Source organism: Bradyrhizobium sp. BR2003 (genome assembly GCF_009720285.1).
In the GTDB taxonomy this organism is placed as follows: domain Bacteria; phylum Pseudomonadota; class Alphaproteobacteria; order Rhizobiales; family Xanthobacteraceae; genus Bradyrhizobium; species Bradyrhizobium elkanii.
Window position 1 is genome coordinate 57,672 of the sequence record NZ_SMYJ01000034.1, and the last position, 49,697, is coordinate 107,368.

The 49,697-nt window shown below is 65.7% G+C and carries 50 protein-coding genes and 1 riboswitch (1 of these 51 only partly in view); of the genes, 20 read left to right on the forward strand and 30 right to left on the reverse strand.

What is annotated here, in order from left to right:
• Together hutH and hutI are read right to left on the reverse strand one after the other, a co-directional pair.
• On the reverse strand, positions 1 to 1,170 hold the 5' portion of the coding sequence (gene hutH, locus E2I15_RS28760) for a histidine ammonia-lyase (RefSeq protein WP_137476273.1). The gene continues 390 nt to the left of window position 1, outside the view; 1,170 of the gene's 1,560 nt are visible here — the first part of the coding sequence; the start codon lies at positions 1,168 to 1,170; its stop codon lies beyond the left edge, outside the window.
• The gene (gene hutI / locus E2I15_RS28765; RefSeq protein WP_137476274.1) at positions 1,167 to 2,381 is read right to left on the reverse strand and encodes an imidazolonepropionase; all 1,215 of its coding nucleotides are present in this window, start codon (positions 2,379 to 2,381) and stop codon (positions 1,167 to 1,169) included. Before hutI ends, hutH begins: the two co-directional genes overlap by 4 nt.
• Before the next feature lie 85 nt (positions 2,382 to 2,466).
• Here hutI and E2I15_RS28770 point away from each other — a divergent pair, with 85 nt between their 5' ends.
• The 5 genes from E2I15_RS28770 to E2I15_RS28790 all read left to right on the forward strand — a co-directional run bounded on the left by E2I15_RS28770 (position 2,467) and on the right by E2I15_RS28790 (position 7,278).
• Positions 2,467 to 3,825, forward strand: coding sequence for a formimidoylglutamate deiminase (locus E2I15_RS28770; protein WP_137476275.1), 1,359 nt, complete (start codon positions 2,467 to 2,469; stop codon positions 3,823 to 3,825).
• The gene (gene hutC / locus E2I15_RS28775) at positions 3,822 to 4,565 is read left to right on the forward strand and encodes a histidine utilization transcriptional repressor HutC (RefSeq protein WP_137476276.1); all 744 of its coding nucleotides are present in this window, start codon (positions 3,822 to 3,824) and stop codon (positions 4,563 to 4,565) included. Before E2I15_RS28770 ends, hutC begins: the two co-directional genes overlap by 4 nt.
• A gap of 134 nt (positions 4,566 to 4,699) precedes the next feature.
• Positions 4,700 to 5,644: an ABC transporter substrate-binding protein gene (locus E2I15_RS28780; RefSeq protein WP_026192569.1), complete on the forward strand. Its 945-nt coding sequence runs from the start codon at positions 4,700 to 4,702 to the stop codon at positions 5,642 to 5,644.
• 78 nt (positions 5,645 to 5,722) lie between these two features.
• Positions 5,723 to 6,496 carry an ABC transporter permease gene (locus E2I15_RS28785; protein WP_018270830.1) on the forward strand — a complete coding sequence of 258 codons (774 nt, stop codon included), beginning with the start codon at positions 5,723 to 5,725 and terminating at the stop codon, positions 6,494 to 6,496.
• Positions 6,493 to 7,278 (forward strand): ABC transporter ATP-binding protein, encoded by a 786-nt coding sequence (locus E2I15_RS28790; protein WP_155262452.1) that lies wholly within the window; start codon positions 6,493 to 6,495, stop codon positions 7,276 to 7,278. Before E2I15_RS28785 ends, E2I15_RS28790 begins: the two co-directional genes overlap by 4 nt.
• A gap of 118 nt (positions 7,279 to 7,396) precedes the next feature.
• Here E2I15_RS28790 and E2I15_RS28795 read toward each other — a convergent pair whose 3' ends face one another.
• The 7 genes from E2I15_RS28795 to urtA form a co-directional block, all read right to left on the reverse strand.
• Complete coding sequence (locus E2I15_RS28795; protein WP_137476278.1) at positions 7,397 to 7,744, reverse strand: FmdB family zinc ribbon protein; 348 nt, start codon at positions 7,742 to 7,744, stop codon at positions 7,397 to 7,399.
• Between the two features lie 98 nt (positions 7,745 to 7,842).
• Positions 7,843 to 9,072 carry a formamidase gene (gene fmdA / locus E2I15_RS28800; RefSeq protein ID WP_137476279.1) on the reverse strand — a complete coding sequence of 410 codons (1,230 nt, stop codon included), beginning with the start codon at positions 9,070 to 9,072 and terminating at the stop codon, positions 7,843 to 7,845.
• A gap of 87 nt (positions 9,073 to 9,159) precedes the next feature.
• Complete coding sequence (gene urtE, locus E2I15_RS28805; protein WP_137476280.1) at positions 9,160 to 9,849, reverse strand: urea ABC transporter ATP-binding subunit UrtE; 690 nt, start codon at positions 9,847 to 9,849, stop codon at positions 9,160 to 9,162.
• Positions 9,850 to 9,943: 94 nt separating this feature from the next.
• Positions 9,944 to 10,699: an urea ABC transporter ATP-binding protein UrtD gene (urtD, locus tag E2I15_RS28810; RefSeq protein WP_137476281.1), complete on the reverse strand. Its 756-nt coding sequence runs from the start codon at positions 10,697 to 10,699 to the stop codon at positions 9,944 to 9,946.
• Positions 10,700 to 10,711: 12 nt separating this feature from the next.
• Positions 10,712 to 11,848: an urea ABC transporter permease subunit UrtC gene (gene urtC, locus E2I15_RS28815; protein WP_016845694.1), complete on the reverse strand. Its 1,137-nt coding sequence runs from the start codon at positions 11,846 to 11,848 to the stop codon at positions 10,712 to 10,714.
• Between the two features lie 17 nt (positions 11,849 to 11,865).
• Positions 11,866 to 12,792 (reverse strand): urea ABC transporter permease subunit UrtB, encoded by a 927-nt coding sequence (gene urtB, locus E2I15_RS28820; protein WP_026192568.1) that lies wholly within the window; start codon positions 12,790 to 12,792, stop codon positions 11,866 to 11,868.
• 167 nt (positions 12,793 to 12,959) lie between these two features.
• Complete coding sequence (gene urtA, locus E2I15_RS28825) at positions 12,960 to 14,222, reverse strand: urea ABC transporter substrate-binding protein (RefSeq protein WP_069278810.1); 1,263 nt, start codon at positions 14,220 to 14,222, stop codon at positions 12,960 to 12,962.
• 168 nt (positions 14,223 to 14,390) lie between these two features.
• Here urtA and E2I15_RS28830 point away from each other — a divergent pair, with 168 nt between their 5' ends.
• Positions 14,391 to 17,759: a hybrid sensor histidine kinase/response regulator gene (locus E2I15_RS28830; RefSeq protein ID WP_137476282.1), complete on the forward strand. Its 3,369-nt coding sequence runs from the start codon at positions 14,391 to 14,393 to the stop codon at positions 17,757 to 17,759.
• Entirely contained in the window at positions 17,749 to 18,675 is a 927-nt protein-coding gene (locus tag E2I15_RS28835; protein WP_137476283.1) for a response regulator transcription factor, read from the forward strand. Before E2I15_RS28830 ends, E2I15_RS28835 begins: the two co-directional genes overlap by 11 nt.
• Before the next feature lie 52 nt (positions 18,676 to 18,727).
• On the opposite strand, the gene E2I15_RS28840 is transcribed toward E2I15_RS28835, so the two are convergent.
• On the reverse strand, positions 18,728 to 19,723 hold the full coding sequence (locus E2I15_RS28840) for an AraC family transcriptional regulator (protein WP_137476284.1): 996 nt from the start codon (positions 19,721 to 19,723) through the stop codon (positions 18,728 to 18,730).
• Between the two features lie 130 nt (positions 19,724 to 19,853).
• On the opposite strand from E2I15_RS28840, the gene E2I15_RS28845 reads away from it, so the two are divergent.
• From E2I15_RS28845 to E2I15_RS28855, 3 genes are all read left to right on the forward strand, one after another.
• Complete coding sequence (locus E2I15_RS28845) at positions 19,854 to 20,390, forward strand: carboxymuconolactone decarboxylase family protein (RefSeq protein ID WP_137476285.1); 537 nt, start codon at positions 19,854 to 19,856, stop codon at positions 20,388 to 20,390.
• A gap of 36 nt (positions 20,391 to 20,426) precedes the next feature.
• Positions 20,427 to 20,951 (forward strand): YkgB family protein, encoded by a 525-nt coding sequence (locus E2I15_RS28850; protein ID WP_137476286.1) that lies wholly within the window; start codon positions 20,427 to 20,429, stop codon positions 20,949 to 20,951.
• 355 nt (positions 20,952 to 21,306) lie between these two features.
• Positions 21,307 to 21,498, forward strand: coding sequence for a hypothetical protein (locus tag E2I15_RS28855; RefSeq protein ID WP_038382082.1), 192 nt, complete (start codon positions 21,307 to 21,309; stop codon positions 21,496 to 21,498).
• A 36-nt stretch (positions 21,499 to 21,534) separates the two neighbouring features.
• Here the strand turns inward: E2I15_RS28855 and cobF are convergent, their stop codons facing one another.
• The 6 genes from cobF to cbiE are packed head-to-tail and all read right to left on the reverse strand — an operon-like array spanning position 21,535 to position 26,664.
• Complete coding sequence (gene cobF, locus E2I15_RS28860; protein ID WP_137476287.1) at positions 21,535 to 22,284, reverse strand: precorrin-6A synthase (deacetylating); 750 nt, start codon at positions 22,282 to 22,284, stop codon at positions 21,535 to 21,537.
• 7 nt (positions 22,285 to 22,291) lie between these two features.
• On the reverse strand, positions 22,292 to 23,020 hold the full coding sequence (cobA, locus tag E2I15_RS28865) for a uroporphyrinogen-III C-methyltransferase (protein ID WP_137476288.1): 729 nt from the start codon (positions 23,018 to 23,020) through the stop codon (positions 22,292 to 22,294).
• Positions 23,017 to 24,327, reverse strand: a complete 1,311-nt coding sequence (locus tag E2I15_RS28870) for a cobyrinic acid a,c-diamide synthase CobB (protein WP_137476289.1) — start codon at positions 24,325 to 24,327, stop codon at positions 23,017 to 23,019. Before E2I15_RS28870 ends, cobA begins: the two co-directional genes overlap by 4 nt.
• Entirely contained in the window at positions 24,324 to 25,121 is a 798-nt protein-coding gene (gene cobM / locus E2I15_RS28875; RefSeq protein WP_137476290.1) for a precorrin-4 C(11)-methyltransferase, read from the reverse strand. Before cobM ends, E2I15_RS28870 begins: the two co-directional genes overlap by 4 nt.
• On the reverse strand, positions 25,118 to 25,486 hold the full coding sequence (locus E2I15_RS28880; protein ID WP_155262418.1) for a cobalamin biosynthesis protein: 369 nt from the start codon (positions 25,484 to 25,486) through the stop codon (positions 25,118 to 25,120). The genes cobM and E2I15_RS28880 overlap by 4 nt, the downstream gene beginning before the upstream one ends.
• Positions 25,483 to 26,664, reverse strand: coding sequence for a precorrin-6y C5,15-methyltransferase (decarboxylating) subunit CbiE (cbiE, locus tag E2I15_RS28885; protein ID WP_137476292.1), 1,182 nt, complete (start codon positions 26,662 to 26,664; stop codon positions 25,483 to 25,485). The genes E2I15_RS28880 and cbiE overlap by 4 nt, the downstream gene beginning before the upstream one ends.
• On the opposite strand from cbiE, the gene E2I15_RS28890 reads away from it, so the two are divergent.
• Positions 26,663 to 27,412: a cobalt-precorrin-6A reductase gene (locus E2I15_RS28890; RefSeq protein WP_137476293.1), complete on the forward strand. Its 750-nt coding sequence runs from the start codon at positions 26,663 to 26,665 to the stop codon at positions 27,410 to 27,412. The two genes, cbiE and E2I15_RS28890, sit on opposite strands and share 2 nt — an antisense overlap.
• Here the strand turns inward: E2I15_RS28890 and cobJ are convergent.
• From cobJ to E2I15_RS28925, 7 genes are read right to left on the reverse strand one after another with little or no spacing between them, the layout of a single operon-like run.
• The gene (cobJ, locus tag E2I15_RS28895; protein WP_137476294.1) at positions 27,388 to 28,122 is read right to left on the reverse strand and encodes a precorrin-3B C(17)-methyltransferase; all 735 of its coding nucleotides are present in this window, start codon (positions 28,120 to 28,122) and stop codon (positions 27,388 to 27,390) included. The two genes, E2I15_RS28890 and cobJ, sit on opposite strands and share 25 nt — an antisense overlap.
• Positions 28,119 to 28,850, reverse strand: coding sequence for a precorrin-2 C(20)-methyltransferase (locus E2I15_RS28900; protein ID WP_137476295.1), 732 nt, complete (start codon positions 28,848 to 28,850; stop codon positions 28,119 to 28,121). The genes cobJ and E2I15_RS28900 overlap by 4 nt, the downstream gene beginning before the upstream one ends.
• A gap of 2 nt (positions 28,851 to 28,852) precedes the next feature.
• Entirely contained in the window at positions 28,853 to 29,482 is a 630-nt protein-coding gene (locus E2I15_RS28905) for a precorrin-8X methylmutase (RefSeq protein WP_137476296.1), read from the reverse strand.
• Positions 29,482 to 30,645, reverse strand: a complete 1,164-nt coding sequence (gene cobG, locus E2I15_RS28910) for a precorrin-3B synthase (RefSeq protein ID WP_137476297.1) — start codon at positions 30,643 to 30,645, stop codon at positions 29,482 to 29,484. Before cobG ends, E2I15_RS28905 begins: the two co-directional genes overlap by 1 nt.
• Positions 30,642 to 33,890: a cobaltochelatase subunit CobN gene (gene cobN, locus E2I15_RS28915; protein ID WP_137476298.1), complete on the reverse strand. Its 3,249-nt coding sequence runs from the start codon at positions 33,888 to 33,890 to the stop codon at positions 30,642 to 30,644. The genes cobG and cobN overlap by 4 nt, the downstream gene beginning before the upstream one ends.
• Positions 33,890 to 34,924, reverse strand: a complete 1,035-nt coding sequence (cobW, locus tag E2I15_RS28920; protein ID WP_016845673.1) for a cobalamin biosynthesis protein CobW — start codon at positions 34,922 to 34,924, stop codon at positions 33,890 to 33,892. Before cobW ends, cobN begins: the two co-directional genes overlap by 1 nt.
• On the reverse strand, positions 34,921 to 35,295 hold the full coding sequence (locus E2I15_RS28925; protein ID WP_137476299.1) for a DUF1636 family protein: 375 nt from the start codon (positions 35,293 to 35,295) through the stop codon (positions 34,921 to 34,923). Before E2I15_RS28925 ends, cobW begins: the two co-directional genes overlap by 4 nt.
• A 93-nt stretch (positions 35,296 to 35,388) precedes the next feature.
• Positions 35,389 to 35,603, reverse strand: a riboswitch (cobalamin riboswitch).
• A gap of 36 nt (positions 35,604 to 35,639) precedes the next feature.
• Between E2I15_RS28925 and cobO the strand changes: the two genes are divergently transcribed.
• Together cobO and E2I15_RS28935 are read left to right on the forward strand one after the other, a co-directional pair.
• On the forward strand, positions 35,640 to 36,293 hold the full coding sequence (gene cobO, locus E2I15_RS28930; RefSeq protein WP_038382101.1) for a cob(I)yrinic acid a,c-diamide adenosyltransferase: 654 nt from the start codon (positions 35,640 to 35,642) through the stop codon (positions 36,291 to 36,293).
• An 11-nt stretch (positions 36,294 to 36,304) separates the two neighbouring features.
• Complete coding sequence (locus E2I15_RS28935; RefSeq protein WP_137476300.1) at positions 36,305 to 37,753, forward strand: cobyric acid synthase; 1,449 nt, start codon at positions 36,305 to 36,307, stop codon at positions 37,751 to 37,753.
• On the opposite strand, the gene cobD is transcribed toward E2I15_RS28935, so the two are convergent.
• Both cobD and cbiB read right to left on the reverse strand, forming a co-directional pair.
• Positions 37,750 to 38,715: a threonine-phosphate decarboxylase CobD gene (cobD, locus tag E2I15_RS28940; RefSeq protein WP_155262419.1), complete on the reverse strand. Its 966-nt coding sequence runs from the start codon at positions 38,713 to 38,715 to the stop codon at positions 37,750 to 37,752. The two genes, E2I15_RS28935 and cobD, sit on opposite strands and share 4 nt — an antisense overlap.
• 11 nt (positions 38,716 to 38,726) lie before the next feature.
• Positions 38,727 to 39,662: an adenosylcobinamide-phosphate synthase CbiB gene (gene cbiB, locus E2I15_RS28945; protein ID WP_170991373.1), complete on the reverse strand. Its 936-nt coding sequence runs from the start codon at positions 39,660 to 39,662 to the stop codon at positions 38,727 to 38,729.
• A gap of 148 nt (positions 39,663 to 39,810) precedes the next feature.
• Here cbiB and cobU point away from each other — a divergent pair, with 148 nt between their 5' ends.
• From cobU to E2I15_RS28970, 5 genes are read left to right on the forward strand one after another with little or no spacing between them, the layout of a single operon-like run.
• On the forward strand, positions 39,811 to 40,314 hold the full coding sequence (gene cobU / locus E2I15_RS28950) for a bifunctional adenosylcobinamide kinase/adenosylcobinamide-phosphate guanylyltransferase (protein WP_137476302.1): 504 nt from the start codon (positions 39,811 to 39,813) through the stop codon (positions 40,312 to 40,314).
• Positions 40,315 to 40,346: 32 nt separating this feature from the next.
• A complete protein-coding gene (gene bluB / locus E2I15_RS28955) occupies positions 40,347 to 40,979 on the forward strand; it encodes a 5,6-dimethylbenzimidazole synthase (protein WP_137476578.1) in 633 nt (210 codons plus the stop codon).
• On the forward strand, positions 40,957 to 41,295 hold the full coding sequence (locus E2I15_RS28960) for a hypothetical protein (protein ID WP_137476303.1): 339 nt from the start codon (positions 40,957 to 40,959) through the stop codon (positions 41,293 to 41,295). Before bluB ends, E2I15_RS28960 begins: the two co-directional genes overlap by 23 nt.
• Positions 41,292 to 41,504 (forward strand): CbtB domain-containing protein, encoded by a 213-nt coding sequence (locus tag E2I15_RS28965; RefSeq protein WP_246667873.1) that lies wholly within the window; start codon positions 41,292 to 41,294, stop codon positions 41,502 to 41,504. The genes E2I15_RS28960 and E2I15_RS28965 overlap by 4 nt, the downstream gene beginning before the upstream one ends.
• Positions 41,505 to 41,514: 10 nt before the next feature.
• Positions 41,515 to 42,261, forward strand: a complete 747-nt coding sequence (locus E2I15_RS28970; RefSeq protein ID WP_137476304.1) for a CbtA family protein — start codon at positions 41,515 to 41,517, stop codon at positions 42,259 to 42,261.
• Here the strand turns inward: E2I15_RS28970 and E2I15_RS28975 are convergent.
• Positions 42,244 to 43,071: a dienelactone hydrolase family protein gene (locus E2I15_RS28975; protein WP_137476305.1), complete on the reverse strand. Its 828-nt coding sequence runs from the start codon at positions 43,069 to 43,071 to the stop codon at positions 42,244 to 42,246. The genes E2I15_RS28970 and E2I15_RS28975 overlap by 18 nt on opposite strands.
• 104 nt (positions 43,072 to 43,175) lie before the next feature.
• Here E2I15_RS28975 and E2I15_RS28980 point away from each other — a divergent pair, with 104 nt between their 5' ends.
• Entirely contained in the window at positions 43,176 to 44,102 is a 927-nt protein-coding gene (locus tag E2I15_RS28980) for a GlxA family transcriptional regulator (protein ID WP_137476306.1), read from the forward strand.
• Between the two features lie 29 nt (positions 44,103 to 44,131).
• On the opposite strand, the gene E2I15_RS39895 is transcribed toward E2I15_RS28980, so the two are convergent.
• Entirely contained in the window at positions 44,132 to 44,299 is a 168-nt protein-coding gene (locus E2I15_RS39895; protein ID WP_422109804.1) for a hypothetical protein, read from the reverse strand.
• Between the two features lie 360 nt (positions 44,300 to 44,659).
• On the opposite strand from E2I15_RS39895, the gene E2I15_RS28990 reads away from it, so the two are divergent.
• Complete coding sequence (locus tag E2I15_RS28990) at positions 44,660 to 46,027, forward strand: glycosyltransferase family 87 protein (protein WP_170991374.1); 1,368 nt, start codon at positions 44,660 to 44,662, stop codon at positions 46,025 to 46,027.
• Positions 46,028 to 46,109: 82 nt separating this feature from the next.
• On the opposite strand, the gene mmsB is transcribed toward E2I15_RS28990, so the two are convergent.
• The 3 genes from mmsB to E2I15_RS29010 form a co-directional block, all read right to left on the reverse strand.
• Complete coding sequence (gene mmsB, locus E2I15_RS28995; RefSeq protein WP_137476308.1) at positions 46,110 to 47,300, reverse strand: multiple monosaccharide ABC transporter permease; 1,191 nt, start codon at positions 47,298 to 47,300, stop codon at positions 46,110 to 46,112.
• Positions 47,297 to 48,877, reverse strand: coding sequence for a multiple monosaccharide ABC transporter ATP-binding protein (gene mmsA, locus E2I15_RS29000; protein WP_137476309.1), 1,581 nt, complete (start codon positions 48,875 to 48,877; stop codon positions 47,297 to 47,299). Before mmsA ends, mmsB begins: the two co-directional genes overlap by 4 nt.
• A gap of 168 nt (positions 48,878 to 49,045) precedes the next feature.
• The coding region (locus E2I15_RS29010; protein WP_155262618.1) for a substrate-binding domain-containing protein at positions 49,046 to 49,697 on the reverse strand (652 nt) is incomplete at its 5' end.

Consider the following 49,697-nt stretch of genomic DNA (forward strand, 5'->3'; position numbering starts at 1 on the left):
CTCGGCGATCATGAATCCGGAGTTGATGCCAGGCTCGGGCGTCAGGAACGGCGGCAGGCCGAAGTTCAAGGCGGGATCGACGAGGGTCGCGATCCGGCGCTCGCTGGTCGCGCCGATCTCCGCGAGCGCCAGCGCGATCTGGTCGGCGGCGAACGCCACCGGTTCAGCGTGGAAATTACCGCCCGACACGATCTCGCCAGCCTCGACCAGGACGAGCGGATTGTCGGTGACGGCATTGGCCTCAACCGTCAGCCCGCGGGCGGCTTGCGCGAGCAGGTCGAGCACGGCGCCCGCGACCTGCGGCTGACAGCGCAGGCAATAGGGATCCTGCACGCGCTCGTCGCCTTCGAGATGCGATTGCCTGATGTCGCTGCCGTCGAGCAGCGCGGTCAGGGCCGCGGCCGCGGCAATCTGGCCGTCATGGCCACGCAGCGCTTGTATCTCGGGGCGAAACGGCACCGTCGACGCCATCGCCGCATCGACCGACAACGCGCCTGTCACCAGCGCGGCACACGCCAGGCGATGCGCACGCAGCAGGCCGGAGATGGCATAGGCGGTGGAAAACTGCGTGCCGTTGATCAGCGCGAGCCCCTCCTTGGGTCCGAGCGTCAACGGCGCGAGGCCGGCAGTCGCAAGGGCTTCGCGGCCCGGCACGACCTTGCCATCAAGGAATGCCTGCCCCTCCCCGATCATGACCGCGGTCATATGGGCGAGCGGCGCGAGATCGCCGGAGGCACCGACCGAGCCCTGCTGCGGCACCAGCGGAGTGACGCCGCGCGCCAGCATGCCCTGCAGCTGCTCGATCACGTCGCGGCGCACGCCGGATGCGCCGCGACCGAGCGAAATCACCTTCAACGCCATCATCAGTCGCACGATCGGCTCGGGCGTGCTCGGACCGACTCCGCAGCAATGCGACAGGATGAGGTTGCGCTGAAGCAGCGCGGTCTGGTCGGGCGCGATGCGTGTCGATGCCAGCTTCCCGAAGCCGGTATTGATGCCGTAGACGGGAACGTCAATACGCGCCGCCTTCGCCACGATCTCCGCGGCCGCCTCGACACGCGGCCAGCACGATGGATCGAGCACGATGGGCGCGCCGGCGAGCACGCGCGCCAGAACGTCGAGGCCGACGGTTCCAGGCGTCACGACGACAGGCGCATCCCGATCGTTCATCGTCCCCTCCACACCCGGTTGTGCAGCGGGTTGAAGCCGATGCGGTAGACCAGTTCAGCCGGACGCTCGATGTCCCAGATCGCCAGATCGCACCACTTGCCGGCCTCGAGCGTGCCGGTCTCGGCAAGGATGCCGAGCGCACGCGCGCCTTCTCGCGTCACCCCTGTGAGACATTCGGCGACCGTCATCCGGAACAGCGTTGCACCCATGTTCATCGCCAGCAGGAGCGAGGTGAGCGGTGAGCTGCCCGGATTGCAATCGGTCGCCAGCGCCATGTTTACACCGTGGCTACGAAACAGCTCGACCGGCGGCTTGTGCGTCTCACGAATGAAATAGAACGCGCCGGGCAGCAGGACCGCGACGGTGCCGGCCTTCCCCATCGCCGCGGCGCCGGCTTCGTCGGTGTGCTCCAGATGATCGGCTGACAGTGCCGAAAACGTTGCGGCCAGCGCCGCGCCGCCGAGATTGGACAGCTGATCGGCATGCAGCTTGACGGGCAGTCCCAACGACCGCGCCGCCTCGAATACCCGCGCCGTCTGCTCTCCGGAAAACGCGATCCCCTCCATGAAGCCGTCGACGGCATCGGCAAGGCCGGCCTTGGCCACGGCCGGCAGCATCTCGTTGCAGACCAGATCGATGTAGCGGTTCTTGTCGCCATTGGCTTCAGGCGGCAACGCATGCGCTCCGAGGAACGACGTGCGGATCGCGACCTGCCGCAGGCGGGCGAGGCTGCGTGCCGCCGCAAGCTGCCGCATCTCGGTCTCGGCATTGAGGCCATAGCCGGACTTGATCTCGACGGTGGTTGCGCCCTCGCCGATCAGCGCATCGAGCCGCGGCAGCGCGCCGGCGACAAGCTCGGCCTCGGTCGCGCTGCGCGTCGCCGCGACGGTCGAGACGATGCCGCCGCCCGCGCGCGCGATCTCCTCGTAGCTCGCGCCTTTCAGGCGCAGCTCGAACTCGTGCGCGCGATTGCCGCCGAAGACGAGATGGGTGTGGCAATCGACCAGCCCGGGCGTGATCCAGCGGCCGGCGCAATCGATCCGCTCAACGGCGTCCGCATCCACAGGAAAATCCGACTGCACGCCGGCATAGACGATGCGGCCGTCGCGCAACGCGATCAGACCCCGCTCGACCTCGCCGAGATCGGTGCGGTCGCTGCGCATCGTGGCGAGCCGGGCGTTGTGCCAGATACGGTCGAAGCGCTCTGCCATGCGATCGTCCCCTCGATGTGGGATGCTTGACTTATATGTCTAGACATATAATCGTGTCTGGGTTCTGTCCAGCCGGCGTGGAAAAATGACACGACTGCATTTCGCATTCGCGCTGCTGCCTTCGGGCTGGGCCAATGACGTGCAGGTCGTCGTTTCCGATGGCGCGATCGCGTCGGTGACGGTGGGCGTCGCGCCTGCCGCCGGCGACGAACGTCACCAACTGGCGGTTCCGGGATTGGCGAGCCTGCACAGCCACGCCTTTCAGCGCGGCATGGCCGGCCTTGCCGAACTGCGCGGCGACACGACCGATACGTTCTGGACCTGGCGCGAGACGATGTATCGCTTCGCGCTGACCATGACGCCGGACGACGTCGTCGCCGTCGCAATCCTGCTCTACGTCGAGATGCTCGAGCGGGGCTTTACCCGCGTCGGCGAGTTCCACTATCTGCATCATGATCGGGACGGCGCGCCCTACGCCAATGCCGCCGAGATGGCCGTGCGCATCGCAGAGGCCGCCAACGCCTCCGGCATCGGACTCACGCTGCTGCCAAGTTTCTACGCCCACAGCACGTTCGGCGCCGCTGCACCGCATGCCGGGCAGCGCCGCTTCATTTGCTCGGTCGATCAGTTTGCCACGCTGATGACTGCCTCGCGTGAGGCAATCCGAGACCTACCTGGCGCCAATATCGGCATCGCTCCGCATAGCCTGCGCGCCGTGGCGCCGGATGAGCTGGCGGCGATCATCCTACTTGCCGGGGCGGACCCGATCCACATCCACGCCGCCGAACAGGTGCGCGAGGTCGAGGATTGCCTCGCCTGGTCGGGACAGCGGCCGGTGCAATGGCTGCTCGAACATGCGCCCGTCGATCAACGCTGGTGCCTGATTCACGCGACCCACATGACGGAGCAGGAAGTCACAGCGCTCGCCCGCAGCGGCGCGGTTGCCGGCCTTTGCCCCGTCACCGAAGCAAGTCTCGGCGACGGCATCTTTTCCGCGCGCGAATTCCTCGCGGCGGGCGGCCGGTTCGGCATCGGAACCGATTCCAATGTGCTGGTCGGGGTCGCCGACGAGCTGCGTCAGCTCGAATACGGCCAGCGGCTGAAGCACCGCGAGCGCAACGTGTTTTCGGGGCGTCCCGGCGCATCCACCGGCCGCGCCCTGTTCGATCACGCGCTCGCGGGCGGTGCGCAAGCTCTGGCACAGACCAAGGCCGGGCTCGCGCCCGGTGCGCGCGCCGACATCGTGTCTCTCGACACCGCGCACCCGTCCCTCGCGGGACGGTCGGGCGATGCGGTTCTCGACGGCTGGCTGTTTGCAACCGGCAGCGACGCGATCGATTGCGTCTGGGCCGGCGGCGACAGGGTCGTCGCGGGCGGACGGCACCGGTTGCGCGACAAGGCGCGCGAGCAGTTCAATGCCAGCGTGCGGAGGCTCGTCGCATGAGCCTCGCCTCCGACCAGGCCAAGCCGAATGCAGCCGGCAAGCCGACGCTCTACAAGCGCATCCGGCTCGACATAGAGACCCGGATCCTGACCGGCGAATGGCCGCCCGGGCATCGCATCCCGTTCGAGCACCAATTGATGGCGCGCTACCGCTGCTCGCGCATGACGGTGAACAAGGCGTTGTCGGAGCTGGCGCAGGCCGATTTGATCGAGCGGCGGCGCCGTGCCGGCACCTTCGTGCGCCGTCCACAGCATCTGTCGGCGGTGCTCAAGATCGCCGACATCCGCGCCGAGATCACCGCGCTCGGCCGCAGCTATGGCTATCAGCTGATTGATTGCCGGCGCCGTACCGCAACATCGGCCGATCGGGCCCGGCTCGGCATGGACAAGGCCGGCAAGGTGGTCGCGATCGCCTGCCGGCACAGCGCCGACAATGTGCCGTTCGCCGTCGAGGACAGGCTGATCGATCTCTCCACGGTTCCGGAGGCTGCCAACGCGGACTTCGCGCGCGAGCCGCCCGGCTCGTGGTTGCTGCATCATGTGCCGTGGACCGAAGCCGAGCATACGATCAGTGCCGTCGTCGCCGACGATCGCACGGCCGAGGCGCTCGACATCGCGGTCGGCGCGCCCTGCCTCGTGATCGACCGCTACACTTGGCGCAGCGCGCGCACGGTGACGGCGGTGCGGTTGCATTACCCAGGCGAGACGCATCGCCTGGTCGCCCGCTTCAAGGGAGGCTGAGGACGCCTTGCGCGGCATATTTCATGCAATGCATCATGGGCCATCATCCGCCGACATGCTTCGTGCGGCAATCCGCCGCGACTGACGTGAAGACATCAACCGGGTTCAATCCATCGTTCAAGAGGTCGACAATCATGCGTTCTTTCAAGCTATTTTCCGCAATCGCAGTGCTGCTCGCGTCCACCGCCGCGTCAGCGGATGACGTCAAGGTCGGCGTCGGCATCTCCGGATGGACCGGATTCGCGCCGCTGACGCTCGCCAAGGAAGCCGGAATCTTCAAGAAGAACGGCCTCGACGTAACCTTGAAGAAGATCCCGCAGAAGGACCGGCATCTCGCGATCGCCTCGGGCGACATCCAGTGCGCGGCGACGACGGTCGAGACGTGGATCTCCTGGAATGCCAACGGCGTCGCGACCAAGCAGATCTTCCAGCTCGACAAGAGCTATGGCGCCGACGGCATGGCCGTGCGCAACGACGTCGCCGCGATCAAGGACTTGAAGGGCAAGACCGTCGCGGCATCGGCGCCGGGCACCTCGCCCTACTTCGCGCTGGCCTGGATGCTGAAGAAGAACGGCCTCTCGGTGAAGGACGTCACGGTGGTGAATCTGGAGCCCGCCGCCGCGGCGCAGGCTTTCGTCTCCGGCCAGAACGATGCCGCGATGACCTACGAGCCCTATCTGTCGACCGTGCGCGCCGCTCCCGACAAGGGCAAGATCATCGCGACCACGCTCGACTACCCGATCGTGATGGATACCTTCGGCTGCACGCCGAAATTCCTGACCGACAATCCGAAGGCGGCGCAGGCGCTGGCCGACAGCTATTTCGAGGCGCTCGACATGATCGCCAAGGATCAGGCCAAGTCCTACGAGATCATGGGCGCCGACGTGAAGCAGAGCGGCGAGCAGTTCGGCAACTCGGCAAAGTACCTGCGCTGGCAGGACAAGGCCGCCAACCAGAAATTCTTCGCCGGCGACTTCCTCACCTTCAACAAGGACGCTGCCGAGCTCCTGCTCGAGGTCGGCATCATCAAGGCCGCGCCGAAGGTCGAAGACATCTACGACGCCAGCTTCATCAAGTAACGCAGCAACCATTTCTGCCGGTGCCGCCTCGCGACGCAGCGGACGGGACCGGAGCATGAGATACGCCTGGATCAATTGATGCGTCCTCTCGAGCCCACGACATCGAAGCAGCGCGTGGCCTATGGCCTCGCCTTCTTCGTGCTGTTCGTCGCCCTCTGGTCCTGGGCCACGTTCGGCGGCCACGTGTCGAAGACTTTCCTCGCCAACCCGCTCACCATGGTGCAGGAAGGCTATGAGCTGCTCGCCAAGCAAGGCTTTCTGTTCGACATCGGGATGACGATCTGGCGCGTGATCGGCGGGTTTGTGCTTGCTGCCGTCATCGCGGTGCCGCTCGGCGTGCTGATGGGGGCCTACAAGCCAATCGAGGCCTTTCTCGAGCCGTTTGTGTCCTTTGCGCGCTATCTGCCGGCGTCGGCCTTCATCCCGCTGTTGATCCTGTGGGCCGGCATCGGCGAGTTGCAGAAGCTGCTGGTGATCTTCATCGGCGCGGTGTTTCAGATCATCCTGATGGTCGCGGTCACCGTCGGTGCCACACGGCGCGATCTGGTGGAGGCCGCCTACACGCTCGGCGCCCGCGACCGCGGCATCATCCGCCGGGTGCTGCTGCCCTCCGCCGCGCCCGAGATTGCTGAAATCCTCAGGCTGGTGCTGGGCTGGGCCTGGACCTACGTCATCGTGGCCGAACTGATCGGCTCGTCATCGGGCATCGGGCACATGATCACCGACAGCCAGGCGCTGCTCAACACCGGCCAGATCATCTTCGGCATCATCGTGATCGGGCTGATCGGCCTGATCTCCGACTTCCTGTTCAAGGCCTTCAACGCTTGGCTGTTCCCGTGGAAGCTCGCATGACCGCGCTCAGGATCGATCAGGTCTCGCGAACCTTCCCCGCCCGTGCCGGCAACGCGCCGACGAGAGCGCTCGAGCCGACCACGCTCGATGTCGGCGACAACGACTTCGTCACCATTCTCGGCCCCTCCGGCTGCGGAAAATCCACCCTGCTCCGGATCATCGCCGGGCTCGACCGGCCGACCAGCGGGCGCGTTACGCTCGACGGGCGCGAGGTCACGGGCCCCGGCGCCGACCGCGGCATGGTGTTTCAGTCCTACACCCTGTTCCCATGGCTGACGGTCCGCGAGAACATCGCCTTCGGCCTGCGCGAGCGCGGCGTGTCGCAAGCGGAGCGCCACGACATCGCCAATGCCTTCATCCGCCGGGTCGGGCTATCCGGTTTCGAGAACCACTGGCCCAAGCAGCTGTCGGGAGGCATGCAGCAGCGCACGGCGATCGCCCGCGCGCTGGCCAACGATCCGAAAATCCTGCTGCTCGACGAGCCGTTCGGTGCGCTCGACAACCAGACGCGGGCATTGATGCAGGAGATGCTGCTCGGGATCTGGGAGCGCGACCAGAAGACGGTGCTGTTCGTCACGCACGACATCGAGGAAGCGATCTTCCTCGGCAGCCGCGTCATCGTCATGAGCGCCCGGCCCGGCCGCATCAAGGCCGAGATCACGGTCGATCTGCCGCATCCCCGCTCCTACAAGATCAAGACCACGCCCGAATTCGTCGTGCTGAAGGAACGGCTCGTGGAAGAGATCCGCACCGAGGCCCTGAAAGTCGCCGAACAGGCCTGATGATCAGCCACGCTTCTAGAGCCTTTCCCGTTCCGATTGAATCGGAACGGGGCCCCAGACTCTTGTCTTGACGCGTTTTCTTAACGCGAACCGGTATCCACTTCGCTCGAAAACGCTTCTAGTGGCTGATCATCCAGGGCCGCGCGGTCGGAAAGCCCTTGGCGCCGCTCTTGGTCTTGGTCATCAGCCGTGCCGGCTTCTTCTTTCCGGTGGAGCAGCAGCCGCAGCCCGGGCCGTGCGCCGCCTTGTATTGATCGAGCGTCTTCGGCGCATGCCGGCTCTGCTCGTTGGTGGCGTGCGCCTTGCGCTTGTCCGAGGGCATGCAGAAGAACGCCGGCGCAGTGAGGATCACGCGCGGCGACGTCGCCTCGCATTGCGGGCAATCCTGCGGCAGGTCGCATTCCGACATCGGCCGCATGTCGGTGAACGGGCCGCAGTCGTTGCAGAGATATTCGTAGATCGGCATTTTCGTATCCTTGCGCAGTCGTGTGAAGCCCGGCGATGGATGCGGGGCGGCCAATACGCAGCCGTCCCGCACCCTTCGCGCAGGGATCACTCAGAGGATCATTTGTCGGGCGAGATCGGCATCTGCACGTCACCCTTGATGTGCTTGATCGGTCCCGCCGACGACGGCATGACGTCGAAGTCGAAGATCTCCGTCGGTAGCCACAACGTGGCGCAGGCATTCGGCACGTCGACCACGCCGGAGATGTGGCCCTGGCACGGCGCGGTGCCGAGGATCGAATAGGCTTGGGCGCCGGAGTAGCCGAACTTCTTCAGATATTCGATCGCGTTCAGGCAGGCCTGGCGATAGGCGATGTGGACGTCGAGATAATGCTGCTTGCCGGCCTCGTCGACCGAGATGCCCTCGAAGATCAGATAGTCCTTGTAGTTCGGCGTGATCGGGGACGGCTTGAACACGGGATTCTTGATGCCGTATTTCGAGACGCCGTCCTTGATGAGATCGACCTTGATGTGCAGCCAGCCGGCCATTTCGATGGCGCCGCAGAAGGTGATCTCGCCGTCGCCCTGGCTGAAATGCAGATCGCCCATCGACAGCCCGCCGCCCGGCACATAGACCGGGAAGTAGATCTTCGAGCCGCGCGACAGATCCTTGATGTCGCAATTGCCGCCATGCTCGCGCGGCGGCACCGTGCGGGCGCCCTCGAGGCCGATCTTGGCCTTGACGTCCCCCTTTGCCTGGCCGGCATGCGCGGTCGGCGCGAACGGCGGATTGGCGAGGCCCGGCACGCGGGTCGGGTTGGTCGCGATCAGCTCGGCTTCGCGCGCATTCCACGCTGCCAGCATCTTGGCATCGGGCAGACAGCCGATCAGGCCGGGATGGATCAGGCCCGCGAAGTTCACGCCGGGGACGTGGCGCGATGAGGTGTAGAGGCCCTTGATGTCCCAGATCGACTTCTGCGCCAGCGGGAAGTGGTCGGTGAGGAAGCCGCCGCCGTTCTGCTTGGAGAAGAAGCCGTTGAAGCCCCACAGGCTTTCCTTCAACGGACCGACGTCGAGCAGGTCGACGACGAGGAGATCGCCGGGCTCGGCGCCCTTGACGCCGATCGGACCGGACAGGAAATGCACGATCGACAGATCGATGTCGCGCACATCGTCGGCGGAATCGTTGTTCTTGATGAAGCCGCCGGTCCAGTCGACGGTCTCGATGATGAAGTCGTCGCCGGGGCTGACCCACTCGACGATCGGAACCTCCGGATGCCAGCGGTTGTGGATCTTGTCGTTTTCATAGGCCGACTTGCTGAGATCGACCTTGATCAGTGTATCTGGCATCGAGATGCTCCCCTTGGGTTACACAGTTGAAAGTTTGAGCGTGATCTTGTCGGAAAACCGCTTCATGCTCTTCCGGATCACGCTCTGTTAGACGGACAAATATTTCGAGATCTGTGCGGCATCGACGCTGGCGCGCGGATCGTCGCGGACGATCTCGCCGTTCTCGATGACGAGGACGCGGTCGGCGATGTCGAGCGCGAAGCTGAGAACCTGTTCGGAGACGACGATCGACAATCCCCGCTCATCGCGGATCCGCTTCAATGTGCGCGCCATGTCCTTGATGATCGACGGCTGGATTCCTTCGGTCGGCTCGTCAAGCAGCAGCACCTTGGGCTTGGTCGCCAGCGCGCGGGCGATCGCGAGCTGCTGCTGTTGTCCGCCCGAGAGATTGCCGCCGCGGCGGCCCTTCATCTCGAGCAGCACCGGGAACAATTCGTAGATGTCGCCGGGCACCTCGGAACCGCCTGACACCACGAGCCCGGTCTCGATGTTCTCCTTCACCGTCATGGTGGAGAAGATCATGCGGCCTTGAGGGACGTAGGCGAGCCCCTTCGCCACCCGCTCATAGCTCTTCATCGTACCGAGCTCGGTGCCGTCCATGGTCACCTTGCCGCTCTTGGCCGGCAGGATACCCATCAGCGATTTCATCAGCGTCGTCTTGCCCATGCCGTTGCGGCCCATGATCGCGACGATCTCGTTGGGCGCGACCGAGACGTTGAGGCCATGCAGCACCTCGCTCTGGCCATAGGCAACGTGAAGATCATTGATTGCCAGCATCGACGGTCTCCTACAGAGGGAAGCTTCTCTTCACCTCTCCCCGGCGGGGAGAGGTGAACCGAGAGTTCGCGGTTCGATCTGTCGTAAGCATGCGTCAATGCCCCAAATAGACTTCAATGACCTTCGGATCGTTCTTGACGTGCTCCATCGTTCCCTCGGACAGGATCTGTCCCTGGTGCAGCACCGTGACCTTGTGCGCGATGTCCTCGACAAACTTCATGTCGTGCTCGATCACCAGGACCGAACGATCCTTGATGATGCGGTTGAGCAGCTCGGCCGTCTTGGCGCGCTCGGAGACGCTCATGCCGGCGACCGGTTCGTCGAGCATCAAGAGGTCCGGATCCTGGATCAGCAGCATGCCGATCTCGAGCCACTGCTTCTGGCCGTGGCTCAGCTGGTCGGCATAGGTGTTGAGCTTGTCCTTCAGGAAGATCATCTTGGCGACCTCCTCGACCCGCTGCCTGACCGTGTCGTCGCGCTGAAAGGTGAGCGAGCCGAACACGGTGCGGCCGCGCGGGAAGGAGATCTCGAGGTTCTCGAACACGGTGAGATCCTCGAACACCGACGGCGTCTGGAACTTGCGTCCCACCCCGGCCTGCACGATCTCGTTCTCGCGCAACCTGGTCAGCTCCTGGCCGCGGAACTGGATCGAGCCTGACGTCGCCCTTGTCTTGCCGCAGATCAGGTCGAGCACCGTGGTCTTGCCGGCGCCGTTTGGGCCGATGATGACGCGGATCTCGTTCTCCTCGACATAGAAGGAGAGATCGTTGACGGCCTTGAAGCCGTCAAAGGACACGGTGAGACCGGAGACCGCGAGCAGGAAGTCCTTGGGCTGATGGCCGACGAGCATGATGATCCCTCCTCACTCGGCCGGTGCGCCGTCGGCGATCAGGCCAGCCGCCGATTTCGATTTGCGCGATGCCAACAGGCGATCGATGCGCGGCTGGACGTGGTCCGCCCAGATGCCGGAGAGGCCGTTCGGGAACGCGAGCACGACCGCGATGAACAGCGCGCCGAGGCCGAACAGCCAGAGCTGCGGGAAGGACTCCGAGAGACTGGTCTTGGCGAAGTTGACCAGCAGCGCGCCCCAGACTGCGCCGAAGATCGACATCCGGCCGCCGACTGCGGTGTAGATCACCATCTCGATCGACGGCACGATGCCGACGAAGGACGGCGACATGAAGCCGACCTCGAGTGTGAACATGGCGCCGCCGATCGCAGCGAACACGGCCGCGGCGCAGAACGCGAAGATCTTGAAGTTGGCGACGCTGTAACCGGAGAAACGCACGCGATCCTCCTGCTCTCTCATCGCCACCAGGATGCGCCCGAGTTTTGTCAGGCGGATGAACTGCGCGGCGCAGATGCAGCCGAACAACAATACCACCTCCACGAAATAGAGGATGTACTTGGCGTGATCGGTTCGGATATCCCAGCCATGCAGCGTTCGCAGGTCGGTGATCCCGTTGATGCCGCCGGTGTAGCCCTGCTGGCCCACGATCAGGATGGTCATGATCGCCGCGATCGCCTGGGTGATGATCGCAAAGTAGACGCCGCCGACCCGGCGCTTGAACATCGCAGCGCCGATGATGAAGGAGAAGATCGCCGGCACCAGGATGATCGCGATCAGCGCTACCGGGAAGCTGTGGAACGGCTTCCAGAAGAAGGGCAGCGAGGTGAGCTGGTTCCAATCCATGAAATCGGGGATGCCCGGCGTCGACTGGATCTTGGTGTTCGCGACCGAAGACGCCTCGAGCTTGAGGTACATCGCCATGCAGTAGCCGCCGAGGCCGAAGAACACGCCCTGCCCCAGGCTCAGGATGCCGCCATAGCCCCAGCACAGCACGAGGCCGATCCCGACGAAGGCATAGGTCAAATATTTGGCGACCAGGTTGAGGCGGAAGATATCGAGCGACAGCGGCAGGACGAGAAACAGCAGCACCGCGAGCGCAAGGAAGCCGAGCAGTTCGGAGCGATTGAAAAAGCGCGAGTTGATGATCATGACCAGCCTGCTTGTTCTTATTTGCGGACCTTGAGCGCGAAGAGCCCCTGAGGACGCACCATCAGGATCGCGACGATCGTCAGCAGCGTGATCACCTTGGCCATCGATCCCGACAGGAAGAATTCCAGCGTCGATTGGGTCTGCGAGATCGAGAAGGCGGAGGCGATGGTGCCGAACAGCGAAGCGGCGCCGCCAAACACGACGACCAGGAAGGTGTCGACGATGTAGAGCTGGCCGGCGGTCGGTCCGGTCGAGCCGATCATGGTGAAGGCCGAGCCCGCGATGCCGGCGATGCCGCAGCCGAGGCCAAAGGTGTAACGATCGACCTTCTCGGTATTGATGCCGACGGCGCCCGCCATCACGCGGTTCTGCACCACGGCGCGCACCTGCTTGCCCCAGCTTGACCAGAACAGCACATAGGCGACCGCGATCGTGATCAGGATGGTCAATCCCATCACGAACATGCCGTTGATCGGGATCTGAATGGAGTCGGTCGCCTGCCAGGAGCCCATCATCCATTCCGGCAGTTCGACGCCGACCTCGCGCGCGCCGAAGATCGAGCGATAGGCCTGTTGCAGGATCAGGCTGAGACCCCAGGTCGCCAGCAGCGTGTCGAGCGGACGCTTGTAGAGATGGCGTATCAGCGCCCACTCGACCAGCATGCCGAGCGCGCCGGAGGCGATGAACGCCAGGATCATTGCGATGAAGAAGTAGCCGGGGAACAGCCAGGGCGCGACGTGCTGCACGGCGTTCGACGTCATCCAGGTGACGTAGGCCCCCAGGATCATGAACTCGCCATGGGCCATGTTGATGACGCCCATCTGGCCGAAGATGATGGCAAGCCCGAGCGCCATCAGCACGTAGACGGAGAACAGGATGAGCCCGGCAAATCCCTGCATCGCAAGGATGGCGCCGAGATCGCTGATCGAATAGTCGCCGAACATGATGTCCTCCAGTCCAAGGGGCACGCGCCGCCGGTCAAGCGACGCTGGTTCCGTGGCGTGGACGGTGACGTCCACGCCACGATACATTGGAAGCTCCGTAGCCCGGGTGAGCGGCAGCGATACCCGGTGCGATCCCGCATATCGCTCCGCTCATGCGGGCTACTGGCTCACTGGTAGCCCTTGGGGAACGGATCCGGCTCGACGAGATCGGCGGTCTCGTAGATCAGCTCGTATTGGCCGTCGGCCTTGGCGCGCCCGACGCGGGTCTTCGACCAGAGGTGATGGTTCTCGTGGATCCGGACGTAACCTTCCGGCGCGCCCTTGAACTCGACGCCGGGCGACGCCGCCGCCACCTTGTCGATGTCGAAGGAGCCGGCCTTCTCCACCGTCAACTTCCACAGCCACGGACCGAGATAGGCAGCCTGCGTGACGTCGCCGATCACGGTCTTCTCGCCCCACATTTTCTTGAAGGCGGGCACGAAAGCCTTGTTGTTCGGATTGTCGAGCGACTGGAAGTACTTCATGCAGGCATAGGCGCCGGCGATGTTCTCGCCGCCGATACCGTCGATCTCGTCCTCGGTGACCGAGATCGTGAGCAGCGTCTGCTTGGACAGGTCGATGCCGGCCGCTTTCAGCTGCTTGTAGAATGCGACGTTCGAGCCGCCGACGATGATCGCGTAGATCACGTCCGGCTTGGTCAGCTTGATCTTGTTGATGACCGAGTTGAACTGGGTCGAGCCGAGCGGGAAGTATTCCTCGCCGACCACCTTGCAGCCTTGCAGATGGTTCTCGATGTGCTTGCGCGCGATCTTGTTCGAGGTGCGCGGCCAGATGTAGTCCGAGCCGAGCAGGTAGAAGCTCTTGGCGCCCTTGGTTTTGTTGACCCAGTCGAGGCCGGCGATGATCTGCTGCGTCGCCTCCTGGCCGGTGTAGATGACGTTCTTGGACTGCTCGAGGCCTTCATAGAACGTCGGGTAGTACAGCATGCCGTTGTACTGCTCGAACACCGGCAGCACCGCCTTGCGCGAGGCCGAGGTCCAGCAGCCCATCACGGCCGCGCATTTGTCGTTGACCAGCAGTTTCTTGGCCTTTTCCGCGAAGGTCGGCCAGTCGCTGGCGCCGTCCTCCTGGATGAACTTGATCTTGCGGCCGAGCACGCCGCCGGCGGCGTTGATCTGCTCGATCGCGAGCTTCTCGGCCTCGACCGACCCGGTCTCGGAGATCGCCATGGTGCCGGTCACGGAATGCAGGATGCCGACCGTGACTTCGCTATCAGTGACTGCAAGACCGGTGGTGTTGACCGCAGAGGTTGCAGGAACGTCGGCAAATGCCGGACGGCCCAGCATCGACATGGCCGGCAAAGCGGCCATTCCCATCAAGAGCTTGCGGCGGAGCGGAGACGGCAGTCCTGGTTTTGTATCGTCTGACATGAGCACCCCATTGGTTCGAGAACGCTTATTGATGAGGCTAGGATTGCTCACTTTTGTGCAGCGCACTGATACGTGAGATCGCGTATACTGCACCGCAAAATAGCGACGTAGGTTTTTGGTACGGGATTTGCCCGCGATCAGCGCATCGTGGACCAGGAGTTCAAACGAGTGGCAGGGCGGCAGCGGATAGACCGCGTCAGGCGCCAATACAATCAATGGGTCGCCAACCAGACGCTGGAAGACTACGCGCTGCGCTTCACCGCCAAGAGCGCGCGGCGCTGGTCAGCCGCCCGGGTTGCCAACACCGCGCTCGGGGCGATCTCGTTCCTTGCGCTGGAGGCGATCGGCGGCACCATTACGCTGAACTACGGCGCAATGAATGCCTCCGCCGCGATCCTGGTCGTCAGCGTCATCATCTTCCTCTGCGGACTGCCGATCGCCTACCATGCCGCGAAAAGCGGTATCGACATCGATCTGCTCACCCGCGGCGCCGGCTTCGGCTATATCGGCTCGACCATCACCTCGCTGATCTACGCCTCCTTCACCTTCATCTTCTTCGCGATCGAGGCGGTGATCCTCGCCAGCGCGCTCGACATGTGCTTCGGCATCCCGCGGCCGGTCGGCTATTTGATCAGCGCGGTCGTGATCATTCCGCTTGTCATCTACGGCATCACGCTGATCAGCCGCTTCCAGCTCTGGACCCAGCCGCTGTGGATCATCCTGCACATCATGCCGTTCGCGGCGATCGCCTGGGCCAATCCGCATTCGTTCACCGAATGGCGCAAATTCGCCGGCGATCACGGCGATCCCGCAGGGAATCTCGATCTGCTGCTGTTCGGCACCGCAGCCTCCGTGGTATTCGCGCTGGTGGCGCAAATCGGCGAGCAGGTCGACTTCCTGCGCTTTCTGCCGCGCGACCGCCGCACCTCGCGTAAGGCCTGGTGGATCGCGCTGCTGAGCGCCGGTCCGGGCTGGATCGTGCTCGGCGCGCTCAAGCTGCTGGCCGGCTCGTTCCTCGCCTTCTTCGCGCTCAGCCACGGCGTCTCGGCCGAGCACGCGGCGGAGCCCGCCAACATGTACCTCGAGGCGTTCCGCTATGTGCTGTCGCAGCCGGATCTGGCGATGGCGCTGACCGGGACGTTCGTGATCCTGTCGCAGGTCAAGATCAACGTCACCAACGCCTATGCCGGCTCGATCGCTTGGTCGAATTTCTTCTCCCGCCTCACCCACTCGCATCCCGGCCGCGTGGTGTGGCTGGTGTTCAACGTCGTCGTCGCGCTGCTGCTGATGGAGATCGGCGTCTACAAGGCGCTGGAGCAGACGCTCGCGCTCTACTCCAACGTCGCGATCGCGTGGGTCGGCGCGCTGGTGGCCGATCTCGTCATCAACAAGCCGCTCGGCTTGCGGCCGCAGCACATCGAGTTCAAGCGCGCTCATCTCTGCGATATCAATCCGGTCGGCGTCGGCGCGATGACGATCGCGACCGTGGTCTCGATCAGCGCGTTCTACGGCCTGTTCGGCCCGACCGCGAAGGCGCTGTCAGCCTTCGTGGCGCTTGCGGTCGCATTCGTCACGGCTCCCCTGATCGCCTGGGCCACCGACGGCAAGTACTACATCGCCCGCAAGCCGAAGCGGAGCTGGCAGAACATCGAGTCGATCCAGTGCTGTATCTGCGAGCATGCGTTCGAGCCCGAGGACATGGCTTCCTGCCCCGCCTATGCCGGCCCGATCTGCTCGCTGTGCTGCTCGCTCGACGCACGCTGCCATGACCTCTGCAAGCCGCATGGCCGGATCGGTGCGCAGGTGTCGGATGCGTTGGGCAAAGTGATGCCGCAGCCGATCTATGCCCGCATCAACTCGCAGCTCGGGCATTATCTCGGCGTGTTCGCGGTCTCCGCCGGCCTCGTGGCGTTGGTGCTCGGCCTGATCTACCTGCAGACTACGGCGGGCGTGCATGCCAACGAATTATTGGCCGACGTGCTCTGGAAGGTGTTCTTTGCGCTGACCCTCATCATCGGCGTCGTCGCCTGGCTGTTCGTGCTGGCGCAACAGAGCCGGCGCGCCGCGGAAGCGGAAACACGCCGGCAGACCACGCTGCTGATCCAGGAAATCGACGCCCACAAGCGCACCGATGCCGAACTGCAGCGCGCCAAGGAGGTCGCGGAGTCAGCCAATCTCGCCAAGAGCCGGTACGTCGTGGGCCTCAGTCACGAACTTCGTTCGCCGCTGAATGCGATCTCCGGCTACGCGCAGCTATTGGAGCAGGACGACAGCCTGCAGGTGCGGCCGCGCGAGCAGGTGCGCGTGGTCCGCCGCAGCGCCGATCATCTCTCGGGCCTGATCGACGGCATCCTCGATATCTCCAAGATCGAGGCCGGCCGTCTCTACCTGTCGCGCGACGAGGTTCGGCTGAACGATTTCCTCGAGCAGCTGGTCGGCATGTTCCGCCTGCAGGCGGCAGCCAAGGGCATCGACTTCGTGTTCAAACGGCCGGCTGTGCTGCCGGTCGTGGTCTATGCCGACGAGAAGCGGCTGCGGCAGATCCTGATCAACCTGCTGTCGAATGCGATCAAGTTCACGCAATCCGGCCAGGTGCAGTTCGTGGTGCATTACCGCAGCCCGGTCGCAGAGTTCGAGGTGATCGATACCGGACCGGGCATCCAGCCCGACGATCTCGAACGGATCTTCGCCCCGTTCGAGCGTGGCGCGCTTGGCGTCACCCAGCCGCAGACCGGCACCGGACTCGGGCTCACCATCAGCCGCCTGCTCGCGGGTGTGATGGGCGGCGACATCAAGGTTTTGAGCACGGTCGGCACCGGCAGCACGTTCCGCGTCAAGCTGCTGCTGTCGGAGGTCACCAATCCACGCCGCGATGCGCCGGTCGATGCTCCCGTGTACGGCTATCACGGTCCGCGCAAGACCATCCTGATCACCGACGACGACCCGACCCACCGCGACCTGTTGCGCGAGATCCTGACGCCGCTCGGCTTCATCCTGCTCAGCGCGCCGGACGGGCCAGGCTGTCTTGCCCTCGCGCAGCATTGCCGGCCGGACCTGTTCCTGCTCGATATCTCGATGGCTGGCATGGACGGCTGGACGGTCGCCGAAACCTTGCGCTCCGAAGGCCATCACCAGGCACGCATCCTGATGATCTCGGCCAGCGCGCTGGAGGCCCATGGCGCGCCGCTGGCGCAACCGTTCCACGACGGCTACCTGATGAAGCCGATCGACATTCCGCGGCTGCTCGAGACCATCCGCCAATTGCTCAAGATCGAGTGGCAGTATGAAGCCGAGCCGGCCCCGCCTCCGCAATGGAAGCCCGAGAGTGGTTCGCGGCCGCCGGTGAAATATGTCGAAGAGCTGATCAGCCTCGGCCAGCTCGGCTATGTCAGGGCGATTCAGCTCAAGCTCGACGAGATCGGCAATGAGTGTCCCGAACATGCCGATTTCGTCAGCCAGATGCGCACGCTGATCGACCGGTTCGATCTCGATCAATATATGGCGACGTTGAAGACATTGCACAGCTATGACCATTGAACAGAAGAAGCGCGACGTTGCGCTCGTCGTCGACGACTCGCCCGAGACGTTGCGCCTGCTGACCGACGCGCTCGACGGCGCCGGCATGACCGTGATGGTGGCGCTCGACGGCGCCTCGGCGATGCGCATCGTCGACCAGATCACGCCCGATATCGTGCTGCTCGATGCCGTGATGCCCGGCATGGACGGTTTCGAGACCTGCCGGCGGCTGAAGCGCGACGCAGGGCTCGACGGCGTGCCGATCATCTTCATGACGGGCCTCGCCGAAACCGAGCATATCGTGCGCGGGCTGGAGGCCGGCGGCGTCGATTATGTGACCAAGCCGATCGTGGTCGAGGAGATGCTGGCGCGCATCCGGGTCCATCTCGCCAATGCGCGGATGACGCAGAGTGCCCGCGCGGCGCTCGACGTCTCCGGCCGCTATCTGCTCGCCGTGAACAGCGCCGGCGCGCTGTTGTGGGCGACGCCGCAGGCACAGCGACTGCTGTCGGATACGCTCGCCGACGCCGCCGACAATTTCGCGCTGCCGGATCCGATGCCGCAATGGCTCGAGCAGGCGCAGAAGGGCGGCACAGGAAAGAAGACAGCGACCGTGGCGTCATTCCCCGGCAACGAGCAGCTTCGGCTGCAATATATGGGCAAGCTCGGGCCCAATGAATTCCTATTGCGGCTTGCGAAGGACACCAGCGGCGACTTGCCGGCCGAGTTCTCCAGCGAGCTCGGCCTGACCACCCGCGAGGGCGAGGTGCTGTCCTGGCTCTCCAAGGGCAAGACCAACCGCGACATCGCGCAGATCCTCGGCCTCAGCCCGCGCACCGTCGACAAGCACCTCGAGCAGATCTACGCCAAGCTCGGCGTCGAGAACCGCACCGCCGCCGCCGCGATCGCGGTCAACGCAAGGCATCGCAAGTCTTGATCGAACGCACGCTGCGCCCCACGCACCGAAACGTGCGCAAGGCGCGGGGACGCTACGCACCCACTGCCGACGAACTGCCATTCCGATCAGCCGGTGCAGCAGATTCCAGCGACACCTCCTGTTCCGGCGGCCGCGCCTTTCGCCACTGCGCCGGCGTCACGCCCATGTGGCTCTTGAAGGCGCGCTGAAAGGCGGCCTCGGACTGGTAGCCGGCCATCTCCGCAACGGCGCCGGTCGACAGCGATGATTTCTTCAACTCGTTCGCCGCAAGCGTCATCCTGATATCGGTGAGCAGATCGCTGGGCGATCGTCCGAGCTTCTCCTGAAACTGCCGTGCCAGCGTGGCGCGTGACATGTTGCAAAGACGCGCAAGCTCCGGCAGCGACCATGCGCGCGCGGGCTGGTTGAACATGGCCGCCACCGCCGGTGCAAGGCGGGGATCGCCGACCAGCGCGAGCAGACCGCGAGAGCCGTCATCGCTCTCGCTCGCGAGCCGCAGCACGAGCGCAAACATCGCCGTGGACAGCGCGTCCAGCATGGCGCGGCCGCCCAGATGATCGTCGGCCGTTTCGCTGCGCATCAGCGACACCAGTCCGGCGAGTTGCGCCGCCGTCCCCTTTCCCGTACGCGCGCCGGCATGCACGACAAGACGCGGCGGAAGGTAACTGCGCAACAGACGGTCGTGCGGGGATGCGATCGCGAAGTGCCCGCACAACAGGTCAAGCCGCTCGTCCGACCCGAGGTTTTCGCTGATCGTGAAATTCTGTGCCGCCCGGTTGCGTGGCGGCAGCGGTGCCGCCCCGCTGCCGTCATGCATCACGTGTCGCGGGTTGCCGGGCAGCAGAAGGATGTCGCCGGTTTTCAGCAGCAATGGGCGGCCGCCCGCGGGATCGTCCAGGATCGCCGAGCCGGCAAGCACCGCATGATAGGGGATCTCGTTGGTCACGCCCGGACCCTGCTCGATGCGCCAGGGGACACTGTAGCTGCAGCGAATATCGAGCCGCCCGCGCACCGGCATCATCTCGAATAGCCGGCTGAGCCAATCCATGGCCAATCCCCCGAGGCGTAGCTTATGAGACGATTGAGCATATAATCGAGCAATATGAACATTCAATGTCTCAAATCTCAATCCTATTGTCACTCCGCAATCGTTCACCACCCCAACAAGGAGTGCCACCATGTCTCGTCTTTCAGTCCCCAATCTCGAAACCGACACCGGCCCGTCGGGCCAAGCCTACGCCCAGATCAAGAAGGCAGCCGGCAGCGTCCCCAACGCCTATGCGGCGATCGCCGCCCACGGCCCGGCCGCGCTCAAGTCGATGCTCGCCGCCGATGCCGTGCTCGCCGGCGGCAGTCTGTCCAAGCGCGATCGGGAGATCATCAAGCTCGTGATCAGCGCCGCAGGCGGCTGCGACTACTGTGTCGCCGCGCATTCTCATCTCGCCAAGCTCGCCGGCGTGAAGACCGACGCACTGAAGCAGATCCGCGACGGCGCGCTGACCGGTGATGCCAGGCAAGACACGCTGATCCATTTCGTCCGCAAGCTCGCGCAGTCGAGCGGCACCGTCAGCGACGAGGACTTCGCCGCGATCAAGGCCGCCGGCTACAGCGACGCCCAATTGGTCGAGATCAGCCTGGCGTTCGCGACCATCGTCTTCACCAACGTTTTCAACCGTATCAACGACACCGACATCGACTTCCCTGCCGTCGCGTGAAGCGACCGAAGTCAGTCGATTGGAAGGATGACGACCATGACTGCGCTTTCCAACACCGCTCAGTTTTCCGACACGACGCAAAATCCGGTCGTTCGCGCGCTTCATCGATCCGGCCTGCTCGCCGACGATCTCGACTACCACGTCGTCAGGGCCGCGATGGTGATCATGTTCCTGTTCTTCGGCTACCAGAAGTGGTTTCCGTACGAATTCGAACGGCTGGTCCCGTTCATCAGCAACGGGCCGCTGATCTGGTGGCTGTATCCGGCCTTCGGCCATGCCGGCGCCAGCTACTTCCTCGGCGCCTCGGAGTGGACGTTCGGCTCGCTGCTGTTGGCAGGGTTCTGGGACAAGCGGCTCGGCGTACTCGGCGCCCTCGGCTCGACCGGCACCTTTATCGCAACCGTCACCATCATCCCGTTCATGCCTGATGGCTGGGACGTTGCGGCCGGAGGCTTCCCGGCAATGACCGGAAACGTACCCTTCCTGATGAAGGATGTCGTCCTGCTCGCCGTCTCGCTCTACCTGCTGAGGCAGGACGTGGTTCGTTTGATCAGGCAATAGATGGCTTCAGCCGATCGCGACTGATCGCCGGTGGGCTCCATGCGCACCGGCGGTCGCGCATGGGACTGAGCAGACGCAGCATCTCTCGAACACAGCGACATGGTGGTCATTGCCGTTGCGCAGATCCGGCAGCCCTTGCTCTTTAAGGCCGAGCCATAACCTATTGCCGAACTTGCACAATGCGTTGGAATCGGCCACCCGCTCCGCGCGTTCGGCTGCGCTGCCGTCCGCTAGACGACGACGCAATGCCGCTTCCATGCGTGCATGAATGATCCCTGGCTCTCCGGCCATGAACATAGTTCCGCCGCGCGGTCTGCGCTAAGAAGGAACGCCGGTGTTGTTCTGGGGTGAGTTGATGAAGAAGGACGACGTCACATGCCCGCGCTGCGGGGCCGGATTCCGACGCCTTGAGCTGGCGTCCGGATCTGGAAGCAAGGGCGAGTATCGCTGCCCGGTCTGCGAGACGACCCTCGAGCAGTTCGATGGCGACAGGCTCGTCGCCTACCGCCTGACCATCCAACCTTCGATTCGCGGATTGAAGACCTAGCTGCCGCCTGCATGGAATGCCGGAGCAAAGTCTGGATCACAATCTCCGCTTCAGGACATAGCTGTCCATGATCCAGCCGTGCCGCTCACGTGCCTCCCGTCGCGCGGCGACGATGCGAGGGCCGACCTCCGCCAGCTCCCCCGCCATGGTGATCTGATCGGGCATGCCGAGATAGGCGCCCCACCAGATTTGCAGCCCGGCAGCATCCAGGGTCTGGAAGGCGGCGCCGCCGTCGAGCATCACGACCACGGTGTCGACGCCGGGCGGCCAGCCAGCCTCGCGCAGCCGTCGGCCGGTCGTCACGAGGAACGGTTCGCCGATCTCATTGAGCGGCAGCGCATGCGCCGCGCACAGCGCCTGGATCGACGTGATGCCCGGGATCACTTCGATCGATGGCAACGGATCGAGCCGGCGCGCAATCCGCAGGCTCGAATCGTAGAGCGAGGGATCGCCCCAGATCAGCAGGGCGACCCGTCCCTCCCCGCCGAGGTTGCGCGCGATTTCCTGCGACCAGGACGCGGCGATCGCATCATGCCAATCGTCCACACCCTTGCGATAATCCTCTTCGCCGGCGTCACGCACCGGCAGGTCGAATTCGGCAATGCGTGTGCGGGCATTGCTCAACGCGTCCGCGCAGATCGTGCGACGCAGTTCGGCGAGATCCGACTTCGCCGTCCCCTTGCGCGGGATCAAGATCAGGTCGGCGGCATTGATCGCGGCGCTCGCAGCCAAAGTGAGCTGCCGGGGATCACCACAACCGATACCGATCAGGGACAGCGTCAACATGGCCGCGTCACCCTCGTTCCGGCGCCAGCGCGCCGAACAGGATCACAGCAGCCGCCGTGGCCGCGCCGGCATGCGCGAGCTGTTCGGCGAGCGCCGCGATCGTGGTGCGAAGCAGCCGCTCATCGGCGTGGCCGAGCGATTCCGCCAGCAGCGCGGGCGTGTCGGGCGCGAGGCCGTCCGCGATCAGCTTTGCGGCCAATGCCGGGAAGGTCCGCCGCCCCATATAGACGACGGTGGTCGCTTCCGGATCGGCCAGCGCCGCCCAGTTCAGGTCCGCGGGCAATTCGCCCGTCACATCGGCGCCGGTCACGAACTGGACCCGGCGCGAGGTCAGCCGGCGCGTCAGCGGAATGCCGGCCTGCGCGGCGGCAACCGAGGCCGAGGTCACGCCGGGAATGATCTCGTAGCCGATGCCGGCCGCGCGCAGCGCTTCGATCTCCTCCTCGAGCCGTCCAAAAATGCCGGCGTCGCCGGATTTCAGCCGCACGACCCGCACGCCGGCGGCAGCGTAATCGGCCAGCAGGCGGCTGACATGGTGCTGCTTCGCCGACAGGCGGCCGGCGCGCTTGCCGACCGCGACGAGATTGGCGCCGGCGCGCGCGAGATCGAGAATCGCGCCCGAGGCAAGATCGTCATAGAGCACCACATCGGCCTCGCGCAGCCGCGCGGCGCCTTTCACCGTCAGGAGTTCGGGATCGCCCGGACCGGCCGAGACGAAGGATACGAATCCGCTCACCGGTCCTCCGCGATCAGATGGAAGAATGTACCCGTCGCACAGCCGCGCCGCGATCCGGTTTCCGCAACGATCGCGCCGGTCGCATCTCGCACCACCGCGAGCGGCGTGTCGGGCTGCGCGATGATCGTCGAATAGTGAAACTCGTGGCCGCGCAGCCGTGCGCCCGCGCCGTGGCCGGGCATCGGTGCGGCAAGCTCGGCGAGCCGGTAGCCCAGATGCATGCGGCGCTTGGCATAGCTCGTCTCGAGGCCGAGCAAGCCTGCCATCTCATGGCGCACGCCGTCGGCATCGGTCAACGCGGCGCCCAGCACCATGTACCCCCCGCATTCGCCATGCACCGGCCGCGTTTCCGTGAAGGCGCGGAGCTGCGCATGAAATCGTCTGTTGGCTGCAAGCCGGCCGGCATGCAGTTCGGGATAGCCGCCGGGCAGCCAGCACGCATCGGCGTCCGGATCGGGGCCTTCGTCGGCAAGCGGCGAGAACGGCACGATCTCAGCGCCGGCCGCGCGCCAGGCTTCCAGCATATGCGGGTAGACAAAGGAGAACGCCGCGTCGCGCGCGAGCGCGATGCGCTGGCCGGGCGGCGTGATGTCCATGCCGCGCACGGCGGATTGCGGCGCCCAAACGCGCGCCGATCGCAGCACGGCGTCGAGATCGACATGCTCGACGACGAAGCGGGCGGCTTCGTCAATCAGACCGTCGATTTGAGCCTGCTCTTCGGCCTGTACCAGGCCGAGGTGACGCTTCGGCAAGGCGATCTCGGCGTGGCGCGGCAGCGCTCCCAATACCGGAATGCCCGCGCCTGCCATGGCATTGCGCACCAGGGCTTCATGCCGCGCGCTCGCGACGCGATTGAGGACGACGCCGGCAAGCCGTACGCCGCCGCGAAAATCACGCAATCCCGCCGCGACCGCCGCCGCCGTCTGCGCCTGACCGGAGGGATCGATCACCAGCAGCACCGGCCACGCCATCATCTCGGCGATGTCGGCGGTGGCGCCGGTCCCCGAGACGCCACGCGCGGCGACGCCGTCGAACAGTCCCATCGAGCCTTCCGCCAGCACGAGATCGGCGTCCGCGCCGCGGCCTGCCAAATGCGCGATCGCTTCGCGCGCCATCGCCCAGCTATCGATGTTGACCGACGCGCGTCCCGTGGCGACCGCGTGAAAGGCTGGATCGATGTAATCAGGACCGCTCTTGAGGCATTGCACCCTCACACCGCGATTGCGATAGGCGCGCGCCAACGCCAGTGTTAGCGTCGTCTTGCCGACACCGGATGCCGGCGCAGAGATGACGAGCCCCGCGGTCATTGCGATGATTCCGGCGACGATTCCGGAAAACGCGGCGCCGCCCCGACTGGACGGTAGCGGCGGTCGTAGTCGGCTGCATAGAGACGGCTCTCGGCGAATTCGTCCGCGCCGAGCGTCTTGCCGACCAGAATGAGCGCAGTGCGTTCGAGCTTGGGGCCGACGGCACTATCGAGCGTCGCGAGCGTGGCGCGCACGATGCGCTGGTCCGGCCAGCTCGCGCGCCAGACGATCGCAACCGGGCAATCCGTGCCGTAGTGCGGCGTGAGCTCGGCCATGACCTTGTCGAGCAGATGGATCGAAAGATGGATCGCCAGCACCGCGCCGGTCGCGGCAAACGCTGCGAGCGTCTCGCCATCAGGCATCGCGCTCGCCCGGCCCGGCGTGCGCGTCAGCACCACCGATTGCGCAAGGGCCGGCAGCGTAAGCTCGGCCTCCAGCGCCGCCGCGGCCGCCGAGAAGGCCGGCACCCCGGGCGTGACCGAATACGGAATCTGCAATGCTCGCAATCGGCGCAGTTGCTCGCCCATCGCCGACCAGATCGAGAGATCGCCCGAATGCAGCCGCGCGACGTCCTTGCCGTCCGCATGCGCGGCAGCGATCTCGGCGATGATCTCGTCGAGCGAGAGCGGCGCGGTGTTGACGATGCGCGCATCCGGCGGGCAATGCGCCAACACACCTGCTGGCACCAGCGATCCGGCATAGAGACAAACCGGGCAAGAGGCGATCAGATCGCGCCCGCGCAGGGTCAGGAGATCGGCAGCACCGGGACCTGCGCCGATGAAATGCACCGTCATTCGCCGTCTCCTTCCGCGATCGCCGCAATGGCCATCCGATCCTGTGACGCGGCCCTGGCCGAGATCAGGCGCGCACCGCGCCCCGCCGCAGCTATCGCCGCAGCTTCGGCGACCGAGCCCGTTCCGAATCTCGACTTGATGAGCTCGGATTGCGTTGCAGTCTTTATCTCAGCCAGGATCCCGGCGGGAATGCTCCGGACCGGCAACCCCAGTTCCCGCGCCAAATCTCTCAATGCCGCCGCATCGGCCTTGTCACTCACCGTTGCAATTGCCGCAAGGCCGTCGGAACCGCCGGCCGCGTCGAGTGCGTCACGCAAGGATGCGACGCCGGCATCGCGCCTGAATCCGAGACCCGCGACCTTCATCGGAGCGCGCTCCACTGCACGATCGGCCGCGCGGCCTTCCAGGCGCGATAGCGGCCCAATGGCTCGGCCTGCGCGATTTCGAGGCGCATCAATTCGCCGCCATGACGCTGGTGCAGATCGGAGAGCAGCGCCTCGGTTTCCAGGGTTACCGCATGCGCAACCAACCGCGTTCCTGGCGCTATCCGCGACCAGATCGCACCGAACATTGCGGTATCGAGGCCGCCACCGATGAACACGGCATCGGGTGCTTCGAGACCCGATAGAATGCCGGGCGCCTCGCCCTCGATGACGGAGATGCGGTGAGTCAAGCCGAAGCTCGCCGCATTGCTTCGGATGTTGGCGGCGCGTTCGCTGCGGGTTTCGACGGCCATCGCCGTCCCACCACGCAGCGCCCATTCGACCGAGATCGAGCCCGAGCCCGAGCCGACATCCCACAGCCGCTCACCGGGCCGCGGCGCAAGCGCCGACAGCGCAAGCGCGCGGACCGGCCGCTTTGTCAGTTGCCCGTCATGCACAAAGAGAGCATCGGCAAGACCCGAGCTGCGTGCGATCCCTTGTCCTCCCTTCGCCTCCAGCGCAACCGTGACGAGGCTGTCGCCCGACTCCTCCAAATAATTGTCGGCGCGATGCTGCGTGATCGATTCACGCGGTCCGCCAAGAGCCGCAAGCGTCCACATTGCCGACGCCCCCCAACCACGCTCCGTCAGCCAGCGCGCGAGATCGGACGCCGCCTTGCCGTCGCGCACTAGGCAGATGATCCGTGCATCGCGCGCCAGATGCGGTAACAGCCGTTCGAACGGTGCGGCATGAAGACCGAGACAGACAGCATGCTCGATACGCCAGCCCAAACGAGCGGCAGCCAGTGAGAACGTCGACGGTGCGGAGTACGCGACCCATTCGCCGGGCCGTAGCTTCTCGACAAGGGTTCCGCCGACGCCATGCCAGAACGGATCGCCGGACGCGAGCACCACCGTCGGACGACCCCGGCCTTCAAGCACGATGTTGGCATCGAACGGCACCGGCCAGGCACGGCCGCGGTCGGCGATGCCGGCGAGCGCGAGGTGCCGCTCGCCGCCGAAAACCGCTTCGGCTTCGGAAAGCGCCTTTCGGCTTGCGTCGGAGAGGCCGGCAAGGCCATCTTCGCCGATACCGATGATAGTCAACCAGGGATTACCCATGATGCGCGCCCTGATCCTGGGCGGAACGGCCGACGCCAATTTGCTTGCCGTTGCGATCGCGCGCGCGGGCATCGACGCGGTCTATTCCTATGGCGGCCGCACCCGCGCGCCGGCCGACCAGCCATTGCCGGTCCGCAGCGGTGGTTTCGGCGGCGCCAGCGGTCTTGCCGAATATCTGCGTCGCGAAGCCATCACGCATGTGATCGACGCGACGCATCCTTTCGCGGCCGAGATGAGCCGCAACGCGATCGCTGCCTGTGCGCAAACCACAACGCCGCTGATCGCGCTTGAGCGCGCGCCCTGGGACAAAATTTCCGGCGATCGCTGGATCGAGGTCGCGGATGTCGTATCCGCGGCCACGGCCTTGCCGGACAGCCCCGCCCGCGTGTTCCTCGCGATCGGCCGCCAGCACATCGCGCCGTTCGGCAACTGGCCGCAACATGCCTATACGTTGCGTTTCGTCGACCCTCCCGACGAAACGCTGTCCTTGCCCGACGCGGACGTCATCGTGTCGCGCGGCCCCTTCACGCTCGAGGGCGAGCTCGCGATGATGCGCGTGCGTGGCATCGAGTGGATCGTCGCCCGCAACTCCGGCGGAACCGGCGCGCGCGCCAAGATCGACGCCGCCCGCGCGCTCGGCCTTCCCGTCATCATGATCACGCGACCGCCGCTGCCCGACAGGCCGCGGGTGGAGAGCGTGCGCGAGGTGATGCAATGGCTCGGTCATCGGACCTGCCTCGGCGCATAGACCCAGCGGCCGACCCGCCGTGTCGCCGAATTGCCGACGATCACGAGCGTCCGCATGTCGGCCATCTCCGGCCGCGCGTCGCGCAGTTCGACCGTCACGATCCGCTGCTCGGGCGTGCTGACGGCGCGCGCGAACACCACGATCCGCTCGTCACAGCCCGCCTCGCGCAAGATCTCGAGCGCGCGACCAAAACCTTCCGGCCGGCTGGCCGAGCGCGGATTGTACATCGCGATCGCGAAGTCGGCTTCGGCCGCAAGCCGCAGGCGTTTCTCGATCAGCGGCCATGGCTTGAGATTGTCGGAGAGGTTGATCGCGCAGAAATCATGACCGAGCGGCGCGCCGGCGCTTGCCGCCGCCGCCAGCATCGCCGTCACGCCGGGCAGAACGCGGATCGGCAGGTCGCGCCATTGCGGCGCATCCTCGAGCGCTTCGAACACGGCTGATGCCATCGCGAACACGCCGGGATCGCCCGAGGACACCACGACGACGTGGCCCCCTTCCGACGCAAGCCGCAACGCGTCAGCGGCGCGCTGCAACTCCACGCGATTGTCCGAGGGGTGCAGCGTGAGCCCGGCCCGCGGCGGCACGCGCGTCACATAGGGCGCATAGCCGACGATGTCGGTCGCAGCCGCGAGCGCAGCAGAGACCTCCGGCGTGATCAGCGCCTCATCGCCCGGTCCGAGCCCCGCGATGGTCAGCGTGCCGGTCATTGCGCAGCCTCCCTGCGCCGCCCCTGCCCGTGCACCAGCACGATCGCAAAATACGGACAATCGGCCTCGCCGATATCCGCAAGCCGGGCGACGCGCTGATCCGGCATGGTGCCGCGTTCGACGAGCCACGCATCATCGAGGCGCCCCGCGGATGCCAGCGCGCGGCGGATCTTCGGAAGATTGCGACCGGTCTTCATCACGACCAGCGCGTCGGAGCTGCGCATCCGGTCGGCGAGTTCCGGCTCCGGCAGCGTCCCCATCAGAACGGTCGTCACATCGTCAGCCAGCGCAATCGGCCGGCCCACCGAATTCCAGCAGCCGACCATGCCGGGAATGCCGGCGATCACCTCGAGCTCGACACGCCCCTGCAGCCGCGCATGCAGATGCATGAACGAGCCATAGAAATAGGGATCGCCCTCGCAGAGCACGACGATGTCGATCGCGCGCGCAAATCGCGCCAGGCGCTCGGCCCATTCGTCATAGAAGTCAGCCAGCAGCCGCGCGTAGTCCGGACTGTCGAACGCGATTTCCGTGGTAACCGGATATTCCATCGGATATTCGCTGACGTCAGCGGCGAGCAAGCCTTCGACGATGCGGCGCGCCTGCCCCGGCTGCCCCTTTTTGCGGAAATAGGCGACATGCTTCGCGGCACGCACCATGCGGTCGGCGCGCACGCTCATCAGGTCCGGATCGCCTGGGCCGAGCCCGCAGCAGATGATACGCCCCATCGCTATTCGCTCCGGCTCGCCAGCGCATTGACGGCGGCAACCGTGATCGCCGAACCACCGAGCCGTCCCTCGACCGTCAGCGCCGGCACCGGGGGCTCAGCCATCAATGCCGCCTTGGATTCCGCCGCGCCGACAAAGCCGACCGGACAGCCGATGATCGCCGCCGGCCTTGGGCAATCGGCGTCCTCCAGCATGTTGAGCAGATGAAACAGCGCCGTCGGCGCATTGCCGATCGCGACAATGGCGCCGCCCAGATGCGGCCGCCACAGCTCGAGCGCCGCCGCGGAGCGCGTGTTGCGCATCGATTGCGCGAGTGCCGGTACCTTGATATCACCAAGCGTGCAGATGACGGCATTGCCGGCCGGCAGCCGCGCGCGCGTAATTCCTTCCGACACCATGCGCGCGTCGCAGAGGATCGGCGCGCCATCCTGCAAGGCGGCTCGCGCGCGCGCAGCCATGCCTGGTGTGAAGCGCACATGTGTTTCCAGGCCCACCATGCCGGCGGCATGGATCATGCGCACGACCACCGGCTCTTCGTCCGGCGTGAAGCGGGCGAGGTCGGCCTCGGAGCGAATGGTGGCAAAGGACTGGCGATAGATCGTCGCACCGTCGGTCTCGTAGACGTGCGGCATCAATGGCCTCCCGTCAGCACGGAGGGATTTACGACGAGGTATGAACTGGTCAGCCCTCGGATGACCGGCGCATCCCGCGTCGTGCCACGGCGGATCAGATCAAAGCCGTCGTCTGTTCCAACGAGGGTAACATCCGCAGAACCGGAATGGGCGCAGCCCTTGGCGCAGCCGGAGACGTGAAGCCGCGCATCGGGTGGGATATGCCGCGCGAGCGCCGATGCCAGCATACGCGTATCCGCATGCGCCTCGCCGCAGCGCGGTGCGCCGCTGCAGGCGACCACGCGCAGCCTGGGATCACCGGCTTCAGTCACGAGTTCCGACCCACGGCGCATCTCGCGCATCCCCTCCACCAGCATCATCCGCCACGGCGTCATGCGAAGAGCCTGCGCACACCCGGCAAGATCGCCGAGCGTCTGGTGCGGCATCTGCCCGAAGACGACGCCAACCATCGCGCCCGCCGGATAGAGGCCAGGCGCAGGGTCCGCCGATCGGACCAGGGGCTCGGCATCGCCGCGAAGTGTCTCGGGAACGCTCGCGCCGCCGGCGAGATGAGCCGCCATCCGCCGTTTCTCACCCCTGGCTCCGCCGGAGGCGACGAACCACTCGGCCAGTGCCAGCGCCGCCTGCACAACCTCGCTCCGCCTGACCGAAAGCCCGCGCTGTGCGCCATCGGCACGTACCAGCAGTTCGCCGCTGCGATCGCGCTCGATCCTGATATCGGCGGATGCACCCGCCAGCATCCGCGCATTGCCGTCATCGATTGCGAAGCCGAACTTGGTTGGAAGATCAAGCGAAGCACTGGCAAGCCCCTGCTCAAGCTCGGTCGCAAGCGAGCGCGTCTCGTCGGCGGCAGTCCAGAACGGCGTCACCAGAATGTTGCGCTGCGCCTCGGCAGTCGAGTCTGCGTCCAGCAACCCGAGCTCAGCGAGCCCATCGACCAGGGGCGGATAACCTTCATCGCTGACGCCGCGGATCTGGAGATTGGCGCGGCTGGTCAGGTCGATCAGGCCGTTGCCGTATCGCGCCGCCAGCTCGGCGATTCCCGCACCCTGCGCCGCATCCAGCCGTCCGGCGCGCGGGCGAATGCGCACCACGAGGCCGTCGCCCGATAGCATCGGCCGCAGCGCGCCGGGACACCAACCCTTGACCGCAACCGCGCTCATGAGGCCTCCTGCAACGCAGCCGCAATCGAATTGCGCCGCGTCTGCCACAGCGAGGCTTCATGCAATCTCGTGAAGCAGGTCTCGATCGCCGCCAGTGCCGCCGGATTCTCGCGCGCCATGAAGCCGCGAACCTCGTCATTGCCGAGCGTCGCATCGTAGTAGAGATCGAAGAGATGCGGCGGCACCGCGCCGGCGAGATGGGCGAACGCCGCCATGTGCTCCAGCGTCGCCGAGATCTCGGCGGCGCCACGGAAGCCATGGCGCATCATGCCCGCTATCCAGGCAGGGTTGGCGGCGCGCGCCCGCACCACGCGCGAGACTTCTTCGGTCAACGCGCGGGCATGCGGCCGATCCGGCCGCGTCGCGTCGAGGTGATAGAGCGCCGGGACTTTTGTGCCGAGGCGCCGGGCCGCCGCCGCGACGCCGGCCTCGTGCGCGGCATAGTCCGCAGCCAGCAGCAGATCGGTCTCCGGCAGATCCTGGGTGTGAACAAAACTGTCCGCGGCCGCGAGCCGCGCCTCGATGCCGGCGCGATCGGGCCGCATCTCGCCGTCGGATGCGAGAGCCCATGACGATGCCGACAGCCAGGCTTCGCCGGCCGCCTCGCGCGCCTCCGCCGTGAAGACATCCGGCATCGATGCAATGCCAACGCCATAATATCCGGGGCGAGGACCGAACACGCGCGAGATGCGCTGCCGGTAAGGGTTCTCGTCCGCCTCATCACAGCGTTCGGACAACGCCTCCGCCGCGGCTTCGAACAACTGGGCCAGCCCTGAGAAGACGTCGCGGAACAGCCCCGACACGCGCAACGTGACGTCGATGCGCGGCCGGCCGAGCTCCGCCGGCGCGATGATGTCGTAGCCCGCCACCCGTCCCGATCCATGATCCCAGCGCGGCGCGATGCCCGCGAGGTGCAGAGCCATCGCAAAATCCTCGCCGGCGGTGCGCATCGTCGACGAGCCCCAGAGGTCGACCACGAGTCCCTTCGGCCAGTCGCCGTGATCCTGCAAATGACGGCGCAGCAGTTCCTCGGCAAGTTTCACACCCTGCGCATGTGCCGACGGCGTCGGCACCGCGCGCGGATCGACCGCAAACAGATTGCGTCCGGTCGGCAGCACATCGCCCCGTCCACGCCAGGGCGAGCCCGACGGCCCCGGCGCCACGCGCCGCCCCGCGAGCGCATCGCGCAGCGCCGCCCTCTCCGCCTCGCCGCAGGCGCCCTGCCCGAATATATGCAGGCCGTCGCCGAACTGGCTTTCCTTGAGATCGCAGACGAAACGATCGATCTGCGGAATGGCCTCGGCCGCGGAGACCGACGCGGCGAGACCGAGATCGTCTTCCAGCCCGGCGAGGCGCGCTTCGTCGCGGATCGCGGCGATCAGGCGCTGCCGCCGCGCCGGATCGAGACCATCGGCAGTCGAATACTCATCGAGCAAGCGCTCGAGACGGCGCAGGCCTTCCGGCACCACGGCCTGTGCCAGTGGCGGCGGCAGGTGGCCGATCGTCACGGCACCGATCCGGCGTTTGGCCTGAGCCGCCTCGCCGGGATCGTTGACGATGAAGGGATACACAACAGGCAGATCGCCGATCAGCGCCTCCGGCCAGCATGCGGATGACAGCGCAACCGACTTCCCCGGCAGCCATTCCAGCGTGCCATGCGCGCCGATGTGGACGACGGCATCGATGGCCCGCTGCCTGAGCCACAGATAGAACGCGACATAGGCGTGACGGGGCGTGCGCGCCAGATCGTGATAGTCGGCGTCGCGCTGCCCCACCTCACCACGCTCCGGCTGGACGGCGACGACCGATTTGCCGCAGCAGATCGCCGCGAAATGAAATGCGCCGTTACGGCAATCGGGATCGTCTTCCGGCGCGCCCCATGCGCGGCTGAGATCGTCCTGCAGTTCTTGCGGAAGGCCGGAAAGCGCCGCGCGATAGTCGGCGACGTTCCACGTCAGTTTCCGGCGCAACAGCACGTCGCCCAGCGACTCCACCGGCTCAACATCAAATCCCGCGGCCGCGAGATCCGTCAGCAACACCTCGACCGAAGCCGGCGCATCGAGGCCGACGGCATGCGCGATCTGATGCGGACGGCCAGGATAGTTCGAGAGCACCAGCGCAAGCTGCTTCTCTTGCGCCGGCTTGCTGGCGAGCCGATGCCAGGCTGCGACGCGCGCGGCAATTGCCGCGACACGCTCGGCGTCCGGTCGATGCGCAAGATGCGCGAATTGCAGCTCGGGATCGCGCTCACCAGGCGACTTGAAGCTCACGACGCCCGCGAACAGGCGGCCGTCGACCTCCGGCAGCACCACATGCATCGCGAGATCGCCGGGCGAGAGCCCGCGGAGCGACAAGGCCCAGTCCTCGCGCCGCGCCGTCGACAAAGCGACCTGGAACACCGGGCACGATGCAGCGTCGAACGGCGTCGTGCCGTCGTCACCGGCCGCAGAGAACGCGGTCGCATTGACGATGGCCGCTGGAACGCATTGCGCGAACTGGACACGCAGCCAATCGGCCACGCCCGCCGCCTTCAGCGAGGTGACGAACACGCCGTGCGCATCGAAACCCCTCTCGCGCAGTGCATCGATCAAGGCATCGACCGGCGCCGTGTCGCCGGCCGCGAGATAAGAACGATAAAACGTCACCAGCACGCGCGGCCGGCCATCCGGTGCCGGCAATGCCGCGATGGCACCGCGCCGCGAATCGTAGGCGCCGATCTCGGGAAGATCGATCTCGCCGACCACAGGCCCGGCATAAAGTCCGGACGCCAGGGCCAGTTGCGCGATCACGGCCTGCGCGGCAACGGGGCCGCCCTTGTCGCACAGCACCTTGAGACGGCGCAGCGTCGAGACCGGCAAGGTCGAGAATTCATCCAGCCGCAGATCGTCGCGGCCATCGGCCGGCAGCACCACCAGGGCAATGCCGCGCTCCTTCGCCAGTCGATGCACCGCGGCCAGCCCGTATGACCAATAGGGCTCGCCGCCGATCAGCCGAACCAGGATGCCGCGGGCGTGCGACAGCGTCCGCTCGATATAGGTATCCACCGACAGCGGATGGCGCAGCTCCGCGAGATTGGCAAGCCGCAGCGACGGCAACGCAGCGCGGCCGCGCCGCCAGCCGGCCGCGAAGGCAGCAATATCGCTGTCGGAAAACGACAACACCACGAGATCGGCCGGATCCTGGCCGAGGTCCCTTGGCGTCGCGGTCTCCTCAAGGCCGCGGCTCTCGCGGAAGACGACGTGCATCAGACACCAAGCCGTGCCCTGATCGCGGCTTCATCGATGTCGGCATGTTCGCCGATCACGACGAGCTTCGACTGCCGCGCCCGGGCGCCCCAGGGCATGTCGAACTGATGCCGCACCCGCTCGCCGACCGATTGCACCAGCAGCCGCATCGGCTTGCCCTCGACCGCGATGTAGCCCTTGGCGCGCAGCACATTCTGCTCGCGCGCCAGTCCCTTGATCGAGGCGACCAGCGCGTCGACATCCGAAACTTCCGGAAGATCGATCACGACGGAATTGAAATCGTCGTGCTCGTGTTCCTCCTCGCCATCGTGATGCGACGGCCGCGCCGCGAGATCGTTTTCCGCCGCCGCCTCGAGGCCGAGGATCACGCGCGCGTCGATCGTGCCGTCGACGACGGGCAGCATCGGCACCTCGCGCGGCATCTCGGCCGCGATCACCGCTTTCGCTGCCTTGATCCCCTCCGCCCCGGCGAGATCGGCCTTGGTCAGCAGCACGAGATCGGCACAGGCGATCTGGTCCTCGAACACTTCGGACAGCGGCGTCTCGTGGTCGAGATTGTCGTCCGCTGCGCGCTGCGCGTCCACCGCGGCCGGATCAGGCGCAAACCGGCCGGCGGCGACAGCCTCGGCATCGGCCAGCGCGATCACGCCGTCGACCGTGATCCGCGAGCGGATCTCCGGCCAGTCGAACGCTTTCAGCAGCGGCTTCGGCAGCGCGAGCCCCGAGGTCTCGATCACGATGTGATCGGGCTTCACGTTCCGCGCCAGCAACTGCTCCATCGCCGGGATGAAATCATCGGCGACGGTGCAGCAGATGCAGCCATTGGCGAGCTCGACGATGTTCTCGGCCGGACAATTGGCGTCGGCGCACGACTTCAGGATGTCGCCGTCGACGCCTTCGCTGCCGAACTCGTTGACCAGCACCGCGAGCTTCTTGCCGTTGGCATTGCGGATCAGATGCTGGATCAGCGTCGTCTTGCCGGAGCCGAGAAAGCCGGTCACGACCGTGACCGGAATTTTGGCGAGCGTGGTCATTCTGCGGCCTCCGGCACGACGGCGATGGGTGGAATGCGGGCGAGCGATTGCTTGCGGAAGATTTCCGGACGGCTGCGCCACGGCACGATGCCGTCAGGCGCCGCCGCATAGGCGGAGGCACCGGCGATCACATCCGCGGCATTATCAGCGGATAAGCGGCCGTAGACATAGGACCACCGCCCCGGCGCGCTGAGCGCGACCGAGCAACCCTGGCTGCAGGCCGACAGGCATGCGACGGGAACCAGATTGACGTCATCGGGCACGCCGGCCTCGACGAGCGCGGCATGCAGGCGCGCACCGGGCGCGAGCTCACCTTCCGCCGGCGTCTGGCCGGCGCGGCAGGTGATGCAGACATGAAGTGTAACGCTCATCGCCCTTCCTGGATTGACAGCGGGAGCGATGAGGCACACGAACCGATTTTGGACAGGTTCGTTCCCCGTCGCGGAACACCCCGTCCGCCGGTCTCACAACATGCTGCGTTGGCAGGTCTCCCGGCTTGCGGAGCAGGTTTTACCCTTCGATGCCCACCTTCCCGACTCCATATGGAATCAGTGGCTTGGGTATCTCTCCGGTCACGGTCGCGGGGGCGGCTGCGCTTCGGGCGAACCTTGCGGTCATCGCCCTATCGCATTCCCTCTTCGCCTGTCGTAGGACAGGAACCAACGCAGGACCACCATTCGTCCAAGCCTCGCACTTGTCAAGCCGAAGGAACGTGATGACTTCAGATGGAAACGACGCTGCGGACGGCGCCGTCGGCACCGATTCTTCACTGGATGCGCGGCACGCGGACAAGATGGCGAAAAAGAAGGCCGCCCGCGACCGCATCATGGCGACCAAGAGCGGTGAAAAGGGCCTGATCATCGTTCATACCGGCGCCGGCAAAGGAAAATCCTCCTCCGCGTTCGGCATGATCGTGCGCTGTGTGGCGCACGGCTTTCCCTGCGCAGTGGTGCAGTTCATCAAGGGCGCCTGGGATACCGGCGAGCGCCGCCTGCTCACCGGGCATTTCGGCGATCTCTGTCAATTCCATGCGATGGGCGAAGGCTTTACCTGGGAGACGCAGGATCGCGCCCGCGACATCGCGGCAGCGCAAGCCGGCTGGGAAAAGGCCAAGCAGCTGATCGCAGATCCGAGCCTGCGCATGGTCGTGCTCGACGAGATCAACATCGCGCTACGCTACGATTATCTCGCGATTGCCGATGTCGTCGACTTCCTGACGACGTCGAAGCCGCCGATGACCCATGTCGTGCTCACCGGGCGCAACGCCAAGGAGGAGCTGATCGAGATCGCCGATCTCGTCACCGAGATGACGCTGGTGAAGCATCCGTTCCGCTCCGGCATCAAGGCCCAGCCGGGCGTCGAGTTCTGACAGACATCACCATGGCGCGCGCATTGATGATCCAGGGAGCAGGTTCCGACGTGGGCAAATCGCTCATCGTCGCCGGCCTTGCGCGCGCCGCCCGACGGCGCGGCCTGCGCGTGCTGCCGTTCAAGCCGCAGAACATGTCGAACAACGCGGCGGTGACCGTCGACGGCGGCGAGATCGGCCGCGCGCAGGCCTTGCAGGCGCTCGCCGCCGGCGTCGAGCCGCACACCGACATGAACCCGGTGCTGCTCAAGCCCGAGAGCGATGTCGGCGCCCAGATCATCGTGCACGGCAAACGGATCGCCACCGCACGCGCGCGCGAATATGCCGGCATGAAACCGTCGCTGATGGCCGCGGTGCTGGAGAGTTTTGCGCGCCTGAAGGCGCGCGCCGATCTGGTGCTGGTCGAGGGCGCCGGCAGCCCCGCCGAGATTAATTTACGCAAAGCCGATATCGCCAATATGGGCTTTGCACGTCGGGCTGACGTGCCCGTGGTGCTGGTCGGCGACATCGACCGCGGCGGCGTGATCGCGCAGCTCGTCGGCATCAAGACGGTGATCGATCCCGACGATGCCGCGATGATCCAGGGCTTTGTCATCAACAAATTCCGCGGCGATCCGACATTGTTCGATGATGGCTACCGCCTGATCGAAGAGCGCACCACCTGGCACGGCTTTGGCGTGCTGCCCTGGTTCGTCCGCGCCGGCGAGCTTCCGGCCGAAGATGCGCTCGGGCTCGGCGAGGCGCGCAAGCCGGGCCAGCGCAAGATCGCATTCCTTGCGCTGTCGCGGATCGCCAATTTCGACGACCTCGATCCGCTCAAGCTCGAGCCTGGCGTCGATCTCGTGATGGTACGTCCGGGCGAAGCCATCCCGGGTGATGCGAAGCTCGTCATCCTGCCTGGCTCGAAATCGACCCGCGGCGATCTCGCCTTCCTGCGCACGCAGGGCTGGGACATCGATCTCTTGGCCCATCATCGCCGCGGCGGCCATGTCCTCGGCCTGTGCGGAGGCTACCAGATGCTCGGGCAGAGCGTCGCCGACCCCGATGGGATCGAGGGTCCTGCCGGCGAAACGCGCGGCCTCGGGCTGCTCGATGTCACGACTGTCATGAGCGAGCAGAAGACCCTGACCCGCGTCAGCGCAGTGCATGCTGCGACCGATCAACCGATCAGCGCCTACGAAATCCACATCGGACGTACCGACGGCCCGGATCGCAGCCGGCCCTTCGCATCGCTCGACGGCGCAGCCGAAGGTGCCGTTTCCAGCGACGGGCGCGTTCACGGCAGCTATCTGCACGGCCTGTTCGCCTCGGACGAATTTCGCAAGGCTTTCCTCGCGCAACTCGACATCGCGGCGGCTGATCAGCCCTACGGCGCCAGGGTCGAGAACGCGCTCGATGCGCTTGCCGAGCACATCGAGACCCATCTCGATGTCGAAGGCCTGCTCGCGCTGGCGCGTTAAACGGACAGCACGGCGGAAAGACGCGACCATTCGGCCTCGCTGCCCGGCAAGCCCAGCCGCAACCACCCCGGCTTCTGCCGGAAAACCCGCGACCAGATCTGGCCGCGGGCAAGCTTCTCCTGCGCGGCCAGCGCATCGCCGACTTCATAAAGACGAAACAGCGGCGTGCCGCCGAGCAGCGTCCAGCCCTGCGCTCGCGTCGCCGCGTCGAGCCTGACGCAGTCGTCCGCGAGCCGCGCGGTTGTCGCCTTTGCCCAGTCGCGATCGAGCAACGCGCGTCGTCCGATCGCAATCGCGGCGCCCGAAACCGGCCATGGGCCCGCCATTGCGGCAAGCGCGGCGATGTCCGCCTCGCTGCCGATCGCGAAGCCGAGGCGCAGGCCGGCAAGTCCGTAAAACTTGCCGAATGAGCGCAGGATCAGGAGCCCCGCGCGTCCTGCTTCCGGTGCAAGAGACAGGTCAGGAACGGCGTCCGCAAAGCTCTCGTCGATGACGAGCCGGCCAACGCGCGGCAACAGGGCCAGCAACTCCTGCCGATCGTGGCGTTGTCCATCGGGATTGTTCGGATTGACGACGACGGCAATGTCCGCTCCCGCGAGCGCGGCGAGATCGGACATCTCGGCGACGTCCCAGCCGGCGGCCGACAACACCGCGGCATACTCATTGTAGGTCGGCGCCAGGATCCGCGCCCGGCCGCGAGACGCCAGATGCGGCAGCAACTGAATGGTGGCCTGCGCACCGCCCATCGCCACCATCGGCGCGTCGGTGGCATAGGCCTGCCGCGCGGCGTCGTGCAGCGATTCAAGATCGGATCGCGACGGCAACGCGCTCCAATGCCGCGGCTCGACATCGACCAGGGGATACGGCACCCGATTGATCCCGGTCGACAGGTCGATCCATTCGTCCGCGGCGCCGCCGAAGCGCTGCTGGGCGACATCCAGATTCCCGCCGTGCTCACGCATGCGCCGCTCCTTCACGCCAGCGCCACGAACGCCGCAGCCAACAGCATCATGGCGTAACGATAGAGTTTCAGCCCGGTGAGGACGTCAGCACCAGCCGGATCGCGCGCCCCCTCGTTCAGCCAGGGTTCATCGGCGATGCGACCGTGATAGATGCGGGGACCGCTGAGCCGCACGCCGAGCGCGCCGGCCATCGCGGCTTCCGGCCAGCCGGCATTCGGCGAACGATGCCGATGCGCATCGCGCAACATGCATGACCACGCCTGCGAACGGTTCGGCGCGAGCAGCACGAACAGCAGCCCGGTCAGCCGTGCCGGAACGAGATTGGCGAGATCGTCGATCCGTGCGGCTGCCCAGCCAAAGGCTTCGTGCCGCTCGGTGCGGTGGCCAATCATCGAGTCCAGCGTGTTGATCGCCTTGTAGCCAAGGATTCCCGGCAGGCCGAACAGCGCGCCCCAGAACACCGGCGCCACGATGCCGTCGGATGCATTCTCAGCGAGGCTCTCGATGGCGGCGCGCGCAATGCCGGCATCGTCGAGCGTTGCCGGATCACGTCCGACAATCTGCGCGACCGCCGAACGCGCGGCCGTGATGTCGCCGGATAGAAGAGGACTTGCCACCGCGGCGACATGGTCATGCAGCGAGCGCACGGCAACCAGCGGCCACGCCAGGACACCGACAAGGACAACGCGAACCCATCCGGATGCAAGCACGGACTGAACGGCCCAACCGAGCGCAACCATCAGCGCGATCACCGAGATCGCGGCCGCGACGCCAGCCACGCACCGGAACGCCGGCGGGTCGGAGGCACGGTTCCAGGCGCTATCGACAACATTGATCAGCCGGCCGAGCCAGGTCACGGGATGGCCGATACGTGCAAACAGCCACGTCGGCCAGCCGATCAAGGCATCCACCGCCATCGCCACCGCCATCGCTCCCGCAAAACCCACGCTACCCTCTCCTCGCCGCGATCCCCCTGATGCGCAAGACATCGGCCGAGCGCAAGCCCTCCGTAACGGATTTCGGCTTTGTCTTTCTCCGCGATTGGTGGTTAGAGCGTTTCCGAACGACGTGCGTACCGGTCGCACAGGAGATGATATGGCCGTCATTCTGATCACGGGGGGAGCCCGGTCCGGCAAGAGCCGGCGCGCCGAACTTCGTGCGCGCAGCTTTCCGGGACAGCCGGTCTATATCGCGACCGCCGAGGCGCTCGACGCGGAAATGGAGGAGCGGATCGCCAAGCATCGCACGCGGCGCGGCAGCGACTGGATCGAGCGCGAGGTGCCGCTCGATCTCGTTGACGTGCTGTCCGAGACCGATGGCGGCGGCGCGAGGCTGGTCGATTGTCTGACGCTCTGGCTATCCAATTTGCTGCATGCCGGGCGCGACTGGTCGCAGGACGTGACGCGGCTGGCGGGTGCGCTGTCGCGCCAGCACAGCCCGGTCGTGCTGGTCACCAACGAGGTCGGTCTCGGCATCGTGCCGGACAATGCATTGGCGCGGACTTTCCGCGATGCCGCAGGAACCATGAACCAGACTATCGCCGGCATCGCAGACGAGGTCGAGTTCGTCGTTGCGGGCCTGCCGATGAAGCTTAAATGAAGTCCGAGATCGATCCTGCCAAGGGCCCCGCGATGGTCTCATTCGACGATGCGTTTCGCCGCCAGCTGCATGAGCTGTTCGTGTGGCGGCGCGACGTGCGGCGCTTCCGAACCGATCCGCTGCCGGATGGCGCGATCGAGCGGCTGATCGAGATCGCCTGCCTGTCGCCTTCGGTCGGCCTGAGCCAACCCTGGCGGTTCGTCATTGTCGACGATGCGGCGCGCCGCCGCGCGGTCATCGACGACTTCAAGGCCTGCAACGCCGATGCGCTGCGGTCCTATTCGGGCGAGCGCGCCGCCAAATATGCCGCGTTGAAATTATCAGGCCTCGAGGAGGCGCCGGGCCATCTCGCCGTGTTTGCCGAGAAGACCGACCAGATCGGCGCCGGTCTCGGCCGCGCGACGATGCCGGAGACGTCGGAATATTCGGTGGTAGCCGCGATCTGCTCGATGTGGCTTGCCGCGCGCGCCGAAGGCATCGGCATCGGCTGGGTATCGATCCTCAATCCAGAACGCATTCATGACGTTCTGGAAATCCCGCACTCCTGGAAATTTATCGGCTATCTCTGCATCGGTTACCCCCAGACCGAATGCGACCGTCCGGAGCTCGAACAGGCCAAGTGGGAATCGCGGCGAGGTCCGGATGAATTCACCATCCGACGCTGACGGCGCAGAGGACGCCGCCGCGAATGGCGGCGTTCAATGGCGCACCGACATCGCCTCCCTGGTCTTTCCAGTCCCGGATCACCGCGCCATCTGCGTGGTGCATCGGGGCGCGTTTCGGACGTTGCTCGGCGCGGAGCCGGTGCCGGAGGCCTGCATCGACTATTTCGAGCGCTATGAAGACGCCTTCAAGGCAGCTGCACGCGCCAAGATCGAGCGCAAGCGCATTCTCCCTGGAACAAATTTGCATCTTACCAGTCGCGACATCACGCGAAAGCTGCTAGAAGCCGATCAAATCGAATGTGGAGAACGACCATGAGCCAGTCCCAGACCGCGCAATCCCAAGTTACTCAAGCTCAGGTCACACATCTGCCGATCGCTACCCGACAGGTCGGACGGCTTGCACAATCGTTGATGGCCATGACCCTTGGCCTGTTCATCGTCGGCGTCGTCGGCTTCTCGCACATCGACGTGATCCACAACGTCGCGCATGACGTGCGCCATTCCAACGCCTTCCCCTGCCACTGACCTTGTCGGCATGAGCACGTTTCGCTCGATCGTCTTCTCGTCGGTCATTGCCGGGTTCATCGTCGGCCTGATCGTCACCGCGGTCCAGCAATTCGGCACCGTTCCCCTGATCCTCAGGGCCGAGGTCTATGAGAAGGCGGCCGCGCACAAGCACGAAGCCGCCGCGCCACCGCAGGCGATCCTCGTCCACGATCATGCGGATCATGATCATGGCGCGGAGGCCTGGGAGCCGCGCGACGGTCTGGAACGCAACGTCTATACCGCGGGGGCGAACATCCTGACCGCGATCGGCTTTGCGCTCCTGCTCTGCGGCTTTCTCGCGGTTCGCGGCGGCGCGACCGGCGAGCAGATCTCGTGGCATGAAGGCTTGATGTGGGGCCTTGCGGGTTTTGCCGTCTTCACCATCGCGCCGGGCCTCGGACTGCCGCCCGAATTGCCGGGGGTCCCCACCGCTCCATTGCTCTCGCGCCAGATCTGGTGGGTGACGGCGGTGCTGGCGACCGCTGCCGGCCTCGGGCTGATCGTGTTCCGACGCTCGATGCCGGCCGCCATCGCCGGCGTGGTCCTGATCATGCTGCCGCATCTGATCGGCGCGCCCGAGCTGGAGCATGTTGAGACCAGCGTGCCTTCGTCCCTGTCGCATCAGTTCGTGGTCGCCGTCACGCTGACCAGCCTGGTGTTCTGGTCCCTGCTGGGCAGCCTGACGAGCGCCGCATTCGCCTATTTCGATCGGCCGGGCTCATCCGCTCGCGGTTGACAGCCGCTGCCTAAAAAACGCCAGGATCTCATCGCGGGCCGCGATGGTCGGCTGGCCCGCCTCGTCGATCAGATGCACGGTCACGACGCTGTGCGGTGTCGTGACGAAATTCCGGAAGAACGGCGGCACATCGCGGTTCGCCGCGCTGTCGGCAAGCACTCGCCCGATGAAGCGGTCGCCGAGCGCCTCGCGATAGGCCGCAAAGCGCTGCGCCATGCAGAACTTGTCGCCCTCAAAGCGATAGGCCAGCACGGTCAGGTCCTCGCGCTCCAACCGCTCGCGCACCGCTTTGACTTGCTCCGGCGCGATCTCGATGCCCGCCGGATCGTTCAATGGCAATGACGGCTGCGAAAGCACCGGCGCCAGCATCGACGGCTCCAGCATCATGGTGAGCGCGAAATTGCCGGTAAAGCACATCCCGATGGCCCCGACACCGGGACCGCCGCATTCGCCATGGGCAAATTGCGCCAGCGCGCGCAGCCATTGCGTCACGGGACTGGACTGGTTTGCGGCCATCGCACGAAACTCCCTGCTGACGCAGGCGCGCTGAAACACCGCAGCGCCCTCCTCCGCGCTCGCGACCGCGCCGTCACGGCCGAACAGCGAGGGCATATAGACGGTGAATCCGGCATCGCGAACCCAGCGGGCGAAGCGCGCCACATGCGGGCTGATGCCCGGCATCTCCGCCATCACGATCACCGCAGGACCTGCGCCGCCGACATGGACGGTCTTGCCGGCCCCATCGAGGGTAATCTGGCGGCGCTCGAAATCATCGAGCGGATCGTCCTGGGTCATCGGCCGGTTCGGCATCCGCGGTTCTCCTGATCGAGATCGGCAGCGTCTCGGCGTCAGAGTTGCGATTTTCCAACCCGGCAGCTAGTGTCAAAAATGACATTGATCGCGGATTTTATGACATGACCAAGGTCGCGGTTGTCGAGATCGACGGCTGCCTCGCGTCGGCGGCCGCCATCACCCACGACGTGCTGGCGACCGCCAACCGGATCAGCACCTCGAAGCGCGCGCGCTTCGAGGTGCTGACGCTGCGTTATGGGCCGAGGCGGCACGCCGGCCGATTGCGCGGCGCCGACCTCGTCATCGTTCCCGGGCTCGGCTCGGCTTCGGCCGGCGAACTGGAACGGAAGCTGGCGACACCGGCATGTCGGCACGCCCGCGACATGCTGGTCACGGCGTTCGCGAACGGCGCGATGCTCGCCGCGTCCTGCGCCAGCAGTTTCCTGCTGGCGGAGACCGGCCTGCTCGACGGCAAGCGAGCGACCACGACATGGTGGTTCGCGCCGCTGTTTCGGCAACGCTATCCGAATGTCGAACTGATGACGGAGCGGATGGTGGTCGCCGACTGGCCGATCGCAACCGCCGGCGCGGCGATGGCGCAGATGGACCTGATGCTTGCGGTAATCACGCGTTTCGGCAGCCCGGCGCTGGCCAAGGGCTGCGCCAACTATTTGCTGCTTGGCGAGCGGCATTCGCAGGCGCCGTTCATGGCGATCAACTATCTTGCCAGCCAGGATCCCAAGGTCGCCAGGGCCGAGAAATGGGTCCGCAGCAACATCGCGCGCGACTTTACGATCGGGGACGTCGCCGCCGCCGCCGCGCTCGCGCCGCGGACATTTGCCAGACGGCTCGAATCGATCTGCGGCCTGTCGCCCATTCAATTCGTGCAACGCATCAGGATCGAGACGGCGCGGTCGTTGCTCGAGACCACGCGCCTTTCGGTCGAACAGATCGCGGGCAAGGTTGGATATGCCGAGCCATCGACCCTCCGCCGGCTGATCCGCCGCGAAACGCGGCATTCGCCGCGGCATTTCCGCTCAGGCGGTTGATCCCCAACGCCGCATCCGCGATGAAATCATCAGCCCGAGAGCCACGCGAAGGCGCGGCGCAAGAAGGCCGGCGCATCCTCTTCGACTGGCGTTCCATGGGCCATCAGCACCTTTTCGGCGGGCCACGCCAGAATCCTTTGCAAGGCGGCACGCGCGGCGCGGCGGCCCGTGAAGGCAACGCGGAACTTGCGCGGCACCGACGCGACCAGATGAAGAGGCCGCCGTCCGATAATCTGACGACGGCCATCCGGGTCGGATAGTGAAAGCCGGCGACCGCAAGGTTCGGCCCCCCGGCAATCCAGATGTCGTGGCCGAACTGCTGCAATACCGCCATTCGCGATGAACCTTGACCGTCGGGCGCCGCATCCAGCGCCGCGCGCTCCGCCGGCGTTGCGGGTTCATTTACCATGCGCGGCGTGACAGGCCGCGGACAAGGGGCAATGTCGATCATCGGTTCCGATTGCGCCGCGGCCAATTGCAACGATCGGGTTTACGCAACCTTAGACGATTTGATCCACATGTTGCGCGTGCACGACGCGATTGGGATGAAGCGGCCGATGTCGCAGAAGTCGGACCTCGAGGGACACGGGCTGGCCTTCGCTGAAGACGCCGCGCGTCACCCCGCGGCGAATGACGCGGATCGTGGCACGATGATGCCGCGCGCAACCATCGGCCGGATGTCAAGCGCGTCCACAGGTCGGCCGCAGGCGGCAATCGCGCATTCACCGCGGTCGGACGCGGGCGCGCTGGCCTCCGCGCTACGCGAGGCCGACTGGCTCACGGCTGACCGTGTCACCGCCTTCACCCGCGTATTTCTCGTCCTGTTCATCGGCTGCATCGCGATCATCCCATGGGCTGCGCCGACGATGGATGTCGGCCATGATTTCGCGGCGTTCTGGACGGCGGCAAAGCTCGCGCTCGAAGGCCGCGCCGGCGACGCCTATGGCGACGCAGGCCGCGCCGCCATAGCGGCCGTGCTCGGTCAGAACACCTACGCACCGTTCTTCTACCCGCCGACCTCGCTGTTGTTCTGGATGCCCTTCGCACTGGTTCCCTTTGCAACGGCGGCCGTCATCTGGATCTTCGCGACCGGCGCCGCCTATGCAGCCGCGGTGAGAGCCATGCTCGAGCGCGGCTCCGTCGTTCCCGCACTCGCCTTTCCCGGCGTGTGGGTATGCGCGCTGTTCGGACAGAATTCGCTGTTCTCGGCGGCCCTGCTCGGCGGATCGGCCGTCACGCTGGACCGCTACCCGGTGATCGCCGGCGTGCTGCTCGGGTGCTTCAGCTACAAGCCGCAGATCGCCCTGCTTGCGCCGCTGCTGCTGATCCTGACGCGGCGCTGGCGCGCGCTCGCCGCGGCGGCCGCAACGACGCTCGTGCTCGTGCTGGCGGCCACCGCCATCTTCGGGATCGACCCGTGGATCAAGTTCGTTGCCGTGCTGCCGGAGGCGAGCGCCTGGAGCCTCGGCGGCGGACCCGGTTTCGAGAAGTTCGCCAGTCCCTATGCCGCGGTCAGGCTGGCCGGCGGATCCAGCAGCACGGCCTGGCTCGTCCAGGTAACCACAGCCGCGATCGCGATCGTCGTCCTGTTCCTGGTGCTGCGAAAACGTCCCGGCGGCGCCGCCGAGATCGCGCTGATGGTGGCGATGACCGGCCTGTGCGTGCCGTCGCTGGGCAACTATGAGGTCGTGATCCTGGCGATCCCGGGCGCGTGGCTGATCGCGCAGGCGCTTGCGCAGGGCTGGCTGCCCTATGAACGCATCGCCCTCGCTGCGCTTTATTTGACGCCATTCGCCATGGTGCCCGCGGGCGCCAACGGCCTGCAACTGGCACCGATCGCCGCTGCCGCAATTGCCATCCTCGTCGTGCGCCGCATCAGGCATCTGCCACTCCTGGATGCTCCGGCCGAAATCGCCAATCACTGATTTGCCCGACGGCGCAAGCCTCGCCGGGACGACGCACGGGAAGAGTTGCGCCCCCTATCGTGAAGTCATGACTGCGTGGCGGTCAGCGGCGCTGGTTGTAGACATCGATGCAGACGGCGCCGAGCAGGACGAGGCCCTTGATCACTTGCTGATAATCGATGCCGATACCGAGGATCGACATGCCGTTGTTCATGACGCCCATGATCATGGCACCGACCACCGCGCCGCCGACCCGGCCGACGCCGCCATAGGCCGACGCACCGCCGATGAAGCAGGCGGCGATCACATCGAGCTCGAAGCCGAGACCGGCCTTCGGCGTCGCGGTGTTGAGCCGGGCTGCGAACACCAGCCCGGCGAGCGCGGCCAGCACGCCCATATTGACGAAGGTAAAGAAGGTGAGCCGTTCGGTCTTGACACCAGACAGCTTCGCCGCCTTGGCATTGCCGCCCACGGCGTAGATCTGCCGACCGATCACCGTCCGCCGCGTGACGAAGCCATAGAGCGCGATCAGGACGGTCATGATCACGAGCACGTTGGGCAGGCCGCGATGCGAGGCGATCAGATAGGTGAAGTAGAGCACCGCACCCGCCAGCGCGATGCTCTTGACGATGAAAAACGCGTAGGGCTCGACGGCAATGCCGTGCGCCTGCTCGCGCGCCCGGCTCCTGGCGGTGGCCAGCACCAGGACAAACGCCAGGACGATGCCGATCGCGAGCGACGTCGGATAGAGCGTGCCGGCGCTCGGGAACAGCTCGGGGATGAAGCCCGACGACAGCTTCTGGAAGGTCGGCGGGAACGGCCCGACCGACTGGCCCTGCAGCACCGCGAGCGCGAGGCCCTTGAACACGAGCATGCCCGCCAGCGTCACGATGAAGGACGGAATGCCGAAATAGGCCACCCAATAGCCCTGTGCCGCGCCGATCGCGGCACCGACCAGAAGGCAGGCGACGAAGGCGATCGGGTAGCTGACATGGTAGCGCACCATCAGCACCGCCGCGACGGCGCCGACGAAGCCCGCGACCGAGCCGACCGACAGATCGATATGCCCGGTGACGATCACCAGCAGCATGCCGAGCGCCATGATGACGATGTAGCTGTTCTGCAGCACTAGATTGGTGAGGTTGAGCGGCTGCAACAGCGTGCCGTCGGTCACGATCTCGAAGAACAGCATGATCGCGAGCAGCGACAGCAGCATGCCGTAGTTGCGCAGATTGTTCTTGATGAAGCCGGAATGCCTGGGGGTCTCGGGAAGTGATACCGTCTTGTCGGTCATGGCGCCCCTCCTCCGGCGCGTGCCGCTCTTTCGTCGGCGCCGCGTCCGGACATTCTGACATTGCGCATGATGGCGCGCATGATCTTCTCCTGCGTCGCATCGTGCGCCGCGAACTCGCCGACGAAGGCGCCGTCATTCATCACGCAGATCCGGTCGCAGATGCCGAGCAGCTCGGGCATCTCCGAGGAGATCACCACGACGCCCCTGCCGGCCTCGGCCAGCTCGTTGATGATGGAGTAGATCTCGTATTTGGCCCCGACGTCGACCCCGCGCGTCGGCTCGTCCAGCAGCAGCACCCTCGGATCGGTCATCAACCATTTCGACAGCACGACCTTCTGCTGGTTGCCGCCCGAGAGGTCGCCGGTCGCCTGGTAGACGTCGGAACAGCGGATCCGCATCCGGGTGCGGTAGTCGCTTGCGGCTTTCAGCTCGGCGACATCGTCGATCACGCCGCGTTCCGACACCTGGCGCAGGCTCGCCACCGTCACGTTCTTGCGGACGTCGGCGGCAAGGATCAGCCCGAGCTGCTTGCGGTCTTCCGTGACATAGGCGATGCCGGCATCGATCGCGGCCGGCACGCTGGACAGATCGGCCTCGCGTCCATCGAAGCGGACCTTGCCGGAGACGTTGGTGCCCCAGGCGCGGCCGAACAGGCTCATCGCGAACTCAGTGCGGCCGGCGCCCATCAGGCCGGCGATGCCGACCACCTCGCCGCGCCGCAGCGTGAAGTCGACGTTCTTGATCACCTGCCGCTCGGGATGCAGCGGGTGATACACCGACCAGTTCTGCACCGTCATCACGGGTTCGCCGATCTCCGCCTTTCGTTCGGGGAAACGATGCGCGAGATCGCGGTCGACCATGCTGCGGATGATGCGGTCCTCCTCGATGCGCTCGGTCCGGCAGTCGATGCTGTCGACGGTGCGGCCGTCGCGCAGCACCGTGATGCGGTCGGCGACGCGCGCAACCTCGTTCAGCTTGTGCGAGATCAGGATCGAGGCGATGCCCTGCTCGCGGAAGGCCAGGAGCCGCTCGAGCAAGGCGGCGCTGTCGGCCTCGTTGAGGCTTGCGGTCGGCTCGTCGAGGATCAGGAGGCGCACCCGCTTGGACAGCGCCTTGGCGATTTCAACGAGCTGCTGCTTGCCGACGCCGAGGTCGGTGATCAGCGTGTCCGGCGGCTCCCGCAAGCCGACCTGCGCCAACAGTTCGGCGGTCCGCCGATGCACCGCGTTGCGGTCGATGACGCCGAACCGCGACGGCGGATGCGACAGGAAGATGTTCTCGGCAATCGACATCAGCGGGATCAGCGCCAGCTCCTGATGGATGATGATGATCCCGAGCGCCTCGCTGTCGTTGATGTCGCGGAAGCGCCGCTCCTCGCCGTCGAACACGATCGACCCATCGTAGCTTCCGGCCGGATAGACCCCGCTCAGCACCTTCATCAAGGTCGACTTGCCGGCGCCGTTTTCGCCGACCAGCGCATGGATCTGACCGGCCTCGACGGTGAAGCTGACCTCGCGCAGCGCCTGCACGCCGGCAAAGCTCTTGCTGACGCCGCGCATCTCCAGCATAGCCGTCATCGGATCATGTCCCGCAGCGTCGATCGGCCTCGGCGCGGTTCGCCACCGCTCACCCGCCTGTCAGCCCTAGAGCCTATTCCGTTCCGATTAAATCGGAACGGGGCTCCAGATTCCAGTTTTGACGCGTTTTCCTCACGCGAACCGGTACCCACTTCGCTCGAAAACGCTCTAGTCGAATTGCGAGCGCTTGTAGTAGCCGCTGTCAATCAGGACTTTCTCCCAATTGGCCTTATCCACCACGACCGGCTTGAGGAGATAGGACGGAACTACCTTGACCCCGTTGTTGTAGGTCTTGGTATCGTTGACGCTGACCTCCTTCTTGCTCAGCACGGCGTCGACCATGTCGGCCGTCACCTTGGCGAGGTCGCGGGTATCCTTGAAGATGGTTGAATATTGCTCGCCGCGCAGCATCGCCTTGATCGAGGGGACTTCGGCATCCTGCCCGCTGATGTACGGCATCGGCTGGTCCTTGCTGCCGTAGCCAACGCTCTTCAGCGAGGAGATGATGCCGATCGACAGGCCGTCATAGGGCGACAGCACCGCATCGACGCGCTTCTTGCCGTAGAACGCACTGAGCAGATTATCCATCCGCGCCTGCGCGGTCGCGCCGTCCCAGCGCAGCGTCGCGACCTTGTTCATGCCCGTCTGGCCGCTGCCGACCACGAGCTTGCCGCTGTCGATATACGGCTTCAACACCGACATCGCGCCGTCGTAGAAGAAGTACGCATTGTTGTCGTCGGGCGAACCGCCGAACAGCTCGATGTTGAAAGGCCCCTTGCCCTCCTTGAGCCCGAGCGCGTTCTCGATCGACTGGGCCTGC

Coding starts and splice junctions, on each gene's coding strand:
- E2I15_RS28870 (WP_137476289.1), bottom strand. CDS start 24,327: ATGACCGCGGGGCTCGTCATCTCTGCGCCGGCATCCGGTGTCGGCAAG.
- hutC (WP_137476276.1), top strand. CDS start 3,822: ATGAGCCTCGCCTCCGACCAGGCCAAGCCGAATGCAGCCGGCAAGCCG.
- E2I15_RS28935 (WP_137476300.1), top strand. CDS start 36,305: ATGGCGCGCGCATTGATGATCCAGGGAGCAGGTTCCGACGTGGGCAAA.
- urtB (WP_026192568.1), bottom strand. CDS start 12,792: ATGTTCGGCGACTATTCGATCAGCGATCTCGGCGCCATCCTTGCGATG.
- E2I15_RS28905 (WP_137476296.1), bottom strand. CDS start 29,482: ATGCCGCACGTCTACGAGACCGACGGTGCGACGATCTATCGCCAGTCC.
- E2I15_RS28770 (WP_137476275.1), top strand. CDS start 2,467: ATGACACGACTGCATTTCGCATTCGCGCTGCTGCCTTCGGGCTGGGCC.
- fmdA (WP_137476279.1), bottom strand. CDS start 9,072: ATGCCAGATACACTGATCAAGGTCGATCTCAGCAAGTCGGCCTATGAA.
- mmsA (WP_137476309.1), bottom strand. CDS start 48,877: ATGACGGCTATGCTGGAGATGCGCGGCGTCAGCAAGAGCTTTGCCGGC.
- cobD (WP_155262419.1), bottom strand. CDS start 38,715: ATGCGTGAGCACGGCGGGAATCTGGATGTCGCCCAGCAGCGCTTCGGC.
- hutI (WP_137476274.1), bottom strand. CDS start 2,381: ATGGCAGAGCGCTTCGACCGTATCTGGCACAACGCCCGGCTCGCCACG.
- cobF (WP_137476287.1), bottom strand. CDS start 22,284: ATGTTGACGCTGTCCCTGATCGGTATCGGTTGTGGTGATCCCCGGCAG.
- cbiE (WP_137476292.1), bottom strand. CDS start 26,664: ATGGGTAATCCCTGGTTGACTATCATCGGTATCGGCGAAGATGGCCTT.
- mmsB (WP_137476308.1), bottom strand. CDS start 47,300: ATGACCGACAAGACGGTATCACTTCCCGAGACCCCCAGGCATTCCGGC.
- cobM (WP_137476290.1), bottom strand. CDS start 25,121: ATGACGGTGCATTTCATCGGCGCAGGTCCCGGTGCTGCCGATCTCCTG.
- E2I15_RS28960 (WP_137476303.1), top strand. CDS start 40,957: ATGAATTCACCATCCGACGCTGACGGCGCAGAGGACGCCGCCGCGAAT.
- E2I15_RS28790 (WP_155262452.1), top strand. CDS start 6,493: ATGACCGCGCTCAGGATCGATCAGGTCTCGCGAACCTTCCCCGCCCGT.
- E2I15_RS28850 (WP_137476286.1), top strand. CDS start 20,427: ATGACTGCGCTTTCCAACACCGCTCAGTTTTCCGACACGACGCAAAAT.
- E2I15_RS28990 (WP_170991374.1), top strand. CDS start 44,660: ATGTCGCAGAAGTCGGACCTCGAGGGACACGGGCTGGCCTTCGCTGAA.
- E2I15_RS28840 (WP_137476284.1), bottom strand. CDS start 19,723: ATGGATTGGCTCAGCCGGCTATTCGAGATGATGCCGGTGCGCGGGCGG.
- E2I15_RS28845 (WP_137476285.1), top strand. CDS start 19,854: ATGTCTCGTCTTTCAGTCCCCAATCTCGAAACCGACACCGGCCCGTCG.
- urtD (WP_137476281.1), bottom strand. CDS start 10,699: ATGCTCGTCGGCCATCAGCCCAAGGACTTCCTGCTCGCGGTCTCCGGT.
- E2I15_RS28835 (WP_137476283.1), top strand. CDS start 17,749: ATGACCATTGAACAGAAGAAGCGCGACGTTGCGCTCGTCGTCGACGAC.
- cobN (WP_137476298.1), bottom strand. CDS start 33,890: ATGCACGTCGTCTTCCGCGAGAGCCGCGGCCTTGAGGAGACCGCGACG.
- bluB (WP_137476578.1), top strand. CDS start 40,347: ATGGTCTCATTCGACGATGCGTTTCGCCGCCAGCTGCATGAGCTGTTC.
- cobG (WP_137476297.1), bottom strand. CDS start 30,645: ATGAGCGCGGTTGCGGTCAAGGGTTGGTGTCCCGGCGCGCTGCGGCCG.
- urtA (WP_069278810.1), bottom strand. CDS start 14,222: ATGTCAGACGATACAAAACCAGGACTGCCGTCTCCGCTCCGCCGCAAG.
- E2I15_RS28925 (WP_137476299.1), bottom strand. CDS start 35,295: ATGAGCGTTACACTTCATGTCTGCATCACCTGCCGCGCCGGCCAGACG.
- E2I15_RS28980 (WP_137476306.1), top strand. CDS start 43,176: ATGACCAAGGTCGCGGTTGTCGAGATCGACGGCTGCCTCGCGTCGGCG.
- E2I15_RS28795 (WP_137476278.1), bottom strand. CDS start 7,744: ATGCCGATCTACGAATATCTCTGCAACGACTGCGGCCCGTTCACCGAC.
- E2I15_RS28970 (WP_137476304.1), top strand. CDS start 41,515: ATGAGCACGTTTCGCTCGATCGTCTTCTCGTCGGTCATTGCCGGGTTC.
- E2I15_RS28900 (WP_137476295.1), bottom strand. CDS start 28,850: ATGGGGCGTATCATCTGCTGCGGGCTCGGCCCAGGCGATCCGGACCTG.
- E2I15_RS28890 (WP_137476293.1), top strand. CDS start 26,663: ATGATGCGCGCCCTGATCCTGGGCGGAACGGCCGACGCCAATTTGCTT.
- cobU (WP_137476302.1), top strand. CDS start 39,811: ATGGCCGTCATTCTGATCACGGGGGGAGCCCGGTCCGGCAAGAGCCGG.
- E2I15_RS28780 (WP_026192569.1), top strand. CDS start 4,700: ATGCGTTCTTTCAAGCTATTTTCCGCAATCGCAGTGCTGCTCGCGTCC.
- E2I15_RS28855 (WP_038382082.1), top strand. CDS start 21,307: ATGAAGAAGGACGACGTCACATGCCCGCGCTGCGGGGCCGGATTCCGA.
- cobW (WP_016845673.1), bottom strand. CDS start 34,924: ATGACCACGCTCGCCAAAATTCCGGTCACGGTCGTGACCGGCTTTCTC.
- E2I15_RS28785 (WP_018270830.1), top strand. CDS start 5,723: ATGCGTCCTCTCGAGCCCACGACATCGAAGCAGCGCGTGGCCTATGGC.
- E2I15_RS28975 (WP_137476305.1), bottom strand. CDS start 43,071: ATGCCGAACCGGCCGATGACCCAGGACGATCCGCTCGATGATTTCGAG.
- urtE (WP_137476280.1), bottom strand. CDS start 9,849: ATGCTGGCAATCAATGATCTTCACGTTGCCTATGGCCAGAGCGAGGTG.
- cobO (WP_038382101.1), top strand. CDS start 35,640: ATGACTTCAGATGGAAACGACGCTGCGGACGGCGCCGTCGGCACCGAT.
- cobJ (WP_137476294.1), bottom strand. CDS start 28,122: ATGACCGGCACGCTGACCATCGCGGGGCTCGGACCGGGCGATGAGGCG.
- urtC (WP_016845694.1), bottom strand. CDS start 11,848: ATGATCATCAACTCGCGCTTTTTCAATCGCTCCGAACTGCTCGGCTTC.
- E2I15_RS28965 (WP_246667873.1), top strand. CDS start 41,292: ATGAGCCAGTCCCAGACCGCGCAATCCCAAGTTACTCAAGCTCAGGTC.
- E2I15_RS28880 (WP_155262418.1), bottom strand. CDS start 25,486: ATGAAGGTCGCGGGTCTCGGATTCAGGCGCGATGCCGGCGTCGCATCC.